The 56,840-nt window shown below is 64.4% G+C and carries 51 protein-coding genes, 2 tRNA genes, 2 other RNA genes and 2 pseudogenes (1 of these 57 running past the window's edge); 45 read left to right on the forward strand and 12 right to left on the reverse strand.

Annotated features, from left to right (window positions below):
* The 4 genes from XBLMG947_RS23725 to XBLMG947_RS15130 all read right to left on the reverse strand — a co-directional run.
* Positions 1–156, reverse strand: a 156-nt coding sequence (locus XBLMG947_RS23725; RefSeq protein ID WP_065469471.1) for a LiaI-LiaF-like domain-containing protein, incomplete at its 3' end; no start/stop codon positions are given.
* Positions 157–729: 573 nt separating this feature from the next.
* Positions 730–897: a LiaI-LiaF-like domain-containing protein gene (locus XBLMG947_RS15120; protein ID WP_008577498.1), complete on the reverse strand. Its 168-nt coding sequence runs from the start codon at positions 895–897 to the stop codon at positions 730–732.
* Positions 898–924: 27 nt separating this feature from the next.
* The gene (locus XBLMG947_RS15125) at positions 925–1,359 is read right to left on the reverse strand and encodes an HIT domain-containing protein (RefSeq protein ID WP_065469472.1); all 435 of its coding nucleotides are present in this window, start codon (positions 1,357–1,359) and stop codon (positions 925–927) included.
* A complete protein-coding gene (locus tag XBLMG947_RS15130; RefSeq protein WP_065469473.1) occupies positions 1,356–2,018 on the reverse strand; it encodes a dienelactone hydrolase family protein in 663 nt (220 codons plus the stop codon). Before XBLMG947_RS15130 ends, XBLMG947_RS15125 begins: the two co-directional genes overlap by 4 nt.
* Positions 2,019–2,197: 179 nt before the next feature.
* Here XBLMG947_RS15130 and rimO point away from each other — a divergent pair, with 179 nt between their 5' ends.
* Together rimO and XBLMG947_RS15140 are read left to right on the forward strand one after the other, a co-directional pair.
* Positions 2,198–3,571 (forward strand): 30S ribosomal protein S12 methylthiotransferase RimO, encoded by a 1,374-nt coding sequence (gene rimO, locus XBLMG947_RS15135; protein WP_065469474.1) that lies wholly within the window; start codon positions 2,198–2,200, stop codon positions 3,569–3,571.
* 97 nt (positions 3,572–3,668) lie between these two features.
* Positions 3,669–3,744: non-coding RNA, sX9 sRNA (locus XBLMG947_RS15140), on the forward strand.
* A gap of 119 nt (positions 3,745–3,863) precedes the next feature.
* Here the strand turns inward: XBLMG947_RS15140 and greB are convergent.
* A complete protein-coding gene (greB, locus tag XBLMG947_RS15145; protein WP_065469475.1) occupies positions 3,864–4,370 on the reverse strand; it encodes a transcription elongation factor GreB in 507 nt (168 codons plus the stop codon).
* 111 nt (positions 4,371–4,481) lie between these two features.
* Between greB and XBLMG947_RS15155 the strand changes: the two are divergent.
* Positions 4,482–5,960, forward strand: a pseudogene (locus tag XBLMG947_RS15155) (rhomboid family intramembrane serine protease).
* A gap of 149 nt (positions 5,961–6,109) precedes the next feature.
* Here XBLMG947_RS15155 and XBLMG947_RS15160 read toward each other — a convergent pair.
* Complete coding sequence (locus XBLMG947_RS15160) at positions 6,110–7,384, reverse strand: tetratricopeptide repeat protein (protein WP_065469478.1); 1,275 nt, start codon at positions 7,382–7,384, stop codon at positions 6,110–6,112.
* Positions 7,385–7,819: 435 nt separating this feature from the next.
* On the opposite strand from XBLMG947_RS15160, the pseudogene nudK reads away from it, so the two are divergent.
* Positions 7,820–8,418 (forward strand): annotated as a pseudogene (nudK, locus tag XBLMG947_RS15165) (GDP-mannose pyrophosphatase NudK).
* Between the two features lie 752 nt (positions 8,419–9,170).
* Here nudK and XBLMG947_RS15170 read toward each other — a convergent pair.
* On the reverse strand, positions 9,171–10,676 hold the full coding sequence (locus XBLMG947_RS15170; RefSeq protein ID WP_065469479.1) for a helicase HerA-like domain-containing protein: 1,506 nt from the start codon (positions 10,674–10,676) through the stop codon (positions 9,171–9,173).
* 297 nt (positions 10,677–10,973) lie between these two features.
* Between XBLMG947_RS15170 and XBLMG947_RS15175 the strand changes: the two genes are divergently transcribed.
* A complete protein-coding gene (locus XBLMG947_RS15175) occupies positions 10,974–12,557 on the forward strand; it encodes a transglycosylase SLT domain-containing protein (RefSeq protein ID WP_065469480.1) in 1,584 nt (527 codons plus the stop codon).
* 174 nt (positions 12,558–12,731) lie between these two features.
* On the opposite strand, the gene asd is transcribed toward XBLMG947_RS15175, so the two are convergent.
* Positions 12,732–13,580: an archaetidylserine decarboxylase gene (gene asd / locus XBLMG947_RS15180; protein WP_065469481.1), complete on the reverse strand. Its 849-nt coding sequence runs from the start codon at positions 13,578–13,580 to the stop codon at positions 12,732–12,734.
* Positions 13,577–14,227 carry an SCO family protein gene (locus tag XBLMG947_RS15185; RefSeq protein WP_065469482.1) on the reverse strand — a complete coding sequence of 217 codons (651 nt, stop codon included), beginning with the start codon at positions 14,225–14,227 and terminating at the stop codon, positions 13,577–13,579. The genes asd and XBLMG947_RS15185 overlap by 4 nt, the downstream gene beginning before the upstream one ends.
* Positions 14,228–14,307: 80 nt before the next feature.
* Here XBLMG947_RS15185 and prmB point away from each other — a divergent pair, with 80 nt between their 5' ends.
* From prmB to XBLMG947_RS15210, 5 genes are all read left to right on the forward strand, one after another.
* Positions 14,308–15,234 (forward strand): 50S ribosomal protein L3 N(5)-glutamine methyltransferase, encoded by a 927-nt coding sequence (gene prmB, locus XBLMG947_RS15190; protein ID WP_065469483.1) that lies wholly within the window; start codon positions 14,308–14,310, stop codon positions 15,232–15,234.
* A 10-nt stretch (positions 15,235–15,244) separates the two neighbouring features.
* Positions 15,245–16,348 (forward strand): chorismate synthase, encoded by a 1,104-nt coding sequence (aroC, locus tag XBLMG947_RS15195; RefSeq protein ID WP_065469484.1) that lies wholly within the window; start codon positions 15,245–15,247, stop codon positions 16,346–16,348.
* A complete protein-coding gene (locus tag XBLMG947_RS15200; RefSeq protein WP_065469485.1) occupies positions 16,341–17,399 on the forward strand; it encodes a 2-hydroxyacid dehydrogenase in 1,059 nt (352 codons plus the stop codon). Before aroC ends, XBLMG947_RS15200 begins: the two co-directional genes overlap by 8 nt.
* Before the next feature lie 86 nt (positions 17,400–17,485).
* Positions 17,486–18,511: an aspartate-semialdehyde dehydrogenase gene (locus XBLMG947_RS15205; protein WP_065469486.1), complete on the forward strand. Its 1,026-nt coding sequence runs from the start codon at positions 17,486–17,488 to the stop codon at positions 18,509–18,511.
* Positions 18,512–18,570: 59 nt separating this feature from the next.
* Positions 18,571–18,646: non-coding RNA, sX9 sRNA (locus tag XBLMG947_RS15210), on the forward strand.
* A gap of 241 nt (positions 18,647–18,887) precedes the next feature.
* Here the strand turns inward: XBLMG947_RS15210 and XBLMG947_RS24140 are convergent.
* Complete coding sequence (locus tag XBLMG947_RS24140) at positions 18,888–19,145, reverse strand: hypothetical protein (RefSeq protein ID WP_425479291.1); 258 nt, start codon at positions 19,143–19,145, stop codon at positions 18,888–18,890.
* A 45-nt stretch (positions 19,146–19,190) separates the two neighbouring features.
* On the opposite strand from XBLMG947_RS24140, the gene XBLMG947_RS15220 reads away from it, so the two are divergent.
* The 4 genes from XBLMG947_RS15220 (at position 19,191) to XBLMG947_RS15235 (ending at position 23,145) form a co-directional block, all read left to right on the forward strand.
* Positions 19,191–21,155, forward strand: coding sequence for a motility hub landmark protein FimV (locus tag XBLMG947_RS15220; RefSeq protein WP_484606923.1), 1,965 nt, complete (start codon positions 19,191–19,193; stop codon positions 21,153–21,155).
* The gene (locus tag XBLMG947_RS15225; RefSeq protein ID WP_065469487.1) at positions 21,152–21,553 is read left to right on the forward strand and encodes a VOC family protein; all 402 of its coding nucleotides are present in this window, start codon (positions 21,152–21,154) and stop codon (positions 21,551–21,553) included. The genes XBLMG947_RS15220 and XBLMG947_RS15225 overlap by 4 nt, the downstream gene beginning before the upstream one ends.
* Before the next feature lie 153 nt (positions 21,554–21,706).
* Complete coding sequence (gene truA, locus XBLMG947_RS15230) at positions 21,707–22,480, forward strand: tRNA pseudouridine(38-40) synthase TruA (RefSeq protein WP_065469488.1); 774 nt, start codon at positions 21,707–21,709, stop codon at positions 22,478–22,480.
* Positions 22,477–23,145 carry a phosphoribosylanthranilate isomerase gene (locus XBLMG947_RS15235; protein ID WP_065469489.1) on the forward strand — a complete coding sequence of 223 codons (669 nt, stop codon included), beginning with the start codon at positions 22,477–22,479 and terminating at the stop codon, positions 23,143–23,145. The genes truA and XBLMG947_RS15235 overlap by 4 nt, the downstream gene beginning before the upstream one ends.
* Positions 23,146–23,519: 374 nt before the next feature.
* Here the strand turns inward: XBLMG947_RS15235 and XBLMG947_RS15240 are convergent, their stop codons facing one another.
* On the reverse strand, positions 23,520–24,446 hold the full coding sequence (locus XBLMG947_RS15240) for a LysR family transcriptional regulator (RefSeq protein ID WP_065469490.1): 927 nt from the start codon (positions 24,444–24,446) through the stop codon (positions 23,520–23,522).
* Between the two features lie 105 nt (positions 24,447–24,551).
* Here XBLMG947_RS15240 and trpB point away from each other — a divergent pair, with 105 nt between their 5' ends.
* The 10 genes from trpB to XBLMG947_RS15295 all read left to right on the forward strand — a co-directional run bounded on the left by trpB (position 24,552) and on the right by XBLMG947_RS15295 (position 35,371).
* Positions 24,552–25,769 (forward strand): tryptophan synthase subunit beta, encoded by a 1,218-nt coding sequence (gene trpB, locus XBLMG947_RS15245; RefSeq protein ID WP_065469491.1) that lies wholly within the window; start codon positions 24,552–24,554, stop codon positions 25,767–25,769.
* 11 nt (positions 25,770–25,780) lie between these two features.
* Positions 25,781–26,299: a hypothetical protein gene (locus XBLMG947_RS15250; protein WP_065469527.1), complete on the forward strand. Its 519-nt coding sequence runs from the start codon at positions 25,781–25,783 to the stop codon at positions 26,297–26,299.
* Complete coding sequence (gene trpA, locus XBLMG947_RS15255; protein WP_065469492.1) at positions 26,296–27,135, forward strand: tryptophan synthase subunit alpha; 840 nt, start codon at positions 26,296–26,298, stop codon at positions 27,133–27,135. Before XBLMG947_RS15250 ends, trpA begins: the two co-directional genes overlap by 4 nt.
* A gap of 386 nt (positions 27,136–27,521) precedes the next feature.
* Positions 27,522–28,409, forward strand: coding sequence for an acetyl-CoA carboxylase, carboxyltransferase subunit beta (gene accD / locus XBLMG947_RS15260; RefSeq protein ID WP_065469493.1), 888 nt, complete (start codon positions 27,522–27,524; stop codon positions 28,407–28,409).
* A complete protein-coding gene (gene glmM, locus XBLMG947_RS15265; protein WP_065469494.1) occupies positions 28,406–29,755 on the forward strand; it encodes a phosphoglucosamine mutase in 1,350 nt (449 codons plus the stop codon). Before accD ends, glmM begins: the two co-directional genes overlap by 4 nt.
* Positions 29,756–29,878: 123 nt before the next feature.
* On the forward strand, positions 29,879–30,817 hold the full coding sequence (locus tag XBLMG947_RS15275) for an isopenicillin N synthase family dioxygenase (protein ID WP_065469495.1): 939 nt from the start codon (positions 29,879–29,881) through the stop codon (positions 30,815–30,817).
* Positions 30,818–31,027: 210 nt separating this feature from the next.
* Positions 31,028–31,711, forward strand: a complete 684-nt coding sequence (locus XBLMG947_RS15280; protein ID WP_065469496.1) for a methylamine utilization protein — start codon at positions 31,028–31,030, stop codon at positions 31,709–31,711.
* Positions 31,708–34,074, forward strand: coding sequence for a putative bifunctional diguanylate cyclase/phosphodiesterase (locus XBLMG947_RS15285; protein ID WP_065469497.1), 2,367 nt, complete (start codon positions 31,708–31,710; stop codon positions 34,072–34,074). The genes XBLMG947_RS15280 and XBLMG947_RS15285 overlap by 4 nt, the downstream gene beginning before the upstream one ends.
* Positions 34,071–34,943: a DUF3034 family protein gene (locus XBLMG947_RS15290; RefSeq protein WP_065469498.1), complete on the forward strand. Its 873-nt coding sequence runs from the start codon at positions 34,071–34,073 to the stop codon at positions 34,941–34,943. The genes XBLMG947_RS15285 and XBLMG947_RS15290 overlap by 4 nt, the downstream gene beginning before the upstream one ends.
* Positions 34,943–35,371, forward strand: a complete 429-nt coding sequence (locus XBLMG947_RS15295) for a group I truncated hemoglobin (RefSeq protein WP_065469499.1) — start codon at positions 34,943–34,945, stop codon at positions 35,369–35,371. Before XBLMG947_RS15290 ends, XBLMG947_RS15295 begins: the two co-directional genes overlap by 1 nt.
* Positions 35,372–35,574: 203 nt before the next feature.
* On the opposite strand, the gene XBLMG947_RS15300 is transcribed toward XBLMG947_RS15295, so the two are convergent.
* The gene (locus XBLMG947_RS15300) at positions 35,575–36,375 is read right to left on the reverse strand and encodes an SDR family NAD(P)-dependent oxidoreductase (protein WP_065469500.1); all 801 of its coding nucleotides are present in this window, start codon (positions 36,373–36,375) and stop codon (positions 35,575–35,577) included.
* A 112-nt stretch (positions 36,376–36,487) separates the two neighbouring features.
* Between XBLMG947_RS15300 and tpiA the strand changes: the two genes are divergently transcribed.
* From tpiA to infB, 21 genes are all read left to right on the forward strand, one after another.
* Positions 36,488–37,243 carry a triose-phosphate isomerase gene (gene tpiA / locus XBLMG947_RS15305; RefSeq protein WP_065469501.1) on the forward strand — a complete coding sequence of 252 codons (756 nt, stop codon included), beginning with the start codon at positions 36,488–36,490 and terminating at the stop codon, positions 37,241–37,243.
* Between the two features lie 33 nt (positions 37,244–37,276).
* A complete protein-coding gene (secG, locus tag XBLMG947_RS15310) occupies positions 37,277–37,738 on the forward strand; it encodes a preprotein translocase subunit SecG (protein ID WP_065469502.1) in 462 nt (153 codons plus the stop codon).
* Positions 37,739–37,787: 49 nt separating this feature from the next.
* Positions 37,788–37,872 (forward strand) — tRNA-Leu (locus XBLMG947_RS15315).
* A 105-nt stretch (positions 37,873–37,977) separates the two neighbouring features.
* The gene (locus tag XBLMG947_RS15320) at positions 37,978–38,334 is read left to right on the forward strand and encodes an NADH-quinone oxidoreductase subunit A (protein ID WP_011037659.1); all 357 of its coding nucleotides are present in this window, start codon (positions 37,978–37,980) and stop codon (positions 38,332–38,334) included.
* On the forward strand, positions 38,325–38,879 hold the full coding sequence (locus XBLMG947_RS15325) for a NuoB/complex I 20 kDa subunit family protein (RefSeq protein WP_010371165.1): 555 nt from the start codon (positions 38,325–38,327) through the stop codon (positions 38,877–38,879). The genes XBLMG947_RS15320 and XBLMG947_RS15325 overlap by 10 nt, the downstream gene beginning before the upstream one ends.
* A 36-nt stretch (positions 38,880–38,915) precedes the next feature.
* Positions 38,916–39,668, forward strand: coding sequence for an NADH-quinone oxidoreductase subunit C (locus XBLMG947_RS15330; protein WP_065469503.1), 753 nt, complete (start codon positions 38,916–38,918; stop codon positions 39,666–39,668).
* Entirely contained in the window at positions 39,665–40,972 is a 1,308-nt protein-coding gene (locus XBLMG947_RS15335; RefSeq protein ID WP_065469504.1) for an NADH-quinone oxidoreductase subunit D, read from the forward strand. The genes XBLMG947_RS15330 and XBLMG947_RS15335 overlap by 4 nt, the downstream gene beginning before the upstream one ends.
* A complete protein-coding gene (nuoE, locus tag XBLMG947_RS15340; protein WP_065469505.1) occupies positions 40,969–41,496 on the forward strand; it encodes an NADH-quinone oxidoreductase subunit NuoE in 528 nt (175 codons plus the stop codon). The genes XBLMG947_RS15335 and nuoE overlap by 4 nt, the downstream gene beginning before the upstream one ends.
* Positions 41,497–41,499: 3 nt before the next feature.
* Positions 41,500–42,834, forward strand: coding sequence for an NADH-quinone oxidoreductase subunit NuoF (nuoF, locus tag XBLMG947_RS15345; RefSeq protein ID WP_065469506.1), 1,335 nt, complete (start codon positions 41,500–41,502; stop codon positions 42,832–42,834).
* Positions 42,831–45,065 (forward strand): NADH-quinone oxidoreductase subunit NuoG, encoded by a 2,235-nt coding sequence (gene nuoG / locus XBLMG947_RS15350; RefSeq protein ID WP_065469507.1) that lies wholly within the window; start codon positions 42,831–42,833, stop codon positions 45,063–45,065. The genes nuoF and nuoG overlap by 4 nt, the downstream gene beginning before the upstream one ends.
* Positions 45,062–46,153 carry an NADH-quinone oxidoreductase subunit NuoH gene (gene nuoH, locus XBLMG947_RS15355; RefSeq protein WP_065469508.1) on the forward strand — a complete coding sequence of 364 codons (1,092 nt, stop codon included), beginning with the start codon at positions 45,062–45,064 and terminating at the stop codon, positions 46,151–46,153. Before nuoG ends, nuoH begins: the two co-directional genes overlap by 4 nt.
* A gap of 3 nt (positions 46,154–46,156) precedes the next feature.
* Positions 46,157–46,645 carry an NADH-quinone oxidoreductase subunit NuoI gene (gene nuoI, locus XBLMG947_RS15360; protein ID WP_011409057.1) on the forward strand — a complete coding sequence of 163 codons (489 nt, stop codon included), beginning with the start codon at positions 46,157–46,159 and terminating at the stop codon, positions 46,643–46,645.
* 4 nt (positions 46,646–46,649) lie between these two features.
* Positions 46,650–47,312 carry an NADH-quinone oxidoreductase subunit J gene (locus XBLMG947_RS15365; protein WP_181093283.1) on the forward strand — a complete coding sequence of 221 codons (663 nt, stop codon included), beginning with the start codon at positions 46,650–46,652 and terminating at the stop codon, positions 47,310–47,312.
* Complete coding sequence (gene nuoK, locus XBLMG947_RS15370; RefSeq protein WP_005914274.1) at positions 47,309–47,614, forward strand: NADH-quinone oxidoreductase subunit NuoK; 306 nt, start codon at positions 47,309–47,311, stop codon at positions 47,612–47,614. Before XBLMG947_RS15365 ends, nuoK begins: the two co-directional genes overlap by 4 nt.
* Before the next feature lie 7 nt (positions 47,615–47,621).
* Entirely contained in the window at positions 47,622–49,796 is a 2,175-nt protein-coding gene (nuoL, locus tag XBLMG947_RS15375) for an NADH-quinone oxidoreductase subunit L (RefSeq protein WP_065469509.1), read from the forward strand.
* A gap of 20 nt (positions 49,797–49,816) precedes the next feature.
* Positions 49,817–51,319 carry an NADH-quinone oxidoreductase subunit M gene (locus tag XBLMG947_RS15380; RefSeq protein WP_065469510.1) on the forward strand — a complete coding sequence of 501 codons (1,503 nt, stop codon included), beginning with the start codon at positions 49,817–49,819 and terminating at the stop codon, positions 51,317–51,319.
* Between the two features lie 36 nt (positions 51,320–51,355).
* A complete protein-coding gene (nuoN, locus tag XBLMG947_RS15385; RefSeq protein ID WP_065469529.1) occupies positions 51,356–52,816 on the forward strand; it encodes an NADH-quinone oxidoreductase subunit NuoN in 1,461 nt (486 codons plus the stop codon).
* A 200-nt stretch (positions 52,817–53,016) separates the two neighbouring features.
* A tRNA-Met gene (locus XBLMG947_RS15390) sits at positions 53,017–53,093 on the forward strand.
* A gap of 197 nt (positions 53,094–53,290) precedes the next feature.
* Entirely contained in the window at positions 53,291–53,881 is a 591-nt protein-coding gene (gene rimP, locus XBLMG947_RS15395) for a ribosome maturation factor RimP (RefSeq protein WP_065469511.1), read from the forward strand.
* A gap of 4 nt (positions 53,882–53,885) precedes the next feature.
* Entirely contained in the window at positions 53,886–55,397 is a 1,512-nt protein-coding gene (gene nusA / locus XBLMG947_RS15400) for a transcription termination factor NusA (RefSeq protein WP_065469512.1), read from the forward strand.
* A 95-nt stretch (positions 55,398–55,492) separates the two neighbouring features.
* Positions 55,493–56,840, forward strand: partial view of a translation initiation factor IF-2 gene (gene infB / locus XBLMG947_RS15405; protein WP_065469513.1) — the 5' end (the start) only. Its footprint extends 1,367 nt past the window's final position; 1,348 of the gene's 2,715 nt are visible here — the first part of the coding sequence; it begins with the start codon at positions 55,493–55,495; its stop codon lies beyond the right edge, outside the window.

A 56,840-nucleotide genomic window follows, 5' to 3' on the forward strand; every position in this document is an offset into this window, starting at 1 on the left:
GCGCAGCACTTGGCGCACACCGGCGGCGATCAGGAACATCGGCCACCAGGTTGCGATGAGGTTGCCTACATCCATATGCGCCAACCCCAGGTTGTCCAGCAGGAACAACGCGCCCAGGACGATCAGGAACAGGGCGGGGATCAAGCGGTGGTTCATGGCGACATCCTCGGTTGGTGTGAGGCCATGCTGCGCCGGATGCGCGCGCCGATCAGGTGCCGGAAGTCAACAATCGCGGATGACAAATGTCATGTCGTTAGCGCCATGCGGCAGGACGGCCGCTGGCGGAGGTGTGGACGGCGCCGCTGGCTAGCTGTGATCACGCAATAACCAGCGCTGTTGGGAATGCCGAGCATTCCGTGTTGAAGCGGCATCCACAGCGCACCAGGCTTCGCCCGTCGCTGCATCCGCCCCGCTCGGGTACCTTCTTCAGATGGAAGAAGGCAGATGCGGCGAAGCGCAAAGGCTGCGAGCCTTCTCGTTCACGATAGAACGCAATCCAGCCAACTCCGTGGCCACTGATGCTGACAGTGAGGGTCGATCAGAGACGCGCCGTCGAAACGGAATGCCGAGAGCTCTGTGAGCGATCGCACGATCAAGGCGCAGCGCATTACCGAGGCACGCAAGCGCCCAACTGCCCAACTGCCCAACTGCCCAACTGCCCAAAGATTACCGGCGCCAGCAGCCCGCTCTAACCAATCCCCACTCCCAATTCCCCAACCCCGGCCCCACCTACTTGCCGCGCCCGAACAGCATGCCGATCCCGCAAGCCACCAGCGCGGCGGGCCACCAGGTGGCGATCAGCCGACCAATACTGAGATTGGTCCAGCCCAGGTTGTTGGCCAGGAACAGCAAGCCGACGAGGATCAGGATCAGTGCGGCGACGACATTGGATTTCATGCGGAAGACTGGTTGAAAGACAGGCGCCTATCGTAGCCGCTGCGCCCACGCTGCGACATGCTGTTGCAACGTGTCCGGCGCAAAGCGCTGCGCGCTGCCACTGCCCCAGACCGGCCCTGGCCAGGCCGCATCGCCGGGATGGCGGCCGACCAGGTGCACGTGCAGCTGCCGCACGATATTGCCCAGCGCGCCGATATTGAGCTTGCTGACCGCAGGTTCGGCGCGCAGCAACCGCGAGAGCTGGTTGATTTCGGCCAGCAACAGACGCTGTTGGCCACCATCCAGATCGATCCACTCACTGACATCGGCCACCCGGGGCACCAGGACCAGCCACGGGAAGCGCGCATCGTCCATCAACCGCACCTGCGACAACGGTCCATCGGCGACGAACACGCTGTCCGCTGCCAGGCGCGGGTCGAGCTGGAAATCGACCGCAGGCATGCCCGGTGCGGTGTCGCTCATCCCAGGTGCGCCTGGAAGAAACCCAGGGTGCGCTCCAGTGCCCGCTCGGCGCTGTCGGCGTCGTAGTGGTTGGGGTCGATGCTACGGTTGAAGGCGTGCCCGGTCGGGTACACGAAGGTCTCCATCTGCGGCAGTTTTTCGCGATGGGCCTGGATCGCCTCGGGCGGAATGCTGGCATCGCGCTCGCCGAAGTGGAACATCACCGGTGCCTTGGGGGTTTCGTCCAGCAGTTGGATGTTGCGGCCACCGTAATAGCTCACCGAGGGCAAGCCCAGGCGGATGGCCGACAGCAGCGCCACCGAGCCACCCCAGCAATAGCCCACTGTGCCCACCTTGCCGGCGCGGGTCAGCAGGGTGGCGGCAGATTTCACCACCTCCACGGCGCGCTCCAGACCCACCGCATTGGCCAGCGCCAGGCCGCGCTGCAGGCTTTCCTGGTCGTACGGTAGCTGCACGTCTTTCTCTTCCAGATCGAAGAAGGCCGGTGCCAGCACCTCATAACCGCGTGCGGCGTAATCGTCGGCCACCGCGCGGATGTGTTCGTTGACGCCGAAGATCTCCTGAATCACCACCAGGCCACCGCGCGGGCTGGAAGCCGGTGTGGCGTGCCAGGCGGCGACCTGGCCTTCTGGGGTGTCGAGCGTGGTCCAGTGACCCATGGAAACTCCTGTTGCAGTAGGGGGAGGCGCGCATTATCGACCGGATCGGCGGCGCTGTAGGTGAGGGTTCCGCTAAGATGACCCCGCCTGCGCAGCACGCGGTTCAGAGCGCTGCCCACGCACCGCTATAATTGATCCGCTCAGGCCCCAGGCCGCTCCGTTCCCAGGCTCCTGCTTCCATGTCCCAGCTGAACCCCAAAGTCGGCTTCGTCAGCCTTGGCTGCCCGAAGGCGCTCGTCGATTCCGAACGCATCCTCACCCAGCTGCGCGTGGAGGGCTACGACATCGTGCCCAGCTACGACGCCGCCGATGTGGTGGTGGTCAACACCTGCGGCTTCATCGATTCGGCGGTGACCGAATCGTTGGATGCCATCGGCGAGGCGATGAACGCCAACGGCAAGGTGATCGTGACCGGCTGCCTGGGCAAGCGCCCGGAGCAGATTCGCGAGGCGTACCCGCAGGTGCTGGCGGTGTCCGGCCCGCAGGACTACCAGAGCGTGATGGAGGCGGTGCATGCCGCCTTGCCGCCGCGTCACGACCCGTTCGTGGACCTGGTGCCGGACTACGGCATCAAGCTGACCCCGCGCCATTACGCGTATCTCAAAATTTCCGAAGGCTGCAATCACCGCTGCAGCTTCTGCATCATTCCTTCGATGCGCGGCGATCTCGTCTCGCGCCCGGTGGACGAGGTGCTGCGCGAGGCCGAGCGGCTGGTGCGTGGCGGCGTCAAAGAATTGCTGGTGGTGTCGCAGGACACCTCCGCTTACGGCGTGGATCTGAAGTACGCCGAGCGCCCGTGGCGCGACCGCATGTACCAGACCCGCATGAAGGCGCTGTGCGAGGGCTTGTCGGAACTGGGCGTGTGGACGCGCCTGCATTACGTCTACCCGTACCCGCACGTGGACGATGTGATTCCGCTGATGGCCGAAGGCAAGCTGCTGCCGTATCTGGATATCCCGTTCCAGCATGCCAGCCCGCGCATCCTCAAGCTGATGAAGCGGCCCGGTGCAGTGGAAAAAACCCTGGAGCGCGTGCAACGCTGGAAGGCGATGTGCCCGGAGATCACGGTGCGTTCGACCTTCATCGTCGGCTTCCCCGGCGAGACCGATGCCGAATTCGAATCGCTGCTGGAGTTCCTGGATCAGGCGCAACTGGATCGCGTCGGCGCGTTCGCGTATTCGCCGGTCGATGGCGCCAGCGCCAACGCCTTGCCGGACCCGGTTCCGGAAGAAGTGAAGCAGGAGCGCCTGGCGCGTTTCATGGCCAGGCAGGCGGAGATTTCCACCGCGCGGCTGGAATCCAAGATCGGCAGCGTGCAGCAATGCCTGGTGGATCTGATCGAAGACGACATCGCAGTCGCCCGCTCACGCGCCGACGCGCCGGAAATCGATGGTCTGGTGCATATCCAGAATGGCGGCGAATTGGGTTTGAAGGTCGGCGACGTGGTCGACGTGGAAATCACCGACAGCGACGAGCACGATCTGTTCGGCGATGCACTGCCGGCGAACGTCGCATCGCGGCAAGGGCGCGCGTTGAATCTGCAGATGGTGTAACCGGCCTGCGCTGTCACAGCGATGCGGTCCGGCCAAGAGCAGCCAACACGACGACTGCGTAGCCGTCAGGCAGGCATGGCCGATGCTCGGAGTCGGCATGTGCCACGCGGACACTGCGGTTGCTGCGCGCCGTCCACGCGCACCTGACAACGGCTCGCTATGTGTTGGTCGCCGCGCTGGACAAAGAACATGCGCGTTGTAGGAGCGCGCTTGCGCGCGATGCAGACTTGCCGATAAAGCCACAGCGCGTCCGAGCGTTTCCGTAGCTCAGCCGCTTGTGGGCAGCTGTAGCTCACGGCTGTGCGTAGTCCACCGACACCACGACAAAGGTGTGCTTGCCGGCCGGCAATTGCGCGTCGAATTCGTCGTCCACGCGCTTTTTCAGTAGCGCGCGTGCCAACGGCGAATCGATGCTGATCCAGCCGCGTCCTGCATCGGTTTCGTCCGGGCCGACGATGCGGTAGCGCAGCAGCTCGCCACTGTCGGCATCTTCCAGTTCCACCTGCGCGCCGAAAAACACCGCATTCGGGTCGGTGGGGGCGGTATCCACCACGCGTAGCGCTTCCAGGCGCTTGCTCAGATAACGCACACGGCGGTCGATCTCGCCGAGCTGCTTCTTGCGATAGGTGTACTCCGCATTTTCCGAGCGATCGCCTTCGGCGGCGGCCGCAGCCAGTGCGCGTACCACCTCGGGCCGACGGACGCGCCACACTTCCTCCAGCTCGGCCTTAAGGCGGGCGTGACCTTCGGGCGTGATCAGCGCGGTGCTTTTTTCGGCAGGTGGGCGCCAGCGGCTCATGGGGCAGGGCAGGTTCGGACGACGGGGCCGCGATGCTAGCGCGCATGACGTGCTTGCGCATCTGCCGCCGCACAGCGAAGCTTTGCGCCATTCTCGGACACGGACGTCGTCATGCTGATCATGTCGCTGCACAAACCCTGGTCGCGCCAGAACATCCCCTGGGTGACGCTGCTGCTGGTGTTGATCAATGTCGTGGTCTATCTGGGCTACCAGCGCAAGGACGACGGGCTGGTCGAGAGCGCCGTGCGGTATTACGTGCACTCCGGATTGGGCGCGCTGGAACTCGACGCGCATACCCGTTACCTGCAGCAGACCGCTGACGCCAGGTTGCGCGCTGCACGCTAGGCGACGCTGAACAGCGTGCCCCGGCCGCAGCGCATTGCGTATCTGGCGCACCTGACGATGCACGATGTCGCCTTCGAGCATGCGCTGCGCAGCGGCGGCTTGTTCAAGGACGACGAGCATCTGCGCGAATGGCGAGCATTGCGTACGCCTTACGACACGCGGCTATCCAAGATATTTACGCTACGCCATTTGCAGCGCAGCTCCGAATGGTCGCCAGCGCGCATGCTGACCGCCACGTTCCTGCATGGCAGCGTCGATCATTTGCTGGGAAACATGCTGTTTCTGCTTGCGTTGGGCACCTTGCTGGAAGGTGCGATCGGCAGTGGCTGGTTCGTGTTGCTGTATCTGCTCGGCGGGTTCGGCGCCAGCCTGGCGAGCCTGTGGTGGCGCTGGGGCGAACCGGGTGGCGGCTTGGGCGCATCCGGTGCCATCGCCGCCTTGATGGGGGCGTTCTGCGTGGTCTGGGGACGGCGCAGGGAGCGCTTTTTCTATTGGTTTTTCGTGGTCTTCAACTACGCGCGCGGCCCGGCGATCCTGTTGCTGCCGCTGTGGCTGGGCTGGGAGTTGTACAGCCTGGCGTCCAGCGACAACAGCGCGGTCGCCTTCGAAGCGCATGCCGGCGGACTGGTCAGCGGTGCGTTGCTGGGCGCCTTGCTGGTGGTGTTGCGGCGGACCCGGCCGGCGTTCATGGAGGAGGGCATGGAGGAGGGCGATGCGGTAGCGGTGGACGATCGCTGGGAGCGTGCGCAACGGCATCTGGGCCGAATGGAAAACGCGGAGGCCGAATATTTGCTGGCGGAGCTGGCCAGCGAGCAGCCGCACAATCTGGACGTTGCGCTAGCGCGCTATCGCGCCGCGCGTCATGCAGGACGCAACCAGGACAGCCTGCGCCATGCCGAGACCTTGCTTACTCTGCAGACGCACAGCGCGGAGCAGACACGTATCCAGCTGGTAGTGGCTGCCGAACTCAAAAAGGCCAAGATCGCCTATGGTCCACCGGCGCGCGCGGCGCTGATCGCTGCGTGCATGCGCAACGGACTGCTGGCCGATGCCGAGTGTCTGTTGAAAGAAAGCGAGCTGGGTGCGCTGCACGACGAATTGGCGCAACAGTGGTTCGTGCTTGCCTTGCGTCACGGCGAGCTGCAGAACGCTGCGCAACGCACGCGCTTGCTGCGCCAGGTGCTGGATCAGTTTCCCGAGCAGGGACAGGCGAACAAGGCGCGCTTTTTGCTCGAGAACGGGTGAGTGGTCTCAGCGTGATGCGTGCTGTCCGATTCTCGCGACAGTGAGCAGGCAACAGCGAGTCGGTATGCACGGTTGTGCGTGGTGCACGCCGCGGAGGTTCTCCAAGAGGCAAGGTCTGATCGGATCCTTCAACGGAGTGTGTCTGCCGCTCAAGCCGGTTGAATTGTCACCGCTTGCAGCGCCGCATCCAGCTTCGCGCGCAGTGGACCGTTGTCGCAACGATCCAGCGCCTTCTGCAAAACGGCACGTGCCTCGTCATCGCGGCCGAAGCGCTCGGCCAGCAGCAAGCCGGCGTCCAGCGACCAGGCCGGCAGCATCGGATCGTGCGGCCATGCAGCGATGGCGGCTAGCAGTCCATCGTTTGCCAGTTGGAACTGCCCGGCCATTTTTGCGCGCTCGGCCAGTACGTTGGCCTGTTCGGGCGTCAGCGGCGTAAACGTCGAGTCGATGTCCAGTGCTTCGCGCTGCAGCGCAAGCGCGCGGCGTTCCTGCTTTTCCTGCAGTAGACGGTTGATGTACTGGCGGGTGTGTTCGCGTAGCTCGTCGTTGCGGTGATGCTGGCGAAGCAGGCGCTGATACAGCTCGTGCACGGCCAGGCTCACCGCGCGCGAACGCACCGCGCCGCGCAAGGCCTGGAACGCCTCGTCGGAATGACCGTCGCGCACGTACTGTTCGGCCTCGTCGAGCAGGCGCTGGTCCGGGTCGGCGCGTTCGTGCGCGGCCCCGCCGCTGGGCACGTATCCCAATTCTTCATGGTACTGGTACACCAGATACCCGAGCAGGTGGAAACTGGCGAACAGGCTCCAGATCGAAGCCACCACCACCGTGGCCTCGCGCACGATGGGCGGCAGATACTTTACTGCGACGAAGAGTGCTGCCGTGCCGCTGCCCTGGATGACGTAGAGCAGGCCGTAGGCGGCCAGATACGGCCAGCCGATCCGCAGCGCCATGTCGATTGAAACCGCCGGGTTGAGCGCGCGGCGCAGGCTGCCGTCGATGGCAAGGGAGATCAACATGCCAGGCAGCAGCAACATGGTTCCCAGATAGGCAAGGGTCAGCCCGAATTTACCTGCGAGCGCGGCGGCGGCGCCAATCACGATGCCCAGTGCAAGGGCCAGCAGGATCAGGCGCAACACCGCGCTGTCGAAGCTGTGATAGCCGAGCCGGGGCGCATCGGGCTCGCCATCGGCGGTATGCCGAAGGATGTCGAACGCGTAGGTGTAGGTCGCCATGCCGAGCACGCCCATGACCACCAGTTTGATGATGCCCGGCAACACCAGTAGCGCGCTGCACAGCGTCAGCGCGATCAGCGCATACAGCGCCGAGCCGCGCAGCGGATACGTGGCGATCGCCGGAATGCGGGTCCAGAACGGTGTAGGCGGAGCCTGCGCGGCCACCTGGCGTGCGCGAAAACGGTCTTCCATGACGTTCCCCAAATCTGTGATGTGAAAGGATTGTGAGGCTAGCGTGCGGTCGGGCGCAATCGGAATGTCGGGCCTGCTGCGAGCAGGCCGAGGGAGATGCGGTCAGTTGCCGGCAGCACGCACTCTTGCCGCGGTGCTGCCATGCTCTCAGCCGACCGACCGACCGACGGGTGGGGCGGGGGACGGGGCTGCATAGGTCTTCCGTACCAAGACGTGCCGATTGCGTCCACACGTTGCATGGCTCCCGCCGATTGCAATCCTTGCGACGGGTGATGGGCCATCATGCGCATTGGTCGCGCACATGGATTTCTGCGCAGCACGTCTGGTTCGCTACGTGTCGGTTGCCCGCGATGTGGCGACGTCGCTGCAGGCCGCAAGCGCTTGCGTGCAATCGAGAGGGCGTGGCCTTCTCCCCCACATCGCAAGGAGTGTTGCTTGAATCCATCTTTCGCCAACACCCCGCAGGTTCGCATCCGCAGCATCGATGTGCTGTCCGACAACTGGTATGTGCTGCGCAAGGTCACCTTCGATTTCCAGCGCAAGAATGGCCGCTGGCAGACCCTGTCGCGTGAGGCGTATGACCGTGGCAACGGCGCCACCATCCTGCTCTACAGCCGGGCCAGGCAGACGGTGATGCTGACCCGCAATTCCGCTTGCCGACGCTGCTCAATGGCAATTCGGACGGCATGCTGATCGAAGCTTGCGCCGGCTTGCTCGACCAGGACGATGCACTGACCTGCATCCGCAAGGAAACCGAAGAAGAAACCGGCTACCGGATCGAGAATGTGCGCAAGGTATTCGAGGCATACATGAGCCCCGGTTCGGTCACCGAGCGCCTGTACTTCTTCGTCGGCGAATATGCCGACGGCGACAAGGTGAGCGACGGTGGTGGCGTCGAAGAAGACGGCGAAGAGATCGAGGTGCTGGAACTGTCGCTCGACGCTGCGCTGGCAATGATCGCCACCGGCGAGATCGCCGATGCCAAGACCATCATGTTGCTGCAGTACGCCAAGTTGCATGGCGTGCTTGAGTAACGTGTCACATGGATCATCGCGTCTGCACCGGATTGCTTGCAGCGTGATTGCACGCGGGCTGCCGTTTAGCGGACGCGTTTCAAGACTGTGTCGCGATGTTCCGGCTAATCGCCGGTGTGGCAATTATTCCCATCCTGAGCGAGTTCATAGGCTAGTGCGTGGCTTCCCGACACACGTGTCTGGTTGATCCGGAATCCGTACAGATTTGGGGTGAGGGAGAGGTCGGAGACATCGTCGCGCGAAAGTATCAGGCACTCGTCTCCCATCTTGTCGAGCCACCATGGCCCGCGCTCAGTGAGGGGGCCGCGCGACCTTGGGTTTCGGGAGTGATACAGGTCGTCTTGACCGTGTAACGATGACTATCTTTCTTATTTTTTGTCGCTTCTAGCCACAGTTCAGCGCGAACGGACTGACACCGGCTGTTATTCGGGTGCAGCTTTCCCACGTAGTGACCGGCGAGCAGGTGTTGCCGGTTCAGTGGCCAGTCGGCGGGTGGGTTGTCTTGATTCGATTTCTTCTCAGCGTGTGCCGAGCAGGCGACGCTGAGCAAGAGGGCCAGCACTACGTAGCGACATCGACAGTTGCGTGTGCGCACTACGCAAGAACCGGGGTGCACGATGGCTAGATGTCGATTGCGTATGCCGGCTGCGCGCGTCTGATACGCGCGCAGCTGGTTGGTGACTGGCTTCAAACGTAATGACAGCTGCATCTCCTTGCATGTCCTAGCTCCTGGTCGATGTGTTGCGATGCACTCAGCGCTTCCCACCAAAAATACTGCCAAAAATCCCACGCACGATCTGCTGGCCGATCTTGTTGCCCACCGTACGTGAGGTCTGCTTGGCCATCGCTTCCAGCATGCCCTGGCGGCGGCTGGTGCCGAAGACGGCGTCCTTGACCGCTTGGCCGAAGCCGCTGTCGTGCGCATCGTCGTCTTCGCGGGTGCGGGCAGGCGGTGCTGCGCTGTGTTCGGCTACCTGTTCGACGCGGCGTGCGAGCAGTTCTGCGGCCGATTCGCGATTGATGGCGGTGTCGTAACGCGTGCCGACCGGGCTGGAAGCGCGCACTTGCGCGCGTTCGGTCTCGCTGATGGCGCCCATCCGGCAACGCGGGGGCGCGATGAGCGTCTGTTGTACCGGCGCCGGCACGCCCTTGCCCTGCAGCGGCGACACCAGCGCCTCGCCGGTGCCCAGGCTGGAAATGGCGGTGGCGACATCGAGCTTGGGATTGCCGACAAAGGTCTGCGCAGCGGTCTTGACCGCCTTCTGGTCGCGCGGGGTGTAGGCGCGCAGTGCGTGCTGCACGCGGTTACCGAGCTGTCCGAGGATGTTGTCCGGGATATCGTCGGGAAACTGCGAGCAGAAATACACGCCCACGCCTTTGGAGCGAATCAAGCGCACTACCTGCTCGATCCGCTGTACCAGCGCAGCTGGCGCATCGTCGAACAACAGGTGCGCCTCATCGAACACGAACACCAGCTTGGGTTGTTCCAGATCGCCCACTTCCGGCAGACGTTCGAACAATTCCGACAACAGCCACAGCAGGAACGTGGAGTACAGCGTCGGCTTGAGCACCAATTGGTTGGCAGCCAGGATGCCGATCACGCCGCGGCCATCCGGTGCGACGCGCATCAGCTCGGCCAGTTCCAGCGCGGGCTCGCCGAAGAACTGCTCGCCGCCGTCCTGCGACAGACGCAGCAAGGCGCGCTGGATGGCGGCCACCGACTGCGCCGACACCAGTCCGTAACTGGTGGAGAGCTCCTTGCGTTCTTCCACGACCAGCGCCAACAGCGCGCGCAGGTCGTCCAGATCCAGCAGCAGCAAGCCGCGGTCGTCGGCCAGCTTGAATACGATGTCGAGCACGCCGGACTGGGTGTCGTTGAGTTCCAGAATCCGGGCGAGCAGGGTAGGGCCCATCTCGCTGACGGTGGTACGCACCGGATGCCCGAGCTGGCCGTACAGGTCCCAAAACACCACCGGGCTGGCGGCTGGCGCGTAATCGGCGATGCCCACATCCGTGGCGCGCTGCAGCACGCCGGGCGCCCCGTCGCCGGCCACGGCCAGGCCGGCCACGTCGCCTTTCACGTCGGCCAGGAACACCGGCACGCCCAGCCGCGAGAAGCCCTCGGCCAGGGTCATCAGGGTCACGGTCTTGCCGGTGCCGGTGGCGCCGGCCACCAGCCCGTGGCGATTGCCGAAGCGTCCCTCCAGCACGACCGGGAGATCGTCGGTGATGCCTTTGCCGAGCAGGAACGAGGCCATAGCGCAGATCCGATGGGGAAAGTACGGATTCTAGCGGGCAATCCGGGCAGGCAATGCCGGGCGGCACATCAGCAGATTCTGGCCCTGTCGCCTTGATCGAACCGGCCGATCACGCGCATGCCACGCGGCAGCCGCAGGCAGCAGTCGACTCATCGCCGCGGTGAGCCGGTTCGCAGGTACTGCGCGCAGCGATCACTCCCCCCAAGCTAACGGCCCACTGACCCCGACAACCCCGCCGCCTTGCCCCGGTGTCGCCCCGGCGGCTACCCTGCCTGCCTTTCCGCTGTACTGCCTACGATGCCGCTCGCTCATTTTGGTTTGCGCCCATGGCCGGTTCTGGTCGTGGTTGCGTTGATGTCTGTCGTCCCCGCCGCCCACGCCATCTCCAAACGCGACACGGAGAAGGCCGCCGCGCTCGATGCGCGCATGGCCGCCGCTGAAAAGCGCTACCGCGATGCGCTGGTGCTGGTGAACAACTCCGACCCCAAGGGCACCGCCGAAGGCGATGCCGCGCTGGAGGACATGGAGGACGTGATCGACGCCTGCATCAAGCAGCGTGGTTGCCTGGTCGCCAATCAGCTGGCTACCTACAAGCGCCTGCTCAAGGCGCGCGCCGATGCCGAAGCGCCGGCTGCCGAAGATCCGGACGACGACGACACCCTGCTGCAGGCCGACCCTGACCACCTCGGCCCGGCGTCGAACGGCGTGCCCGAGGCTGCGCGTGCCGCCACGCTGCTCAACGACCAGCGCCACGAGTTCGACAAGATGGTGCAGTACAACCCGGCGGTGCAGGCCGGCATCCGGCGCTGGCTGACCGACATGCGCCCGGCGCTGCTGACCAGCTACGAGAACTACAGCAACCTGCGCGGCGTGATGTGGCCGGAGTGGCAGAAGCGCGGCCTTCCCGAGGCGCTGCTGTTCGGCATCATGGCCAAGGAATCCAATGGCAAGGTGCACGCCAGCTCGCGCGCGGGCGCGGCCGGGCTGATGCAGTTCATGCCGGCCACCGGGCGTCGCTTCGGGCTGGGGCCGGACGGCACCGGCTTCGACACCCGCTTCGATGCGCGCAGCGCCGCCGAAGCCAGTGCGGCCTATCTCAACGAGCGCATGGCCGAGCTCAACCGCAACATCGAACTGGCGCTGGCCGCTTACAACGGTGGCGAAGGCCGCGCGGCGCGCGTGTTCTCGCAGAGCGGTGGGCGCGGGTTCTGGGACCAGGGCGTCTACAACCAATTCCCGGCCGAGACCAAGGATTACGTGCCGATGGTGATCGCCGCGGCGTGGATCTTCCTGCACCCGCGTCAGTACGGCGTGGACTTTCCCAAGCTCGACGCGCAGCCGGCCACGCTCAAGCTGGCCAAGTCGACCACCATCTACGAACTCACCATCTGCCTGGGCAGCATGGGCACGCGCGACGGCTACATGCGTGCCCTGCGGAATCTCAACCCGCGGTACGAATCCGACGGCTGGATTCCGGCCGGCACCGTGATCAACGCCACCAACCGCATCGCCAGCCTGTACACGCGTTACTGCGTCAATGGTCCGCGCGCGGATCTGGCGCGCACCCTGATCACTGCCGACCTCAACAGCGCGATCGTGCGCAGCAACAGCGCGCCTGAGTACACACCCAGCGTGGCCGTGGGCGATGTCAGCCAAATGGCCGGCGTACCGACCACCGTGGCCACCGGCCAGCCGGCGGTCGCCAAGCCCAAGGCCAAGCAGGCCCGCAGCTACACCATCGCCAAGGGCGACACGCTCGGTCGCGTCGCGAACAAATACCAGTGCGAGATCAAGGAACTGGCCAAGGCCAACGGCTTGAAAGCGCCGTCGTACGCGCTCAAGCCGGGGCAGAGCATCAAGCTGGCCGGTTGCGACCGCTGATGCGCCGCAGCGAGTGCCGACGTAGCGAGCTATGCGTCGGGCCACGCGTGCTGGCTCTGCTCTGTTGGGAGCAGGCCAGTACGCGATGGAGCTGTTTCGGTAGCTCGATAAAGCCCCGTGTTGTCAACAGCGTTGCTGCAATTCAGAGACCCAAGCCAGGGGCGCAGCCGCGCATCAGCCCATCTGGCGGCGTGCGAGTGCCTGGCCTAACCGCACGGCGGTTTCGGCAGCAAGCCCGCTATCGAACTTCGCCACGCCCGGGGGCAGCAGCACGATCACGGTGGAGCCGTAGTTGAAGCGCGCCATCTCCGCAAACTTCTCCAGCACGATCCCCTTGCCGCGGTAATCCTTGCGCGTAATACGGTCGCCATAGCGCGGAATCTCCACGCCGCTCCACACCGTTTCCACGCCCGAGACCAGCAGCGCGCCCACCATCACCGAGGCCATCGGGCCGAAGTCGGTGTCGAAGTGACACACCAGGCGCTCGTTGCGCGCGAACAGGCGCGGCACGTTGCGCACCGCATCCGGGCCCACGCTGAACAGCCGGCCGGGCACGTGCACGGTTTCGCGCAAGGTGCCGGTCCATGGCATGTGCACGCGGTGGTAGTCCTTGGGCGATAGGTACACGGTGGCGAACAGGCCGTTGTCGAATGGCGCCGCAGCGGCCTCGTCGCCGAGCAATTCGGCGGCGGTGAACGACTGCCCCTTGGCCTGAAAAATGCGGCCGTTCTCGATCGGGCCGAGCTGGCTGATGCGGCCGTCGGCCGGCATCAGCAGCGCGGCTGGGTCGGCATCCGGCATGCGTGCGCCTGGCTTCAAAGCGCGAGTGAAAAACGCATTGAAGGTGGGATAGGCGCGCGGATCCGGCTCTTGCGCCTCGCTCAGATCCACGCCGAACTTGCGTGTCACCGTGTCGATCAACCACTGCTTGGTAGACGGCGTATCGGAGTACGCCAGCGCGCGCGCCAGCGAGGACAGCAACCGGTGCGGCAGCACGTAGGTCAGGGAAGTGACAAGACTCACGGTGCGGTTACCTTGGTCAGCCGTTGGAGGTCGGCGGCGATCGCCTTCGGATCGAGTGGGGGGCGAATCAAGCCGGCCAGGCGGCCTTGTGGATCGAGCACGGCGATGCTGGCCGAATGGTCCATGCTGTAGTCGTTAGGGTTCTGATCGAAGTTCTTGCCCGGCACCTTCTGGAACACGAAGCCCAGCGCGGTGGCAAAGCGCTCCAGCGCCGGCACATCGGCAGTGGCGGCCAGGGTGTCCTTGTGGAAGGCGTGCGCGTACTCGCCCAGGCGCACTGGCGGATCGCGCTGCGGGTCCACTGAGACGAACAGCACGCGCGGGCGCAAACCATCGGGAATGCTTTCCCATTGCTGCTGCGCCACGGCCAGATCGGTCAAGGTGGTCGGGCAGACATCCGGGCAGAAGGTGAAGCCCAGAAACACCAGCGTCCAATGCCCCTTGAGCTCGCCGGGCACCAGTTGCGTGCCGTCGGACTGGCGCAGGCTGAATTGCGGCAGCGGGCGCGGCTGTGGATAAAAGGTGATGGTCTTGGTGGGCGGCCACGGCGAACTGGGCGCGCTGCCAAGGAACTTCTGGCCCAGCAGCAACCCCAGGCCGGCGGCCAGCGCCACCAGTAGTACGATGCCGGTATTGCGATTGAACATGGCGGTTTCCAGTGCAACGGACGCTCATGATACCGATCCGACCTCTATAATCGGGGGCCGATTCCTTCTTAGTTGTTGCCATGACTGCCGCCGCGGCCGACGAACTGCACACCATCATCGACCTGATCCGCTACGGCACCAGCCGTTTCAATGCAGCCGGTCTGACCTTCGGCCACAGCTACGACAACGCGTTGGACGAGGCCACTCAACTGGTGCTGCATAGCCTGCATCTGCCGCACGATCTGGGCCCTGCCTACGGCCAGGCGCGTTTGCTGCATTCGGAAAAAGAGCAGGTGCTGGGCTTGTTAGAACGCCGCATCAGCGAGCGCGTGCCGGCGGCGTATCTCACTGGCGAGGCCTGGTTTGCCGGCCTGAGTTTCAAAAGCGATGCGCGCGCGCTGGTGCCGCGTTCGCCGATCGCCGAATTGATCGAAGCCGGCTTCGAGCCCTGGCTGGGCGGCCGTGAAGTCACCCGCGCGCTGGACCTGTGCACCGGTTCGGGCTGCATTGCCATCGCCATGGGTCACTACAACCCGCAGTGGGAGGTGGATGGCGTGGATATCAGCGATGACGCGCTGGCGCTGGCCGCCGAAAACAAGGCTCGCCTGCATGCCGACAACGTGACCTTGCTCAAGTCGGACCTGTTCGCCGGGCTGGGCGGTCGCCAGTACGACCTGATCGTCACCAATCCGCCGTACGTCACCAACGACGAAACCGATGCGCTGCCGCAGGAGTATTCCTACGAGCCCGAACTCGGCCTGCGTGCCGGCGACGACGGTCTGGATTTGGTGCTGAGAATCCTGCGCGATGCGCCGCAGCACCTGAGCGATGACGGCTTGCTGATCTGCGAGGTGGGCGAGTCCGAGCAGCACCTGATCAAGCTCCTGCCGGAAGTGGACTTAGCCTGGGTCGAGTTCAAGGTCGGGCAGATGGGCATCTTCGCGGTGGAATGCCGCGAATTGATCGCACACGGCGCACGCATCGCCGAGCTGGCCGCGCAGCGATGAGCCTGCGCGCATGAGTGCCAATTCGTTCGGCAAGCTGTTCACCGTCACCACCTTCGGCGAATCGCATGGCCCGGCGATCGGCTGCGTTGTCGATGGCTGCCCTCCGGGCCTGGAATTGGCGCCGGAAGAATTCACCCACGATCTGCAGCGGCGTGCGTCCGGCAAGAGCCGGCACACCTCCGCGCGCCGCGAGGCCGACGCCATCGAGATCCTGTCCGGCGTGTACGAAGGCCGCACTACCGGCACGCCGATCGGCCTGCTGATCCGCAACACCGATCAGCGCAGCAAGGACTACAGCAACATCGCCCAGCAGTTCCGTCCCGGTCATGCGGATTACAGCTACTGGCAGAAGTACGGCATCCGCGATCCGCGCGGCGGAGGGCGCTCGTCGGCGCGCGAAACCACGATGCGTGTGGCCGCCGGCGTGATCGCCAAGAAGTGGCTCAAGCAGCGGTATGGCGTGCTGGTGCGCGGTTTCCTGTCGCAGCTGGGCCAGATCCGTCCGTCCGGTTTCGATTGGGATGCGGTGGAAGACAACCCGTTCTTCTGGCCGCACGCCGCGCAGGTGCCGGAGCTGGAAACCTATATGGACGCGTTGCGCAAGTCCGGCGATTCGGTCGGCGCGCGCGTGGACGTAGTGGCCGGCGGTGTGCCTGCAGGCTGGGGCGAGCCGATCTACGGCAAGCTCGACGCCGAACTCGCTGCGGCCTTGATGAGCATCAATGCGGTCAAGGGCGTGGAGATCGGCGATGGCTTCGCCAGTGCCGCGCAGAAGGGTACCGAGCACCGCGATCTGATCACGCCGGAAGGCTTTCTCAGCAACCACGCTGGCGGCATTCTCGGTGGTATCTCCACCGGCCAGGCGGTCACCGCCTCGATGGTGCTCAAGCCGACCTCCAGCCTGCGCCTGCCCGGCGCGACGGTGGATGCCGATGGCAGCGTAGTCGATGTCATCACCACCGGTCGGCACGACCCGTGCGTGGGTATCCGCGCCACCCCGATCGCCGAGGCGATGATGGCGCTGGTGCTGATGGACCAGGCGCTGCGTCACCGTGCGCAATGCGGCGATGTCGGTGAAGTGGCGCCGCGTATTCCCGGTCAGCTCGATGTCTGACGCGCGTCGCGCCAAGGTATGGGTCAGCCAGCCGCTGTTCGACGATGTGGTCGCGCAACTGGGCGAGCATTTCGAGCTGACCACCACCGAACGCGTCACCGCCTGGTCGCCGGCCGAGCTGGCCGCGCAACTGGCAGCGCTGGACGGCGCACTGATCACGCTCAACGAGCGCATCGGCGCGGCAGAAATCGCCTCGGCGCCGCAGCTGCGCGCCATCGCCAATGTCGGCGTGGGCTACAACAATCTCGATATCGATGCCCTGAGTGCGGCCGGCATTCTGGCCAGCAACACCCCGGACGTGCTCACCGAAACCACTGCCGATCTCGGCTTTGCGCTCCTGATGGCCACTGCGCGCCGCATCACCGAATCCGAGCGCTGGTTGCGCGATGGGCAGTGGGGCCAGTGGTCGTTCAAGACCATGCTTGGCGCCGATATCCACGGCAGCACGCTCGGCATCCTGGGCATGGGCCGGATCGGGCAGGGCATCGCGCGGCGCGGCGCGCACGGCTTCGGCATGCGCGTGCTCTATCACAACCGCAGCCAGTTGCCGGCCGCCACCGAGCAGGCGCTGGGCGCGCAGTACGTCGATTTCGAGACCTTGCTGGCGCAGTCCGATCACCTGGTGCTGGTGTTGCCGTACACCAAGGACTCTCACCACATCATCGATGCGGCGGCGCTGGGCAAGATGCGCGCCACCGCCACGCTGGTGAACATCGCGCGTGGCGGCATCGTCGATGAACTGGCGCTGGCCGATGCATTAGCCAACGGCCGCCTGGCCGGTGCCGGCCTGGATGTCTATGAAGGCGAGCCGCGTGTGCGCCCGGAACTGCTGGCGTTGCGCAACGTGGTACTCACCCCGCACATCGGCAGCGCCAGCCTGGCCACCCGCCGCGCCATGGTGCAGCTGGCAGTGGACAACCTGATCGCCGCCCTGGGCAAGGGCTCACAGGCCGGGCATCCGCCAAGCGCGCTCAATGCCGATGCGATTGCCGCTGCCAAACACGGCGGCGCGATCGCGGGCGCGAGCAACACCATTTCGACCAAACGATAGGGAACCTCCGCGGCCAGCGTTGGAGGTTCCCCGAACCCAGCGCGCAGTGCTCCCTCTCTTTCCCCCATTTCGATAAAGACATCCTCATGAGCAACGAAAACCGTCGTTTCAACGTCGCGGTCGTGGGCGCCACCGGCGCTGTCGGCGAGACCATGCTGAGCATCCTGGCCGAGCGCCAGTTCCCGGTCGCTACCCTGTATGCGCTGGCGTCGTCGCGCTCGGCGGGCGGGCAGGTCGCGTTCAATGGCGGCAAGGTCGATGTGCTGGACCTGGCCGACTTCGACCCCACCGGCGTGGACATCGCGCTGTTCTCAGCCGGCGGCAGCGTGTCCAAGGAATACGGCCCGAAGTTTGCGGCGGCCGGTGCGGTGGTGATCGATAACTCGTCGGCCTTCCGCTACGACGACGACGTGCCGCTGGTGGTGTCCGAAGTCAACCCGGAAGCGCTCAAGCAGCGCCCGCGCGGCATCGTCGCCAACCCCAATTGCTCGACCATGCAGATGCTGGTGGCGCTGGGTCCGATTCACCGCAAATATGGGATCGAGCGCATCAACGTGGCGACCTACCAGTCGGTGTCCGGCGGCGGGCGTTCGGCGATGGAAGAACTGGGCAAGCAGACCAGCGAGTTGCTGAGCTTCCAGGACATCGACCCGCAGCGCTTCCCGGTGCAGATTGCCTTCAACCTGATCCCGCACATCGACGACTTCCAGGACAACGGCTACACCAAGGAAGAGATGAAGCTGGTCTGGGAAACCCGCAAGATCCTCGGCGACGACAGTATCCAGGTGAATCCCACCGCGGTGCGCGTGCCGGTGTTCTACGGCCATTCCGAAGCGGTGGCGATCGAGACCCGCGAAAAGATCACTGTCGAAGCGGCGCGCGCGCTGCTGGCTGCATCGCCGGGCGTGGAAGTGGTGGACGAGCGCAAGCCCGGCGGCTACCCGACCCCGGTCACGCATGCCTCCGGCAAGGACGCGGTGTTCGTCGGCCGCATCCGCGAAGACTTCTCGCATCCGCGTGGCCTGAATCTGTGGATCGTGTCCGACAATATCCGCAAGGGTGCTGCGCTCAACGCCGTGCAGCTGGCCGAACTGGTCGCGCACGAGCGCTAAGCGCTGCTACAAAGCGGCTGCGCCCCTGCCATGCGGGCGCGGCCGGTGCTCGGTGCGGCATGTGCCACGCGTACACGGTGGTTCCTGGGCGCCGTCCGCATCCGCCCGACGACTGCTCGCTACGTCTTGTAAGCCGTTTTAATCCGCCGTGCACTTGCTTGGGCGTGCCAGCGCGTGAGAACGCCTCACCGGGAGGCTCCTCGCGCGCAAGCGCTCCCGCAGCGTGCAGGCCAGCACGGTGAAGCGAGTACCTACCTTCAACGAAAGCTTGAATCTGCGCGACCGCTACCCAAGGCGTGCCTGCCTGCGCCATCTGCGCGCGTCGCCTCATGGCGAACCCGAGCGTGGACAGAGCAGTCAGGTTGCGCTGCCGCAGTCATACTGCGGCATCTTGCAGACCCTGTTGCTGGCTCCCGCGGCAATCCATGACGCCGACATCGGCGCCCTGCGATGCGTCACGCACGTAGTTCTTCGGACCGTGCGAACTGCTGATAAGCCGCTGCGCGCTTGATACGCAGCGCAGCGTTGTCGCCCGTCTATGCGCGCTGGTCTGCATTGGCTGCGCATGCATATCGCACTGCGGTAGTGCGGCTGTCGCACCGCTCTGCATCACGGCGCCGACTTTTTCGCTCATCCAGCGGCTATATTGATGCCCATGAAACATAGGGGCGGGAGCGCGATGCGTCCGATGCAAGCGATAGGTGCGTTGCTGCTGATGGCCTGCAGCGGCGCTGCCATGGCGTTGGGGTTGGGCGATATCCGGGTGCTGTCCAAGCCCGGGCAACCGCTGGTGGCCGAGATTCCGGTCATCTCCAACGAGCCGGGCGAACTCGACAGCGCGCGTGTGGCGCTGGCATCGGCCACCACGTTTGCGCGGGTCGGTCTGGAACGTCCGCAAGGGCTGGTCAGCAATCTGCAATTCCAGTTCGCGCAGGACGCGCGCGGGCGTGCGGTGATCCGCGTGACCAGCAGCCAGGTGGTGGACCAGCCGGCGATCAACTTCCTGATCGAAGTCGAATGGGGCCAGGGCCGACTGGTGCGCGAATATTCCGCCTTGGTCGACGCGCCCAACACCGCGGCCGCGATCGCCGAACCGGCCATCAACGCGCCGCGCGCCGGTTACCGCAACCTCATTGCGCGCGAGCCGGCGGCTGCGCCGCTTGCCAACCGCAGTGCACAGGACAGCGCCAGGGCCGAACCCACCGCACGTGCAACCGCCAGTGCGTCTGCTGCGGCCGCCACGCAAGCCGGCGATGTCTTGCCGGCAGTGCGCTCGGGCCAGACCTTGTCGGAGATTGCCGCAGTGGTGGCGCGTTCCAGCGGGCATTCGCTGGACCAGACCATGCTGGCGCTGCTGCGCACCAATCCGGATGCCTTCATCAACGGCAACATCAACCGTTTGAAGCAGGGCGCGGTGCTGCGCACGCCGCAGGAAGATGCGCTGGCGCAGGTCGGCGCAGCCGAAGCGGCGGTGATGGTGCGCGAGCAGGCCGCCCAGTGGCGGCAAGCGCGCTCGGCAGTGCCGCAACCGGCCGACGCCGGGTCCACTTCCTCCGCAACGCCAGCGCCCGCTACGCCTGCCGCATCGGCCGGTGCCGGTGCGCGGCTCGAAATCGCCCCTGCAGTGGCGAGTCAGACCAACACCGCCGGCGCGACGTCCGGCACCAGTGCCGAAGGCGAGGGCGAGATGGCGGCCAATCAACAGTTGCAACAGGCCAAGGAAGACATCGCCACCCGCGATGCGGAATTACAGGATCTGCGCACGCGCGTGGCCGATCTGGAAAAGCTCAAACAGCAACAGCAAACGCTGATCGCAATGAAGGACACCGATCTGGCGGCCGCACAGAAGCGCCTGTCGGAAGCCCCGGCGGCCGCGCAACAGGGCAATGGTTTTCCGTTGTGGTCGATCGGCGGACTGGTATTGATCGTCGCTGCCGTGGTGGCGTGGCTGGCCGCACGTCGTCGCAAGCCCTCGCCGCTGCCGCCGTTGCCACGCCGGCAGTACGACTTCGTCCTGCCTGGCGCGCCCGGGCAGGCCACCGAACCGCAGGACGACGCGCAAACCACCGAGCCCAGCGAACGCGATGTGGTGCACGAGACCGAATTCGAGGACGCCAATCTGCGCGAAGACGAGCGCGCCCATGACGTGCATCAACCGTTATCGGACGTATTGCGTCGCGAGCCGCTGCTGTCCGAGCCGGTTGCTGCACCCATGGCGGTCAATAGCGACGATTGGCGCTCGCTGCGTGCCACGCCTCCCGTGGCGGTAACCGAGCCGCAGCACACCGCGCCCGTCGACGAGGCGCCGCACCAGTTGGAACGCGCATCTGGGGAGACGAGCCGCGCAGAAGTCGCGCCCACGATCAGCGCTGTCCCATCGATTGCTTCCCCTGCTTCCCCTGCATCGGTGGCCACCCAGGACAGCCTGGATTTCGACCCTCCGCCTGCGGCACCGATTGCGGCGCCCAGTACGACGAGCAGCAGGGACTTCGCTTCGGCCGGGCGTGATCGCCTGGAACTGGCGGTGGCCTACATGGACCTGGGCGACAAGGACACCGCGCGCGGCCTGTTGTTGGAAGTGGCCGCCACTGGCGATGACGCCACCCGCGCCGAGGCCACCGAGTTGCTGGGCCGCCTGACATGAGCCCGGCGATCGACCATCTCGCCCCGCAGCAAAGCGCCATACGCGAGCGCCGCATCGACTACGTGGAATTCGCCTCGGTCGACCCGGACGCCAGCCGCGCGTTTTTCGAAGCGGTGTTTGGCTGGCAATTTCAGGCGTATGGGCCGGATTACCTTGTCTTCAACGATGGCCGCCTGGACGGTGGCTTCTACCGCGCAGCGGCGCCGGCCGAAGGTGGTCCGTTGGTGGTGCTGTATGCCGATGATCTGGCGCCAGTGCTCGACCGCGTGCGTGCTGCGGGCGGGGAGATCGTCAAACCGGTGTTCGGTTTCCCGGGTGGGAGCCGGTTTCACTTCCGCGAGCCCGGCGGGACCACGTTGGCCGTGTGGTCCGAGCGCAGCGTCGCCTCCAGCGACTGACAACGCGCGCGTTGTCGCTGCTCGGCATCGAGCGATGCTGCTCGTACACTGCACGTCCTCCGCAGCAGCGGGGCCGTGCCGACAATCGCCTGCGATGGCGTGATCGGCATGACCAGCGCGCGGATTTCATCGATTCACTACAGGCAGGTAGCAATGCGTTACGCGCTGGGCGTGGAGTACGACGGCAGCGAGTTCCAGGGCTGGCAGCAGTTGGGCGAGCATGGCGGGCCGAGCGTGCAGGCCAGCCTGCAGGCGGCCTTGTCGTCGGTCGCCGATGCGCCCGTGCAGGTGATCTGCGCCGGGCGCACCGACGCGGGCGTGCATGGCGAATGCCAGGTCGTGCATTTCGACAGCGATGCACGCCGCGAGCCACGGGGCTGGATGCTGGGCACCACCGCACGTCTGCCGCCGTCGATCGCGGTGCGCTGGTGCGTGCCGGCAGCCGATGACTTCCATGCGCGTTTTTCCGCGCGCGCGCGTCGGTATCGCTATCGCCTGCTGAACCGGCAGATTCGCCCGGCGCTGTATCGCCAGACCTTGAGTTGGGAGCGGCGTCCGCTCGATGCCGATGCCATGCATGCGGCAGCGCAGGCCTTGCTGGGCGAGAACGATTTCAGCGCGTTCCGTAGCGTGCAGTGCCAGGCGTTGCACGCGCGCCGCAACTTGCAGGCCATCCACGTGCAGCGCATTGGCGAGGTGGTGGAGATGCAGGTCCAGGCCAATGCATTCCTTCATCACATGGTGCGGAATATTGTGGGCTCGCTGATTTTGGTCGGTGCCGGCGAGCAGCCGGCCGACTGGATCGCGACGTTGCTCGCCGGCCGCGACCGCATTGTGGCCGGCCCGACAGCGCCGCCACAGGGTCTGGTATTTATCGGACCTCTGTATCCTGCAGAGTGGCATCTGCCTGCTGAGGTAACCCAATGAATCGATCGCTGTACCGCACCCGTATCAAGTTCTGTGGCATGACCCGCGCCGGCGATATCCGGCTGGCCGGCGAGCTGGGTGTGGACGCGGTAGGTTTCATTTTTGCGCACGGCAGCCCGCGGCGCGTGGCACCGGCCGAGGCGCGCGCGATGCGCCAGGCCACCGCGCCGATGGTCGATGTGGTGGCGCTGTTTCGCAACAACTCCAAGGAAGAAGTGCGCGAAGTGGTGCGTACCGTGCGCCCGACCTTGCTGCAATTCCACGGCGAGGAAGACGACGCGTTCTGCCGCAGCTTCAACCTGCCGTATCTCAAGGCGGTGCCGATGGGCAGCACCGGCGTGAATGGCGAAGACGCCAACGCGCGCACGCTGCAGTTGTCGTATCCCAATACCGCTGGCTTCCTGTTCGACAGCCACGCACCCGGCGCGGGTGGCGGCACCGGCAAGACCTTCGATTGGTCACGCTTGCCCACCGGGCTGCATCGTCCGTTTTTGCTTGCAGGTGGCATCAACGCCGACAACGTGTTCGATGCCATCGTGGCCACGCTGCCCTGGGGCGTGGATGTCTCCAGCGGCGTGGAACTGGCGCCCGGCATCAAGGACGGCCACAAGATGCGCAGGTTCGTTGAAGAAGTGCGAAGGGCGGATTGTCACGAGATGTCGTGAGGGTGGAAGGGAGAGGCGGGATTCGTGACAGCGCTGGCTTGATGCAACCGATGTGATGGGTGTTGGCCTGGTTGGGCGCGTGCTTGCAAGTCTCCGCCTGAGTTCCGGTAGCCGATGTAGGGAGTCGCCGCACGTTCGTGCGTTGTTTGTTCAGGTTGTGCCGAGGCGCTGTCTCCCCTTGAAGTGATCTAGCGGGTGATCGTGCGCTGGCACGCACCTCGCAGCCATCCAGTGACTGGCTTTGCGCTCCTTCTTGCCAGCCGTGCCGATGCGTGGCGTGTCCGTCCGGTATTGCCTGGTTCCTAGCGGTGCACGCATGCGTTATGGCCACTGGCAGTCGCTGCAGTTGTGCAGCGACTGCCAGCCATGGCCGCTCAGGTTTTCGCAGCCTCCCTGGCCGGAAACCGTTGCTGGTCTTTCTCCAACGCTGCTCCGAGCCAGCCTGCCAGCCGTGCGATGCGTGGGTCCGGGTTGCGCTTTGCGGCGCACAGCACCCAGCGGCCGTGGGTGGCGGTAAATCCCCACGGCGCCAGCAGGCGCCCGGCGGCCAGATCCGCCGCTACCAAGGGCTGCGGCGCGATGGCGATCCCCAGACCGGCGGCAGCGGCTTCCAGCAGATACACCAGGTGTTCGAATTCGGTGCCATAGCGCAGGGTCTCAGGTGCCAGGCCATGCGCCTGCGCCCATTCCGGCCAGGCCTGCGGCCGCGAGCGGGTTTGCAGCAGGGCGTGGTCGCCCAGTGTGGCCGGGTCGGTCCCGTCGATCTGCACTGTTGACGCGAGCTGGGGGCTCAGCACCGGGCCGATCCATTCCACGCCCAGCGCGTGCACCTGCCACTCGCTGGGCCAGGGCGGAGTGTCCAGCAGCAGGGCGGCATCCAGGCCGTCCAGGGCCGGGCCGGGCGGCTGTTCGCTGGCCGACAAGTGCAAACGCACGTCAGGCAGGTCGTGCTGCAGCAGGCCCAGGCGTGGAATCACCCAGCGTGCCAGCAGGCTGCCGGAACACCCCAGCACCAGCGGCGCCTCGACGTCTGGGCGCTGCAACGCTGCCCAGGTCTGGCCGATCACGCCAAAGCCTTCGCTGGTGGCATCGCGCAGCCGGACGCCCGCCGCGGTCAGCACCAAACCGCGGCCCTGGCGTGCAAACAGCGCAGTGCCCAATGCGTGTTCCAACGCACGTACATGCCGGCTGATGGCGCCATGGGTCACGTGCAATTCCTGGGCAGCGCGGCTGAAGCTTTGCAGGCGCGCGGCAGATTCGAACGCACGCAGCGCCGCCAGCGGAGGAAGTGTACCAGTCATATGTGATTCCAGGTCACAGGTTGCAGCAATCTTATCGATTTATCGCCCGTCGCGGCTGCGCTAAAGTAGCGCTTCTCGTATGACGCATCGCTGCAGAGGATTCCCATGTCGGCCCAGCCCATCAGTGACTTTCACGCCTATCCGGATGCTGCCGGCCACTTCGGCAAGTTTGGCGGCCGCTTCGTCGCCGAAACCTTGATCGGCCCGCTGCAGCAGCTGGCTGCCGCCTACGATCAGGCGCGTCAGGATCCGAGCTTCATTGCCGAATACGACAAGGACCTCAAGCATTACGTCGGCCGGCCCAGCCCGATCTATCACGCCGAACGGCTCAGCCGCGAAGTGGGCGGGGCGCAGATCCTGCTCAAGCGCGAGGACCTGAACCACACCGGCGCGCACAAGATCAACAACACCATCGGCCAGGCGCTGCTGGCCAGCCGCATGGGCAAGACCCGCATCATCGCCGAGACCGGCGCCGGCCAGCACGGCGTGGCCAGCGCCACCGTCGCGGCACGTCTGGGCCTGGAGTGCGTGGTCTACATGGGCGCCACCGATATCGAGCGGCAGAAGATCAACGTCTACCGCATGAAGCTGCTGGGCGCGACGGTGATCCCGGTGACCTCTGGCTCGGCCACGCTCAAGGACGCGCTCAACGAAGCCATGCGCGACTGGGTGACCAACGTGCGCGACACCTTCTACATCATCGGTACCGTGGCTGGCCCCGACCCGTATCCGCGCATGGTGCGCGACTTCAACGCGATTGTCGGCCGTGAGGCGCGCGAGCAGATGCTGCAGGATTACGGCCGGCTGCCGGATGCGATCAGCGCTTGCATCGGCGGCGGCAGCAATGCGATTGGCCTGTTCCACGCCTTCCTCAACGACCCGGGCGTCAAGATCTATGGCGCCGAAGCGGCCGGCGACGGTATCGCCACCGGCCGCCATGCGGCGTCGATTGGCGCTGGACGCCCCGGCGTGCTGCACGGCAACCGCACTTACGTGATCTGCGACGACGACGGCCAGATCACCGAGACGCATTCGATCTCAGCCGGCCTGGATTACCCCGGCGTCGGCCCGGAGCATTCGTTCCTGTCCGACAGCGGTCGCGCGGTCTATCAGGGTATTACCGACGACGAAGCGATGGCCGCGTTCCATCTGCTGGCACATACCGAGGGCATCCTGGCTGCGCTGGAGTCCAGCCATGCGGTGGCACAGTCGATCAAGCTCGCACGCGAGCTGCCCAAGGACGCGTTGGTGTTGTGCAATCTGTCCGGGCGTGGCGACAAGGACGTGCATACGATTGCGGCGCGAGAAGGCCTGGCACTGTGAACCAACAAACTGTGAACCAACAACACGTGTACAGCCGTGCCAGCGCGATGGCGCTGCTGTCTTCCTCTGCGATTGCAGTCGGCTCAGCAGCGCCCGTGCTGGGGCGCAGTGCCGGCGCGGTGCGTGTCGGCCAACGCTTTGTCAGACTTGCGCCGCAAGCGGACGGGCAGCGCGTCGATGCCAGCCCGATCGAGAGCGGCGATGACGTCGAGGCGGGGCTGCTGCGCGCTGGCGTACCGATGATGCTGCAGGACGGGCGTGTCGCACGCTTGGACGTCTGCGACGCCACGACGGTTGGACCATTCGGCATCGCCAGCGGCGATAACGAAGCCACGGCGCGTGCGCGTCTGGCGGCAGGCTATCGTGCCGAACTGCATCATGACGGCGCCGGCGACGGCAACGATCGTTATTTGACTTGTCGCGACCCGCAGAGCGGGTTCGCGGTTCGCTATGAAACCGGAGAAGGCAGCGTGAGATCGATGTATGCGGGAACCTGGGACGCCGTGCAATTGGTGGAGGCATGCGCATGAGTCGTCCGCCCGACCGCATCGGTGCGCGCTTTGACGCGCTGCGCCACTCCGGCCGCAAGGCACTGATTCCCTTCATCACTGCCGGCGACCCATCGCTGGAAGCCACCGTGCCGGTGATGCACGCGCTGGTGCGCGCCGGTGCCGATGTCATCGAGCTCGGTGTGCCGTTCTCCGACCCGATGGCCGACGGTCCCACCATCCAGCGCAGCTCCGAGCGCGCGCTGGGACGGGGCGCCGGGCTGGCCTATGTGCTGGAAGCGGTGCACGAGTTCCGCCGCGAAGACGCCACCACCCCGGTGGTGCTGATGGGTTACCTCAACCCGATCGAGATCCACGGCACGCGCCGCTTTGCCGACGCTGCCGTCGCCGCCGGCGTGGACGGCCTGCTGCTGGTCGATCTGCCGCCGGAAGAAGCCGACGAAACCCGTGAAATCTTCACCGAGGTCGGGCTGGCGCTGATTGCACTGGCATCGCCCACCACCAGCGAGCAGCGCCTGGACATGCTGTGCAGCACCGCGCAGGGCTATCTGTACTACGTCAGCTTTGCCGGCGTGACTGGCGCGTCGAATCTGCTCGATACCCATGCCGCCAGCGACCGTCTGCGCCAGCTACGCCAGCGCGCCGGCGCACCGGTGGTGGCGGGCTTCGGCATCAAGGACGCCGCTAGCGCCGCTGCCATGGCCGTGGATGCCGACGGCGTCGTGGTGGGCAGTGCCCTGGTCGCCGCCCTGGCCGAAGCCGATGACGTCCGCAGCGCCCGCGAACGCGCCGAGGCGTTCCTGGCCCCGTTGCGCCAAGCCCTCGACCAGCATAAGAACTCTAGGGCCAGCTACTAAACCGACGATGCCGCCGCCAATGCGGGCGCGGCCGGTGCTCGGAGACGGCATGGAGCACGCCTGCCTGCACTGCAGTTCCTGCGCGCCGCTCACCTGCCCGCCACGCTTTTAGCCGCTCCAAGCCGATCTCCCACCTCAAGGGGGGAGGGATGCGGGCGCAGCCATGGGCACCCAAGCCACTGCGTTGCATCGACAAAACAACGCAGGAGCAGGCCGCGATCCGCCCGTAGCCCGCTTTTCGCAAAGACCTCCAGCCGCCCAGGCCCGGCCGTATCCGCACCAGATCCAGCATTCATGACACCGGCTACCTTGGCATTCCCGCCGCGCGTTAGACTGTCGCCCCTCTGCGGCCCGCCAGGCCGCCCTGCATGGATTGTCATACACGCATGAGTTGGCTCAGCAAATTGATGCCCTCCGGCATCCGCACCGAGAACACCCCGGCCAAGAAGCGCAGCGTTCCCGAGGGTCTATGGGAAAAGTGCAGTAATTGCGGCAGCGCGCTGTACGGCCCGGAACTCGAAGAAAACCTCGAGGTGTGCCCGAAGTGCGACCACCATATGGCGATCCGCGCCCGTGCCCGCCTGAACTCGCTGTTCGACCCGGAAACCACGACCACCGAAATCGCCGCCCAGCTGGGTCCGGTCGACGTGCTCAAGTTCAAGGACCAGAAGCGCTATGGCGAGCGCATCAAGGCCAGCCAGAAGGCCAGCGGCGAATACGACGCGCTGATCGCCATGCGCGGCACGCTCAAGGGAAATCCGCTGGTGGCCGCCGCCTTCGACTTCGCGTTCATGGGTGGCTCGATGGGCTCGGTGGTCGGCGAGCGCTTTGCGCGTGCGGCCGAAGTGGCGCTGGAAGTCGGCTGCCCGTTCGTGTGCTTTTCCGCCAGCGGCGGCGCACGGATGCAGGAAGGCCTGTTCTCGCTGATGCAGATGGCCAAGACCTCGGCAGCGCTCGGCCGCCTGCGCGAAGCCGGCCTGCCGTACATCTCGGTGTTGACCCATCCCACCACCGGTGGCGTGTCGGCCTCGTTCGCCATGCTGGGCGACATCAACATCGCCGAGCCGCATGCGCTGATCGGCTTCGCCGGTCCGCGCGTGATCGAGCAGACCGTGCGCGAAACGCTGCCGGAGGGCTTCCAGCGTTCGGAATTCCTGCTCGATCACGGCGCCATCGACCAGATCTGCGACCGCCGCGAGATGCGCGACCGCATCGCCGACCTCACCGCGATGATGATGCGCCAGCCGCATCCGCAGGACGCCGACGCCGCATGAGCGCACGCAAGTATTTCGGCACCGACGGCATCCGCGGTCGGGTCGGGCAGGGCGTCATTTCTGCCGATTTCGTGCTGCGCCTGGGCAATGCGCTCGGGCGTGTGCTCACCCAGGGCCGCAGCAAGCGGCCGTTGGTGCTGATCGGTAAAGACACCCGCATTTCCGGCTACATGTTCGAAGCGGCGCTGGAAGCCGGTCTGGTTGCCGCAGGCGCCGACGTGCAGCTGATCGGCCCGATGCCGACCCCGGCCATCGCCTTCCTGACCAGCACGCTGCGCGCCGATGCGGGCGTGGTGATCAGCGCCTCGCATAATCCGCACTACGATAACGGCATCAAGTTCTTCTCCGCCGAAGGCGAGAAGCTCGACGACGCCACCGAAGCGGCGATCGAAGCGGCGTTGGAAGAGCCGTTCCACACAGTGGAATCCGAGCGCCTGGGCAAGGCCATCCGCACGCGTGACGCGATCGGTCGCTACATCGAATTCTGCAAGGCCAGCGTGGCGCGCGGCTTCACCCTGCACGGGCTGAAGATGGTGCTGGATTGCGCGCATGGCGCCACCTATCACATCGCACCGATGCTGTTCCGTGAGCTGGGCGCCGAGGTGGTGGTCATCGGCGCTGCGCCGGACGGGCTCAATATCAACGACGGCGTCGGCTCCACGCATATCGACAATCTCGCCGCCAAGGTGCGCGAGTGCGGCGCGCATCTGGGCATCGCCTTCGACGGCGACGGCGACCGCGTGCTGATGGCCGACGACCGGGGCAACCCGGTCGATGGCGACGATCTGCTGTACGTCCTTGCGCGCTCGTGGCAGGCCAGTGGCCGGTTGACCGGCACCGTGGTCGGCACCTTGATGACCAATTACGGCCTGGAACAGGCATTGGCTGCACTGAACATCCCGTTCCAGCGCGCCAAGGTCGGCGACCGTTACGTGCATCAGGCGCTGGTCGAAGGCGGCGGCACGTTGGGCGGCGAAACGTCCGGCCATCTGCTGTGTCTGGATCGCGCCACCACCGGTGATGGCATCGTCAGCGCGCTGCAGGTGCTCGAAGCGCTGAGCCGCGATGGGCAGAGCCTGCGCGAAGCGCTCGGCAGCCTGAACAAGGTGCCGCAGAAGACCGTCAACGTGCGCCTGGATGGCGGTGCGGCCAAAGCCATTGTGGAAGCGGCCAACGTGCAACAGGCATTGCAGCAGGCGCAGGCCGCCGTTCAAGGCCGCGGCCGCGCGTTCCTGCGCCCGTCCGGCACCGAGCCGGTGGTGCGGGTGACCGTGGAAGCCGACGACGCCGGCCTGATGCAGGACACGCTGGACCGACTCTCAGGGGCAGTGCGTGACGCGGCGTGAGTCAATCGTGATTGGCGTGTGCGTGGTCATCGCCAAGGCCGCGACGTTTTACCTGTTGTATCGCCTGCTCATCTGACCAGCAGGCGTCACTCGACCCTTTCGACCTTGACTGCAGACATCCGTATGAGCGCGCGCATTCCCACGCTGGACATCACCCGTTTCGACACCGACCGCGACGCCTTCGTCGCCGAGCTCGGCGCGGCCTATCGGCAGTGGGGCTTTGCCGGCATTCGCAATCACGGCATCGCCCAGGTCGACATCGATGCCGCCTATGAGGTGTTCAAGGCATTCTTTGCGTTGCCGGAAGCGACCAAGCGCCGCTATCACGTGGAAGGCAGCGGCGGCGCGCGCGGCTATACCGCGTTCGGCGTGGAAACCGCCAAGGATTCCAAGCACTTCGACCTGAAGGAATTCTGGCACATCGGCCGCGAGATTCCGGACGATTCGCCCTATCGCGCGGTGATGCCGCCGAACCTGTGGCCCAGCGAAGTACCGGGCTTCCGCGAGCGCGGCTACCAGCTGTACCAGCAGCTGGATCAGCTCGGCTCACGCGTGCTCTCGGCGCTGGTCCTGCATATCGGCCTGCCGCAGGACTACTTCGTCGACAAGACCAACAACGGCAACTCGATCCTGCGGCCGATCCATTACCCGCCGATCACCAGCGACGACATTCCGAATGTGCGTGCCGGTGCGCATGGCGACATCAACTTCATCACCTTGCTGGTCGGAGCCAGCGCCGCCGGCCTGGAAGTGCGCTCCAACGATGGCGAGTGGGTGCCGTTCACTGCCGACGCCGACACCATCGTGGTCAACATCGGCGACATGCTGCAGCGCCTGACCAATCATGTGTATCCGTCCACCATCCACCGGGTGGTCAATCCGCCGGGAGAGCAGGCGCGCCAGCCGCGCTATTCGGTGCCGTTCTTCCTGCACCCCAATCCGGATTTGCTCATTGACGTGCTGCCCTCGTGCATCAGCGCCGATAACCCCAGCCGTTACCCCGAGCCGATCACTGCGCATGGCTTCCTGGAAGAGCGCCTGCGCGAGATCAAGCTGAAGTAATCCAGCGCGCGTCGGAGTGCGTTGCGCGCAGCCAATAGCTGTGCTCGCAATAGGGTTGGTGACGATTGCCACATATTCATTCACGAAGTTCCGCTCGCGTCCGGTTAAAGCTTGCGTTCACTCCCGCCGATAACCCAGTCTGATCGCTAGCGCGACGTCGGACTCGCCTGGCGCCCGCTACCGATTGCATAAGGTTGGGGACGCTTGCGCATGCGATGGTTCAAACGGGTGGGTGTGGTGTGTGTGCTGGCCGCGTATGCCGTCTCAGGGGCGGTAGCGGCCACGTCTGTTGGCGTGACCGTGGCCGACGCCAATGGCGTGTTGGTCGATGCGGTCGTGAGTCTGGAGCCTGCGCGGCCGGTGGCGCCTGGCGCGGTCAAGACCGTGGAAATGGACCAGATCAACTCGCAATTTGTGCCTGCCGTGCTGGCAGTGCGCACCGGCACCCTGGTGCGCTTTCCGAACAACGACCAGATTCGCCATCAGGTCTATTCGTTCTCGCCGGCCAAGCGCTTCGAACTGCCCCTGTTCCAGGGCACCACGGCTACACCGGTGCGTTTCGATCAGGCTGGCCTGGTCATCATCGGCTGCAATATCCACGATTGGATGCTGGGGTACATCGTGGTGCTGGAGACACCGTACTTCGGCAAGAGCGGCAGCGATGGCCGCGTCCAGCTTGACGCGCCTGCGGGCAATTACACGCTGCGTGTCTGGCATCCGCGCATCAAGGGCGCTGCCAGCAGCCAGCCGCTGGTGATCGCACGCGATGCGGTGCAGCGCCGCGTTACCCTGCAGACCACCGGCACCGCTCCGGTCGTGGCGCCAGCGGATGCGCGCGTGCGCGCGCTGCAAGACAAGTTCCGTAACGCCGACCCGAAGAAGCCGCGTCCATGAGGTCGATGCGCCTGCATACCCGCATCGCGGCCTTGTTGGTGCTGGTCGTGCTTGGCACGCAGGCGCTGACATTTGTTGCCGTGCAGGTGGCGACCGAGCGCAGCGTCAAGGCGCAGCTTGGCGAAGAGCTGGAAATCGGGCAGCGGGTCTGGCAACGCATCAACGTGCGCCGCGACGAGCAGTTGGTGCAGTCGGCGTCGGTGCTGGCCGACGATTTCGGGTTCCGGGCGGCCGTCGCCAGCGGCGATATACCGACCATGCAATCGGCCTTGCGCAACCACGCCGCGCGCATGTCGGCGCAAACCGCGTTGTTGCTGTCGCCGGATGGCGAATTCCTGACCGGCCTGGCCGATGTGCCGCAGGCCGAACAACTGCGTGCGGTGCAGGCATTGCTGCAACAGGCCCAGCGCGATGGACGCGCGGTAGGCGTGGTGGCGCTGGATCAGCACATCGTGCGGCTGGCGGTGGTGCAGGTGCTGGCGCCGAACCGGGTCGGCTGGATCGCGATCGGCAACGAATCCGGCGATGGCCTGGCACAGGATTTCCGCAGCACCACCGGGCTGGATGCCACCTTCTTTACCGATGGCCCTCCGGTGCGCGTGCTTGCCTCCACGATGGAGCCATCGGCGCGTGCCGAATTTGCGCAACAACTGCCCGCGGCTGAGAAGGTGCAGAGTGCATCGATCCCGTTGACGCTGGGTGAGTCGCGCTATCTGGTCAGGCTGCAAACGATCCAGGGCGACAGCCATGTGCGGGTGGCATTGCAGGCATCGTTGGACCGCGCCGTGGCGCCATACCGCATCCTCAAGCTGCGCATCCTGCTGCTGGCCGGATTGGCGACCGTTGCTGCACTGGGTGTGGCGATTTTTCTTGCGCGCAGCGTGAGCAAGCCGGTTGCGCAACTGGTACAGGCCGCGCGGCGCATCCAGCGCGGCGATTACCACACCGCCTTGCAGGTGCCGCCCGGTCGCGAGCTCGCCGAACTGGCCGACAGTTTCGGGCGCATGCAGCACCAGATCGCCAGCCGCGAGCAGCACATCCTGCATCAAGCCCGGCACGACGCCTTGACCGGGCTGCCCAACCGGATCTGGTTGCTGGAGCGGTTGAAGGAGGTGGTGGAGCAGACCGTGGCATCCGGGGGTACCGCCGCGGTGCTGATCCTGGATCTGGAGCGCTTCAAGGAACTCAACGACAGCCTGGGCCACGACTTCGCCGACCAGGTGTTGGTGGAGGCCGGGCGCCGGCTGGTGGAGGTCGTGCAGGAGCCCAATCTGGTGGGCCGGCTGGGCAGCGATGAATTCATGGTGGTGGTGGCGCACGCCGACGCGGCCAGCGTGCAGCAGGATGCGCAGCGCCTGCTGCTGCAGCTGCGTCGTCCGCTGGTGCTGCCGCAGGCGCGCATCCAGCTGGAAGCCAGCATCGGTATCGCCTTGATTCCAGACCATGGCGCCGACCCGGATACCTTGTTGCGCCGCGCCGATATCGCGCGGCGGCAAGTTGGCACCACAAGCGCCATTGGCGCCAGCGTCTATCGCCTGGGTCAGGACGAACAGCATCTGCGGCGTTTGCGCCTCACTGGCGATCTGCGTCAGGCCATCGGCGCCAACGAGCTCACCTTGCGCTTCCAGCCCAAGATCTGTCTGCGCAGCGATCAGGTCGAGCAGGTCGAAGTGCTGGTGCGCTGGCATCATCCGGTGCTTGGCCCGATCGGCCCGGACGAATTCATCCCGCTCGCAGAGCACTCCGGCGTGATCCATCCGCTCACCCGCTACGTGCTGGACGAAGCGCTGCGCTGCCAGGCGCAATGGCGCGCGCAAGGGCTGGTGCTGGGCATGGCGATCAACCTGTCCGCGCTCGATCTGTCCGACCCTGGCTTGCCCGACTTCGTACGCGGCCGTCTGGAGCATCACGCCGTACCGGCGCATTCGGTCACGCTGGAATTGACCGAAAGCGCCTTGATGCGCGATGTCGAATTCGCGCTGCACATGCTGCATCAGCTACGCAGTGTGGGCGTGCGCCTGTCCATCGACGACTTCGGTACCGGCTATTCCTCCTTGGCCCAACTCAAGCGCATGCCGGTGAACGAATTGAAGATCGACAAGAGTTTCGTCATGCAGTTGGCCGAAGGGACCGACGATGCCTTCATCGTCCGCAGCACGATCGATCTGGGCCATAACCTTGGCCTGAGCGTCATCGCCGAAGGCGTCGAAAACACCACCGCGCTGGCGTTGTTGCGTGGTTATGGCTGCGACATGGTGCAGGGCTATCTGTATTCACCGCCTCTTGAAGAGGCGCCGCTGGTGGCCTGGTGCATGCGCCAACTCGGCATGACCTCGGCGACGCACGCAGGCGTGCAGCGATGAGCGCGTGTCTGCGCGTCGCACTGATCGCGTCGGCAATGGTTGGCGTGTTCGCGCCACTGCCTGCACTGGCCGGCGACGGGCGCCTGCTCGCCACTGGCGGCGTGTCGACGATCGAAGGCAGTAGCGGCGGCGGCATCGTGCCGTGGGCCACGTTATCCGGTTACGGGACGCGCGACGAACTCGGCACGATTGTGTTTGCCACGCATGTGGACAGCGGCGATTACCGCCTCGACGTGCAGGGCGCTGCGCTCACGGTCGGCAATCGTCTGGAGTTGTCGCTTGCCCGCCAGCGTCTGGACCTGGGCGCCTTGCAGGACCGGCTTGGCTTGCCATGGAATGCGCTTGGCCAGGACGTGTTTGGCGCCAAGCTGCGCCTGGCCGGCGATCTCGTCTACGGCAATGCGCCGCAAGTCAGCCTGGGCGTGCAGTACAAGCGCGTGCGCAACGGCACCTTGCCGCTGGCGATCGGTGCGCGCGACGACCACGGCACCGACGTCTACGTCAGCGCAAGCCGCTTGTTGCTGCAGGGCGCCGGCGGGTATCAGTTGCTGCTCAACGGGACCTTACGCGCCACGCGCGCCAACCAGACCGGCTTGCTCGGCTTCGGCGGCGATCGTCGCAACAGCTATCGTCTGATGCCCGAAGTCGCTGCCGCTGTGGTGCTGTCGCCGTCCTGGGCGGTGGGTGTGGAATATCGCGACAAACCCAATAACCTCGGCTTCGCGCGCGAGCAAGCGTGGGCAGATGCATTCGTCGCCTGGTTTCCCAGCAAGCATGTCTCGTTGAGCGCGGCGTGGGCCGATCTTGGCGACATCGCCACGCTTGCCGATCAGCGCGGTCCTTATCTCTCTTTGCAGGTGGCGTTCTGATGAATCGATGGTTGCGCTGGCCCTTGCTGTGCATGCTGGGCCTGACAAGCGCCTGCGCCAGCACGCAACCGCGACAGACGCTGTACGACGAGCTTGGCGGGCAAGCCGGCATCGAAGCGCTGGTGGAAACCATGCTCTCGCGCATCGCCGACGACCAACGCATCGTCGATAAGTTTGCACGCGTCAATATCGCCATGCTCAACGAGCGCCTGGTGCAGAAGTTCTGTCATGTCGCCGACGGCCCATGTCCCGACACTGCCAAGTCGATGCAGCAGGCGCACGCGCACCTGGCCATCCGCGAAGGCGACTTCAACGCCTTGGTCGAAGATCTGAACTGGGCGATGGATCAGCGCAAGATTCCGCGCCGCACGCAAAATCGCCTGCTCGCACGTCTGGCAGCCATGCATGGCGAGATCGTCAATCACTGAGGGCGGTGATTGGTTCTAGCGCTGGCGGTCAGGCGCGCGAGCCGATGCTGCCATGCAGTGGGCAGGCGCGCTTTCGAACCTCTGGACGAGCGATGCATGCGCTTGCGTGGTCGTCGCACGTCCTCCGAACGACCAGCCTGCGTACAGCCACGAAGCGCCGCTGAGCAGATGCGGAATCTCTCACTCAGCCAGTCCGCGGCCGCTCAATCCAGCGGCCGCACCCGATGTGAGCCGCGCGCCATCAGGCGTAAGGCGACCGCATGCGGCAGCAGCCGTAGTGCGGCATTGACCAGCCGATAGCGCCAGCCGGGCACTGCCAGCACCTGGCCGCGTTCCAGCGCGGCGATTCCGTACTCCGCCACCGCGTCGGCCTGTAGCCAGGCCCAGGCGGGCAGGGTGGACATCGCGTTGCGGGTGCCGGTGACATCGTGGAATTCAGACCACGCAAAGCCTGGACACAGCGCGCACACCTTCACCGCGCAATCGGCGTTTTCCAGCGCCAGCGATTCGCTGAAGCGCAGCATGAAGCTTTTGCTGGCCGCATACAGGGTCTGCCCGTCAGCGCTTGGCGTCAGCGCCGCGAACGAGGCCACGTTGAGAATGCGGCCCTGGCCGCTGGCGCGGATCATCGGCAACAGTCGCCAGGTCAGCTCGCACACCGCGCTGACCATCACCTGCAGAAAGCGCGCATGCGTGGCCCAGTCGTTGTGCAAATACCGGCCCGGCACACCGTAACCGGCATTGTTGACCAGCGTTCCCACGGTCCAGCCATTGTGTTGAATCTGCCTCGCCAACGCCTCGGCCGCCGCAGGGTCGGCCAGATCGGCTGGCAGCACTTCCACCCGGACAGTGCTGCGCAATTCGTCGGCCAATGCCTGCAGCCGGTCCACCCGGCGCGCAGTCAGGATCAAAGGCACGCCGCGCCTGGCGTACGCGCGCGCAATTTCGCGGCCGATGCCGCTGGAAGCGCCGGTGATCAACGCAAAGACAGGCGAATCGGACATGGCAGGTTCCTGGAAGGAGAGGGATGGGACATGCGGCGGACAGAAGTGTGCCGATTGCTGGCAGACCTTGAGCTATTCTGTCGCCTGTCTTCAACTCAGGGACCTGCGCCTGATGCGTCGTAAAATCGTTGCCGGAAATTGGAAGCTGCATGGCAGCCGCGCCTTCGCCACAGAACTGGTGGCCAAGCTCGCCGCGCACATGCCCCTGGAGGGTGTCGACGTCGTCATCCTGCCGCCACTGCCTTACCTCGGCGACCTGATCGAGGATTTCGAGGCGCATCACCTGGCGTTCGGAGCCCAGGACGTCAGCAGCAATGAGCAGGGCGCCTATACCGGTGAGGTGTCGGCTTCGATGCTGGTCGATGTCGGTGCCGGCTACGGGCTGGTGGGTCACTCCGAGCGCCGCCAATACCATCAGGAAAGCAGCGAGCTGGTGGCGCGCAAGTTCGCCGCCGCCATCCATGCCGGGCTGATTCCGGTGCTATGCGTGGGTGAATCGCTGGAGCAGCGTGAAGCCAGTCAGACTGAGGCAATCCTGCGTGCCCAGCTCGAACCGGTCCTGGCGCTGGTCGGCAGTGCCGGTTTCGCGGGCGCGGTGCTGGCCTACGAACCGATCTGGGCCATTGGCACCGGCCGTACCGCCACCCCGGAGCAGGCCCAGGCCGTACACGCCTTCCTGCGTGGCGAAGTCGCGAAAGCGGATGCTAGAATCGCCGACTCTCTGCCCATCCTGTACGGGGGCAGTGTCAAGCCCGACAACGCCAGCGAGCTGTTCGCACAGCCCGATGTCGATGGCGGGCTTGTCGGAGGCGCCTCCTTGGTGGCCGAAGATTTCCTGGCCATTGCGCGTGCGGCGGCCGCTTGTTAACCCATTAAGTTTTGTCCGGGGACGGATTTCGAAATGCTGATGTTGATCCTCAATGTGGTCTACGTGCTGGTCGCGCTGGCGATGATTGCGCTGATACTGATGCAGCGTGGCGCAGGTGCGGCGGCCGGTTCCGGCTTCGGTGCCGGCGCCTCTGGCACCGTGTTCGGTTCGCAGGGTGCGTCTAACTTCCTGTCCAAGTCGACAAAGTGGCTGGCGGTGGTGTTTTTCAGCATCAGTCTGTTCATGGCGTGGTACGCCACCCACGGCGCGCGTCCGACCGATCAGAACCTGGGTGTGATGTCGCAGTCCGCCACCCCGGCGCCGGCTGCGGCCGGCGAGCTGCCCAAGGCGCCGGCTGCCGGTGCCGTGCCGACCGCGCCGTCGCAGCCTGCTCCTGCCGCCGCGTCGGCTGCGGCACCAGCGCAGTCCGCACCATCGCAACCGGCGCCTGCAGCACGCGAAGAAAACGCTTCAGAGCCAGCACAAAAACGCTGAAGCCGGTTACAATACGCTGCGCACTGGGATGCCCAGCGGCGCAACGTATGCCCAGGTGGCGGAATTGGTAGACGCACTACCTTGAGGTGGTAGCGACTTAGGTCGTAGGGGTTCGAGTCCCCTCTTGGGCACCATTGTTTGGCTGCAGTTCCTGTGCATTGCGGTTCGCTGCGCGCGGGTCCTGCCTATACCCCATGCCGGCACGCGGCGCGTGCGGGCAGAGGCAAGAGAGAATCGCTGTGCTGGCCGAATATTTGCCGAGTCTGCTGTTTCTGGTTGTTGCCACTGGCATCGGCATCGTGTTGATGCTGATTGGTCGGTTCCTCGCTCCGCGCAGCCCGGACGCGCGCAAGCTTTCGCCGTACGAGTGTGGCTTCGAAGCATTCGAAGACGCGCGCATGAAGTTCGATGTGCGCTACTACCTCATCGCGATCCAGTTCATCGTGTTCGACCTGGAAATCATCTTCATCGTGCCGTGGACGCAGGTGTTCATGGAGATCGGCGCACGTTCGCTGGTCACCATGGGTCTGTTCGTCGGCATGTTGTTCCTCGGCTTTATCTACGTGTGGAAGAAGGGAGCGCTGGAATGGGAGTGATTCAGACCCTGGATCGTCTGATGACCAACCCGATGCCGGAAGGCCGGGTGGAGGACATCCTGCGCCCGGAAGGCGAAAACCCGCTGCTCGAAAAGGGCTACGTGACCACCAGCGTCGATGCGCTGCTGAATTGGGCGCGCACCGGTTCGATGTGGCCGATGACGTTCGGCTTGGCCTGTTGCGCCGTCGAGATGATGCACGCGGGCGCTTCGCGTCTGGATCTGGACCGCTACGGCGTCGTGTTCCGCCCGTCGCCGCGCCAGTCGGACGTGATGATCGTTGCCGGGACCCTGGTCAACAAGATGGCTCCGGCGCTGCGCAAGGTCTACGACCAGATGCCGGATCCGAAGTGGGTCATCTCGATGGGTAGCTGCGCCAACGGCGGCGGCTACTACCATTATTCGTATTCGGTGGTGCGCGGTTGCGACCGCATCGTGCCGGTGGACATCTATGTCCCGGGCTGCCCCCCGACCGCCGAGGCGCTGGTCTATGGCATCTTGCAGCTGCAAAAGAAGATCTGGCGTACCCAGACCATCGCGCGCTGACACCCGTCTTCTTCTACCGAGAGCAGCCAAGCCCCCATGGCAGAGCAAGCATCCTCCTTCACTGACCGACTTGCGGCACGTTTCGCCGGTGCGCAGATTGCCGTGGCTTTGCCGCGCGGCGAAGTGACGCTGGAAGTCGCTGCGGCCGATTGGCACGCCACCTGTCTTGCGCTGCGCGACGAGCTCGGGTTCGAGCAGCTCAGCGACCTGTGCGGCGTCGATTACCTGGGCTATGGCAGCGCCGAATGGGACACCGCCGATGTGTCCTCGCAGGGCTTCAGCCGCGGCGTCGAAGGCAAGGCACTGGGTCGATTCGCCTGGGGCGAATTTCCCAGCCAGGAAAGCTCCACCGGCGCGCATCCGCAGCACATGCCTAAGCAGCGCTTTGCGGTGGTCGCGCAACTCATTTCCTACCAGCACAACCAGCGTCTGCGCGTGCGTTGCTACGCACCGGACGAGCAGGTGCCGGTGGTGGCGTCGGTGACCGATATCTGGCCGGGCGTGAACTGGTTCGAGCGCGAAGCGTTCGACCTGTTCGGCATCGTGTTCGATGGTCACCCGGACCTGCGCCGCATCCTGACCGACTATGGATTCGTCGGCCATCCGTTCCGCAAGGATTTCCCGCTGATCGGCAACGTCGAAGTGCGCTACGACGAAGAGCGCAAGCGCGTGGTGTACGAACCGGTGACATCGGTCGAGCCGCGCGTCGGCGTGCCGCGCGTGATCCGCGACGACGCCCGTTATGAGACTGCCGCCGGTGAAGTGGGCAAGTCGGAGACTGCCAAGTGAGTGAGTTCCGCCAGGCAACCGATGCCTTCGCGAGCAATCCTGTGGAAAGCAAGCAGGAAATCCGCAATTACACGATGAACTTCGGCCCGCAGCATCCTGCGGCGCACGGCGTGTTGCGCCTGATCCTGGAAATGGATGGCGAGACCGTGGTGCGTGCCGATCCGCATATCGGCCTGCTGCACCGTGGCACCGAGAAGCTGGCCGAGTCCAAGCCGTTCAACCAGTCGGTGCCGTACATGGACCGCCTGGACTATGTGTCGATGATGTGCAACGAGCACGCCTATGTGCGCGCTATCGAGTCCCTGATGGGAATCGAGGCGCCCGAGCGCGCGCAGTACATCCGCACCATGTTCGACGAGATCACCCGCATCAAGAACCACCTGATGTGGGTCGGTTCCAACGCACTCGATCTGGGCGCAATGGCGGTGATGCTGTACGCATTCCGCGAGCGCGAAGAATTGATGGACGTCTACGAGGCGGTCAGTGGTGCGCGCATGCACGCGGCCTACTATCGCCCCGGTGGCGTGTACCGCGATCTGCCCGATCGCATGCCCAGGTACAAGGAATCGCGCTGGCACAAGGGCGGGGCGCTGAAGAAGCTCAATGCAGCGCGCGAAGGCTCGATGCTGGACTTCCTCGAGGACTTCACCAATACGTTCCCGTCGCGCGTGGACGAATACGAAACGCTGCTGACCGATAACCGCATCTGGAAGCAGCGTACCGTCGACGTGGGCATCATCAGCCCGGATCTGGCGCGTGCCTGGGGCATGACCGGTCCGATGCTGCGTGGTTCGGGCATCGAGTGGGATCTGCGCAAGAAGCAGCCATACGCTAAGTACGACGCGGTGGAGTTCGACATCCCGGTCGGCACCAACGGCGACTGCTACGACCGCTATCTGGTGCGCGTGGCAGAGATGCGCGAATCCAATCGCATCATCAAGCAGTGCGTGAAGTGGCTGAAGGCCAATCCTGGCCCGGTCATGGTCACCAATTTCAAGGTCGCTCCGCCAAGTCGCGAAGGCATGAAGGACGACATGGAAGCGCTGATCCATCACTTCAAGCTGTTCAGTGAAGGCTATTGCGTGCCGGCCGGCGAAACCTACAGTGCGGTCGAAGCGCCCAAGGGCGAGTTCGGTTGCTACCTGATGTCCGATGGCGCCAACAAGCCGTTCCGCGTGCATTTGCGCGCGCCAGGCTTTGCGCATCTGTCGTCGATGGATGCGGTGGTACGTGGCTATTTGCTGGCCGACGTCGTGGCGATGATCGGTACTTACGATTTGGTTTTCGGTGAGGTTGACCGATGAAGGCGACGGGTAATTTCGAAGCGGCGCGCGACGTCGATCCGCAGGTAGTGCTGAGCGACAAGACGCGTGCGCATATCGATCATTGGCTGGCCAAGTTTCCTCCCGATCGCAAGCGGTCGGCGGTGCTGCAGGGCCTGCACGCTGCGCAGGAACAGAACCAGGGCTGGCTGACCGACGAGCTGATCGTTGGCGTGGCCAAATATCTGGAACTGCCGCCGGTTTGGGCCTATGAGGTCGCCAGCTTCTACTCGATGTTCGAGACCGAAAAGGTTGGCCGCCACAACGTGGCGTTCTGCACTAACATCAGCTGCTGGCTCAACGGCGCCGAAGATCTGCTGGCGCACGCGGAAAAGAAGCTGGGTTGCAAGCTGGGTCAGTCGACGGCCGATGGCCGCGTCTACCTCAAGCGCGAAGAAGAGTGCCTGGCGGCCTGCTCCGCAGCGCCGATGATGGTCATCAACGGCCACTACCATGAGCAACTGACGAAAGAGAAGGTCGACGCGCTGCTGGACGGGCTGGAATAAGACATGGCACATAATCACGCACCTACAGGTCCGGTCGGTCCGGCGCCGTTGCCGCATCAGGTCGTCTACACGACCCTGCACTACGACACCCCGTGGTCGTACGAGAGCTACCTCAAGACCGGTGGCTACGCCGCGCTGCGCAAGATCCTGGAAGAAAAGATTCCGCCGGCCGACGTCATCGAGATGGTCAAGGCGTCGAATCTGCGCGGCCGTGGCGGCGCGGGCTTCCCGACCGGGTTGAAGTGGTCGTTCATGCCCAAGGGCACGATGCAGAAGTACATCCTGTGCAACTCGGACGAATCCGAACCGGGTACCTGCAAGGACCGCGACATCCTGCGTTACAACCCGCACTCGGTGGTGGAGGGCATGGCGATCGCCTGCTACGCCACCGGCTCGACCGTGGGCTACAACTACCTGCGTGGCGAGTTCCACCATGAGCCGTTCGAGAACTTCGAGCTGGCGCTGGCCGATGCGTATGCCAATGGCTGGTTGGGCAAGAACATTCTCGGCAGCGGCGTGGATATCGATATCTACGGTGCGCTGGGTGCCGGTGCCTACATCTGCGGCGAAGAAACCGCACTGATGGAGTCGCTGGAAGGCAAGAAGGGGCAGCCGCGCTACAAGCCGCCGTTCCCGGCCAATTTCGGCCTGTACGGCAAGCCGACCACCATCAACAACACCGAGACCTACGCATCGGTGCCGGCGATCATCCGCAACGGCCCGGAGTGGTTCCTCGGCCTGAGCAAGACCAAGAATGGCGGCCCGAAGATCTTCTCGGTGTCCGGCTGCGTGCAGAAGGGCGGCAACTTCGAAGTGCCGCTCGGCACCACCTTCGACGAACTGCTGGAAATGGCCGGCGGTCTGCGCCCGGGTCGCAAGCTCAAGGGCGTGGTGCCCGGCGGTGTGTCGATGCCGGTGCTGAAGGCTGACCAGGTCGCTGGCCTGCAGATGGATTACGACACCTTGCGTGCGCTGGGCACCGGTCTGGGTTCGGGCGCCATCGTGGTGCTTGATGACAGCGTCTGCTGCGTGCGTTTCGCGTGCCGCATCTCGCAGTTCTTCCACAAGGAATCCTGCGGCCAGTGCACCCCGTGCCGCGAAGGTACCGGCTGGATGCACCGCGTGCTGGAGCGCATCGTTGCCGGCAAGGCCACGATGGAAGACCTGCACCAGCTGCGCACCGTCGCCGGCCAGATCGAGGGCCACACCATCTGCGCGTTCGGTGAAGCGGCAGCGTGGCCGATTCAGGGCTTCCTGCGCCAGTTCTGGGACGAGTTCGAGTACTACATCGTCAACGGTCGTTCGATCGTCGACACACACGTCGGAGTGGCCGCATGAGCGCCCAACCAGTGAACCCGAACGTGCCGCCGGATCACGTAACCGTCGAGATCGACGGCCAGAGCCTGGTCGTACCGAAGGGCTCGATGATCATCCAGGCGGCCGACAAGGCCGGCATTCCGATCCCGCGCTTCTGCTACCACGAGAAGCTACCGATCGCCGCCAACTGCCGCATGTGCCTAGTGGATGTCGAAAAGTCGCCGAAGCCGTCGCCTGCCTGCGCCACGCCGGTGATGGATGGCATGAAGGTCACCACCCGCAGCGAAAAGGCGCTGAAGTACCAGCGCAGCGTGATGGAATTCCTGCTGATCAATCACCCGCTGGATTGCCCGATCTGCGATCAGGGCGGCGAGTGCGAACTGCAGGACGTCTCGCTTGGCTACGGCCGCTCGGTGAGCCGCTTCAACGAGCGCAAGCGCGTGGTGCCGGACGAAGACATCGGTCCGTTGGTCGCCACCGAAATGACCCGCTGCATCCAGTGCACGCGCTGCGTGCGCTTCACCGCAGACATCGCCGGTACCTACGAGCTGGGCGGCATGTATCGCGGCGAAAATCTGCAGATCGGCACCTACGACGGCAAGCCGCTGACCACCGAAATTTCTGGCAACGTCATCGACGTGTGCCCGGTGGGCGCGCTGACCAACAAGGTGTTCCAGTTCCGCGCGCGGCCGTGGGAACTGATGGCGCGCGAATCGCTGGGTTACCACGATGCGATGGGCTCGAACCTGTTCCTGCACGTGCGCCGCGGCGAAGTGCTGCGCACCGTGCCGCGCGAGAACGAGGCGGTCAACGAATGCTGGCTGTCCGATCGTGATCGTTATTCGCATCAAGGTCTGTATTCGGAAGACCGTGCGGTCAAGCCGCTGAAAAAGGTCAACGGCGAGTGGACGGAAGTGAGCTGGACCGAAGGTCTGGCCGCTGCAACCCAGATCCTGCGTGACAACGCCGGCGATCAACTCGGCGTGCTGGTGCATCCGTCCACCTCCAACGAGGAGGGCGCGTTGCTTGCGCGTCTGGCCGAAGGGCTGGGTAGTGGCAATCTGGATCACCGTCTGCTCAACCGCGACTTCTCCGATGCTGCGGTGGCCGAAGCCTTCGCCACGCCGCTGGCCGAGATCGAGCAGGCCGATGTGGTGGTGTTGTTCGGCACCAATGTGCGTCACGAATTACCGTTGCTGCATGCACGTCTGCGCAAGGCGCACATTCAGAACCGCACCCAGATTCACTCGGTCAACCCGGTCGATTTCGATTTCGCCTTTACCCAGGCCAGCCGCACCGTGGTTGCGCCGTCGCAGTTGGCGGGTGCGCTCGACGATGCCGCGCTGCGCGATGCGGTCAAGAGTGCGACACGCGCCGTGATCGTCGTCGGCGCCTTGGTCGAAAATCATCCGCAGGCTGCAGCGCTGCGTGCTGCTGCACGTGACTTCGCTACTGCAACCGGCGCCTCGCTGTGCCGCATCCCGCAGGGTGCCAACGCGGTGGGCCTGGTGTCGCAGGGTGTGCTGCCGACCGCACGCGATGTGGCCGGCATGCTGGCGCAACCGCGTCAGGCCTACCTGTTGTACGGCATCGAGCCGGGTCTGGATTTTGCCGACGCCGCCGCTGCCCGCAGCGCGCTTGCCGGTGCCAAGGTTGTTGCATTCAGCCAGTTCGCCTGCGCTTCAACGCGCGATGTGGCGGACGTGATTCTGCCGATCGGCGCATTGCCGGAAATCGATGCCTCGTTGACCAATCTCGATGGCCGCGTGCAGACCGCACGTGCTGCAGGCCGCCTTCCGGTCGAAGCGCGCGAGGGTTGGCGTGTACTGCGCGCGCTCGGCGGTGAGCTGGGTTTGGCCGGTTTCGAGTTCATCGATCTGGTCGGCCTGCGTGCCGGTATGCAGAACCGCAGCGTGACGCCGACCGCGTCGGCACAGCCGGCGATCGGCGGCAACGGGCTGGAAGTCGCTGCGACCGCAGCGATCTACCGCACCGACGCGGTGGTGCGTCGCGCCGCTGCGCTGCAATCGCATCCGCTCAATATCGCCCCGTGCGTGGCGATGCATCCGGAGCAGGCTGCGCAATTGCAGTTCCAGGCGGGTCAGATGGTCAAGGTCGGTACCGATGCCGGTAAGGCAACGTTGCCGGTGGTGCTGGACAAGCGCGTCGCACCGGGCTCGGTGTGGATCGAATCCGGTCATGGTGCAACCGCGCCGCTCGGTGCCGGTCGTGTAACGGTGGTGGCTGCATGAACGAATTGCTGTTGAACGTGGTCGACCCGCTGCACCAGTGGTTCCTCGGACTGGGCGACGGCGGCATCTTGCTGTGGACCGTGTTGAAGATCCTGTTGATTGCCGTGCCGGTGATCGTGACGGTGGCTTTTTACGTGGTCTGGGAGCGCAAGCTGATCGGCTGGATGCACGTGCGTCACGGGCCCATGTACGTGGGCATGGGCATCTTCCAGGCCTTCGCCGACGTGTTCAAGCTCCTGTTCAAGGAGATCCTGCAGCCGAGCAGCTCGCACAAGGCGATGTTCATCATCGCGCCGCTGCTGACCTTGGCGCCGGCTTTCGCAGCATGGTCGGTAGTACCGTTCGATGCCAAGCTGGTGTTGTCCAACGCCAACGTGGGTCTGTTGTATCTGTTGGCAATGACCTCGTTGGGCGTGTACGGCATCATCCTGGCCGGTTGGGCGTCCAACTCCAAATATGCATTCCTGGGTGCGATGCGTTCGGCCGCACAGGTGGTCAGCTACGAAATCGCGATGGGTTTTGCGCTGGTCGGCGTGATGATTGCTTCCGGCAGCGTCAATCTGAGTCAGATCGTGTTCGCGCAGGCGGGTAACTCCGGCTTCTTCGACTGGTTCCTGATTCCGCTGTTCCCGTTGTTCATCGTGTACTGGGTCTCCGGCGTCGCCGAAACCAACCGCGCGCCGTTCGACGTGGTGGAAGGCGAATCGGAAATCGTCGCCGGGCACATGGTGGAATACTCGGGCGGCGCGTTCGCGCTGTTCTTCCTGGCCGAATACGCCAACATGATCCTGGTCAGCTTCCTGATCTCGATCTTCTTCCTCGGCGGCTGGCTGAGCCCGATCCAGGGTTGGGTCACAGCAGACATCTCGCCGTGGATCAATTGGGTGTGGACCGGAGGTTGGCCGTGGCTGCTGATGAAGGTGTTCTTCTTCGCCAGCGCTTACATCTGGTTCCGTGCCAGCTTCCCGCGCTACCGCTACGACCAGATCATGCGTCTGGGCTGGAAGGTGTTCATTCCGCTCACGATCGTGTGGATCGCAGTGACGGCATTGATGGTGTTTTACGGCGTGATCCAGAAGGGCGTGTAATTGATGAACAAGATCACCCATTACTTCAAGAGCCTGCTGCTGCTCGAACTGCTCGGCGGTTTGTGGCTGACGTTGAAATACACGTTCAAGCCCAAGTACACCGTGCTGTACCCGATGGAGAAGTTTCCGCAGTCGCCGCGTTTCCGTGGCCTGCACGCGCTGCGTCGCTACCCAAATGGTGAAGAGCGTTGCATCGCCTGCAAGCTGTGCGAAGCGGTGTGCCCGGCGCTGGCCATCACCATCGACTCGGCCAAGCGTGAGGACGGTACCCGCCGCACCACGCGCTACGACATCGACCTGTTCAAGTGCATCTTCTGCGGTTTCTGCGAAGAAAGCTGCCCAGTGGACTCGATCGTCGAGACGCACATCCTCGAATATCACTTCGAGAAGCGTGGCGAAAACATTATCAACAAGCCGCAGCTGCTGGCGATCGGAGACCGGTTGGAAACCGAGATCGCCGAGCGTCGCGCTGCCGATGCCGCCTTCCGTTGAGGTCATGATGGACTGGGTCACTATTGCTTTCTACGCCTTCTCCGCCATCGCGGTGGTGTCCGCCGGTGCGGTGATCAGCGTGCGCAACCCGGTGTATGCCGTGTTGTGCCTGATCCTCACCTTCTTCTCGATGGCCTGCGTCTGGTTGCTGGTCGGCGCCGAGTTCCTCGGCGTGACGCTGGTGCTGGTCTATGTCGGGGCGGTGATGGTGCTGTTCCTGTTCGTGGTGATGATGCTGGACATCGATACCAGCCGCCTGCGCGAGGGTTGGGTCAAGTACATGCCACTCGGCGTGATCGTGGCGGTCGCCATGCTGGCGCAGATGGTCACCTTGATCGGCGTCAAGGCGCGCAGCGCCACGCCGTTCCCGGCCGACAACGCGGCGGCGCAGGCTGCCGACAGTTCCAACCTGACCTGGTTGGCCAAGAGCCTGTACACCGAATTCCTGCTGCCGTTCGAATTTGCGGCGGTGATTCTGACCGTGGCGGTGGTGGCTGCGGTGATGCTGACCTTGCGCAAGCGCACTGGCATCAAGTTGCAGAATGCCGGCGAGCAATCGCGAGTGAAGGCGGGCGACCGTCTGCGCATGGTCAAAATGGCGGTTGAAAAGCCGGTACAGGTTGCGCCGCAGATCGACGCGGCCGACGGACAGGAGGCGAAGTCTTGATTACCTTGGGCCACCTGCTTGGACTTGGCGCGGTGCTGTTCTGCATCTCCCTGGCCGGCATCTTCCTCAACCGCAAGAACGTCATCGTGTTGCTGATGTCGATCGAGTTGATGCTGCTGTCGGTCAACGTCAACTTCATCGCGTTCTCGCGCGAGCTCGGCGACACCGCCGGTCAGTTGTTCGTGTTCTTCATTCTGACGGTTGCCGCTGCGGAGGCTGCGATCGGCCTTGCGATCCTGGTGACTCTGTTCCGCACGCGCCGCACGATCAATGTGGCCGAAGTCGATACGTTGAAGGGCTGACCTGTAGATGGAAATCACTCTCTCCAAGAGTCTGCTGATCGCAGTGGTGCTCGCACCGCTGATCGGCAGCATCATCGCCGGCCTGTTCGGTCGTCAGGTGGGGCGCAAGGGCGCACAGTACTTAACCATCCTCGGTGTGGCGGTCAGCTGCGTGCTGTCTTGCCTGACGCTGTACCAATTGGTGGAGCAGGGCGCCAGCCCGTTCAACCAGAACCTCTACACGTTCTTCGACGTCGGCAATTACTCCGCGCATGTCGGCTTCATGGTCGATCGCCTGACCGCGATGATGATGGTGGTGGTGACCTTCGTGTCGCTGTTGGTGCACATCTACACCATCGGCTACATGGAAGAAGATCCGGGCTACCAGCGCTTCTTCAGCTACATCTCGTTGTTTACGTTCTCCATGCTCACGCTGGTGATGAGCAACAACTTCCTGCAGCTGTTCTTCGGCTGGGAAGCGGTGGGCCTGGTGTCGTACCTGCTGATCGGTTTCTGGTTCAAGCGCCCGACCGCCGTGTTCGCCAACATGAAGGCGTTCCTGGTCAACCGAGTCGGCGACTTCGGCTTCATTCTCGGCATCGCCGGTGTGCTGTTGTGGTTCGGCTCGCTGGATTACTCCACCGTGTTCGCCAACGCGACAACCCTGGCTGGTGCCAAGGTGCAGTTGTTCGCTGGTCACGAATGGAGCGTGATGACGCTGATCTGCATCTGCCTGTTCATCGGTGCGATGGGCAAGTCGGCGCAGGTGCCGTTGCACGTGTGGCTGCCAGACTCGATGGAAGGCCCAACCCCGATCTCGGCACTGATCCACGCCGCAACCATGGTCACCGCCGGCATCTTCATGGTGGCGCGCATGTCGCCGCTGTTCGAGTTGTCGGAGACTGCGCTGAACTTCATTCTGTTCATCGGTGCGACCACGGCCTTCTTCACCGGCCTGATCGGCATCGTGCAGAACGACATCAAGCGCGTGGTGGCGTATTCCACGTTGTCCCAGCTGGGCTACATGACCGTGGCGCTGGGCGTGTCGGCGTATTCGGCCGCCGTGTTCCACCTGATGACGCATGCCTTCTTCAAGGCGCTGCTGTTCCTGGCGGCCGGCTCGGTCATCATCGGCATGCATCACGAGCAGGACATGCGCAAGATGGGCGGCCTGCGCAGGTACATGAAGGTGACCTACTGGACCAGCGTAATCGGTACGCTGGCGCTGGTCGGTACGCCATTCTTCTCGGGTTTCTACTCGAAGGACACCATCATCGAGGCAGCCGCACACCATGCCCACGAGTCGCATAGCTGGATCGCGACCTACGGTTACTGGTCCGTGCTTGGGGGGGTGCTGGTCACCAGCTTCTACAGCTTCCGTCTGCTGTTCTTGACCTTCCACGGCAAGGAGCGTTTCCGCGATGCCCATGCGTACGATGCGCATGCCCATCACGACAGCGCGCACACCGATGCCGAAGCGCAGGTGCATGCGCACGACAGCCACGCGCACGATGCCCATGCGCACGATGCACACGGCCACGACGATCACGGCCATGGGCACCACGGTGCGCACGAGCCGCATGAGTCCAAGTGGGTGGTCACGTTGCCGTTGATCCTGCTGGCGATTCCGTCGGTGGCGATCGGTTTCTTCACCATCGGCCCGATGTTGTTCGGTACCGATTGGCAGGGGCACCACGCGGCGCACGCGCTCAAGGGGCAGGCCGTGTCGTTCTTCACCGGCATCGTCGACTTCTACGATCCGGCGCGCGACACCGTCGGCGCCCTGGCCGAGGAATTCCACGGCCCGGTCGCGTTTGCGTTGCACGGCATGATGGCGGCACCGTTCTTCCTGACGGTTGCCGGTCTGCTGCTGGCGGCGCTGTTCTACCTGTGGAAGCCGGAGCTGGCCACCAAGTCGCGCAAGACATTCGCGCCGATCGTGTGGTTGCTGGAAAACAAGTACGGCTTCGACAAGCTGTGGATCAATGGCTTCGCCGGTGGCGGTGTTGTCCTTGGCAAGGCGTCACGTGCAGTCGATACCCATGTGGTCGACGGCGTGGTCGTCAATGGTTCTGCCCGACTGATCGACCTGGCTGCAAATCTGCTGCGTCGCACGCAATCCGGTTTCCTCTATCACTACGCCTTCGCAATGATCATCGGTTTGATCGCCTTGTTGGCGGTACTGATGCATTTCTGGCGTTGACCTGTACGGAATAAGAAAACGTGTCGAACTGGCCTTTACTGTCTATCTTGATCTGGCTGCCGATTATCGGTGGCGCCCTGATCCTTGCGTTGCGCAACGCCGAGACTGCCCGCTGGGCATCGCTGGCGGTGGCGGTAGCGACCTTTTTGCTGAGTCTGCCGCTGCTGGGCTACGACACGGCCAATGACGCGATGCAGTTCATCGAACTGCATGCCTGGATTCCTGCCTACAACATTGGCTACAACCTGGGCGTGGATGGCATCGCGGTCGCGTTGATCGTGCTGACCACGTTGGTGACGGTGCTGGCGCTGATCGGCGCCTGGCGTTCGATCGACAAGCGCGTCAATCAGTACGTCGCCGCATTCCTAATCCTGGAAGGCGTCACCGTCGGTATCTTCGCTGCCACCGACGCAATGCTGTTCTATGTCTTCTTCGAAGCCATGCTGATCCCGATGTTCCTGATCATCGGTGTCTGGGGCGGCCCGCGGCGTATCTACGCGGCGATGAAGTTCTTCCTCTACACCTTCCTCGGCTCGGTGCTGATGTTGGTGGGCCTGGTCTACCTGTATTTGAAGGGCGGCAGCTTCCAGCTGGCCGATCTGTATGCGTTGCAGCTGACCGCCAAGGAGCAGACCTGGATCTTCTTCGCGTTCCTGATCGCCTTTGCGGTCAAGGTGCCGATGTTCCCGGTGCATACCTGGCTGCCGGACGCGCACGTCGAAGCGCCGACCGCCGGTTCGGTAATCCTGGCGGCGATCGCACTGAAGATCGGCGGTTACGGCTTCCTGCGCTTCAACTTGCCGATCGTGCCGGATGCCAGCCATGAGTTTGCGTGGTTGGTGATTACGCTGTCGTTGATCGCGGTGATCTACGTCGGCCTGGTCGCGCTGGTGCAGGACGACATGAAGAAGCTGGTGGCCTATTCGTCCATCGCGCACATGGGCTTCGTGACCCTTGGCACCTTCATTGCCTTCACCCTGGTGCGCGAGTACGGCAGCACCGACGCTGCACGCCTCGGCCTGCAGGGCGCGATGGTGCAGATGATTTCGCACGGCTTCGTCTCTGGCGCGATGTTCTCCTGCATCGGCGTGTTGTACGACCGCATGCACACCCGTCGCATCGCCGATTACGGTGGCGTGGTCAACGTGATGCCGTGGTTCGCCACCTTTGCCATGCTGTTCTTCATGGCCAATGCCGGCTTGCCGGGCACCAGCGGCTTCGTAGGCGAGTTCATGGTGATCCTGGCCAGCTTCCAGAAGCATCCGCTGATCGCCTTCGGCGCGGCCACCACGTTGGTGATCACCGCTGCGTACACGCTGTGGTTGTACAAGCGCGTGTTCTTCGGCGAAGTGGCCAACGCCCATGTGGCCGAACTCAAGGACATCGATGGCCGTGAAGCATTCGTGCTGGGGGTGTTCGCCGCCGGCGTGCTGGCCCTGGGCCTATACCCGAAGCCGCTGACCGATCTGATGGAACCATCGATCGCCAAGCTGGCGACCCAGATCGCTGCGACCAAGCTCTAACGGCTGGCCGTCCGTTTTGATTTTCAGGATTTGATGATGACCACGCCAACGCTCGCGCCGTTGACCACCGCTGACTTGGCTCCGCTCGTACCGGAACTGGTGCTGATCGGCGGCGCCTTCGCACTGCTGATGCTCGACCTGTTCGTGAGCCAGCGGAACAAGGTCTGGACCCACCTGTTCTCCGTCGCCGTTCTTGCCGTGGTGCTCGTGTTGTTGGCGACCGGCACGGGCGGGCAGGGCGACATCTTCAACGGCATGTTCGTTCGCGACACTGCGGCCGATGTCATGAAGACCGTGATCGTGCTGGTCAGCGGGCTGAGCCTGGTCTACGGCTGGACCTACCTGCGCGAGCGCAATCTCTATCAGGGCGAAATCCCGGTGCTGGTGTTGTTCGCTACCGCCGGCATGATGCTGCTGGCGTCGGCCGGCAGCCTGCTGATGGTGTATCTGGGTCTGGAATTGCTGGCGCTGTGCTCGTATGCCCTGGTTGCGTCCAACCGCGACAACGGGCTGGCGACCGAAGCGGCGATGAAGTATTTCGTGCTGGGTTCGCTGGCGTCGGGCCTGCTGCTGTATGGCATGTCGCTGGTCTATGGCGCCACCGGCACCTTGAGCCTGGCCGGCATCCACGATGCCATCGAAGGTTCGGGCGAGCGCACACTGCTGCTGACCGGCACCATCTTCATGATTGCCGGCGTGGCCTTCAAGCTGGGCGCCGCGCCGTTCCATATGTGGCTCCCCGACGTGTATCAGGGTGCGCCTGCGCCGATCGCATTGTTCATCAGCTCGGCGCCCAAGCTTGCCGCGTTCGGGATGGCGTATCGCCTGCTGGAAGTCGGCATGGGTCCGTTGTCGCCGCAGTGGCATCTGCTGATCGGTGGCCTGTCGGCATTGTCGCTGGTGATCGGCAACCTGATGGCCATCGCGCAGAGCAACCTCAAGCGCATGCTGGCGTATTCGACCGTTTCGCACATCGGCTTCCTGCTGATGGGCGTGGCTGGTGGCGGCGAAGAGGGCTATTCGGCGGCGATGTTCTATGCAGTCAGCTACACCATCATGTCGACCGCCTCGTTCGGCGCCATCATTGCGCTATCGCGCAATGGCTTCGAAGCCGAGAACATCGACGACTTCAAGGGACTCAACGCGCGCAACCCGTGGATGGCCGGCCTGGTGTTGTGCATCATGGCCTCGCTGGCAGGCATCCCGCCGTTCCTCGGTTTCTGGACCAAGCTGGCCGTGTTGGGCGCGGCAGTGAAGGGCGACATGCTGTGGTTGGCGTTGGTCGGTGTGATCTGTGCGGTGATCGGTGCTTACTACTATCTGCGTGTCATCAAGGTCATGTATTTCGACGAACCGGTAGGCGAGCCGTTGCCGGCCAATCACGACCGTGTGCTGGGCACTGTGCTCGGCGTCAACGCGCTGGCCTTGCTTGCGCTTGGTCTGGCCTGGAGCCCGATCATGGTGTGGTGCCAGCGCGCGTTCGCTGGCCTTGCCTGAGACGGGCACGCCAGCGCCAAGTCGTGCGATGCCACACCATGCGTTTTGCATCGCACTGAAATAAAACTGCGTTTACTGTTTCGTTTTTGTTGCATCGCGGGTATCATTCCCGGCGACGTTGAGCAGCCGCCATGCTGTTCAACAGAAGAAAAACTAGGGCTTGCAATTTTCGCTCCAGTTCTTCATAATTCCGCTTCTGCTGCGGGGTGGAGCAGTCTGGCAGCTCGTCGGGCTCATAACCCGAAGGTCGCAGGTTCAAATCCTGCCCCCGCTACCAAGTTTTGAATTGTTGCTTCATCGCAGTAATTCAGCTTCTTGGATCGTAGAGACGCATGTTCCCGTCTTTACGCCGATCCTGAGAGGTCGGGCTTTTTTCACGCAAGGGGCCCATCGGGCCCCTTGTTTTTTCCGGAACCGGAAAGTTTGCTGCCGGTTGCCGGGGGTCTACTGGCAATCATCTGATCAGGGCAGTCTGTGAGCGAAAAAGCGACCGAAATCGCGAATCTGCTGAGTCCAACGGTTGAATCCCTGGGCTTGGAACTGCTGGGCGTGGAATATCTTCCCGCTCCAGGCGGCGCCACATTACGCCTGTATATCGATGTGCCGCTGGCCGAACAGCCCGAGCGTGTCATCACTGTCGACGATTGCGAGCGCGTGAGCCGTGAAGTGTCGGCCCAACTCGACGTCGAAGATCCGGTCAGCGGCAACTACACCCTGGAAGTGTCTTCGCCGGGTGTTGATCGTCCACTGTTCACGCTGGAACAATTCGCGCGCCATACCGGCGAATCCGCAAAGATTGTCCTGAAGCTTGCGCAGGATGGTCGGCGCCGCTTCCAGGGCGAGATCCTGCGCATCGATGCCGAGGCAGACGCCGTAGTGTTTGCCGTCGACGGCAAGGACGTGCAGATCGGCTTCGATAACATCGACAAGGCGCGCATCCTGCCGGATTGGGTCGCTTTAGGCCTGGCGCCGCAGAAACCGAATAAGCCCGGCCCGAAAAAAACCGGGCACGAGAAGAAGAAACCATCCAACGAGTCGGCGGCTGGCAAGCCGCGCGCGGAGTGACGAAATGAGCAAGGAACTTTTGCTGGTAGTGGATGCGGTCGCCAACGAAAAAGGCGTGCCGCGCGAAGTGATCTTCGATGCGATCGAGGCCGCGCTGGCTTCCGCAGCGAAAAAGCGCTATCCAGACCAGGACGTGCTGGCACGCGTCACCATCGATCACAAGGACGGTACTTACGAGACCTACCGTCGTTGGGAAGTGGTGGCCGACGACGTGGTGATGGAATCGCCGGACCGTCAGGTGCGTCTGATGGATGCCATCGACGAAGCCGACGGCGTGGAAGTTGGCGATTACATCGAAGAGCAGATCGAGAATCCCGATTTTGGTCGTATCGCCGCGCAGGCCGCCAAGCAGGTGATCGTGCAGCGTGTGCGCGAAGCCGAGCGTCAGCAGGTGGTGGACGCGTGGAAGGATCGCGTTGGCGAGTTGATCACCGGCGTGGTCAAGCGCGCCGAGCGCGGCAACATCTTTGTCGATCTGGGCGGCAATGCCGAAGCCTTCATTGCGAAGGACAAGGGCATTCCGCGCGACGTGCTGCGTCCCGGCGACCGCGTGCGCGGTTATCTGGCCGAAGTGCGTTCCGAACCGCGTGGGCCGCAGCTTTTCATCAGCCGCGCCGCACCGGAGTTCATGATCGAGTTGTTCAAGCTCGAAGTGCCGGAAGTGGGCCAGGGCCTGGTCGAGATCAAGGCCTGCGCACGTGACCCGGGCGACCGCGCCAAGATTGCCGTGATCGCGCACGACACCCGTACCGATCCGATCGGCGCCTGCATCGGTATGCGAGGTTCGCGCGTGCAGGCGGTGTCCAACGAGCTCAATGGCGAGCGCGTGGACATCGTGTTGTGGAACGAGAACCCGGCCAACTTCGTGATCAACGCGATGGCGCCGGCCGAAGTGCAGTCGATCATCGTCGATGAAGACAAGCACTCGATGGATCTGGCCGTGGCAGAAGACCGCCTGGCGCAGGCGATCGGCAAGGGCGGCCAGAACGTGCGCCTGGCCAGCCGCCTGACCGGCTGGCAGCTCAACGTGATGACCGCCGACCAGGTGGCCGCCAAGTCCGAGGCCGAGCAGGCAGCGGCACGCCAGCTGTTCATGGATCGCCTGGAAGTGGACGAGGAAATTTCCGCGATCCTGGTGTCCGAAGGCTTCAACACGGTCGAAGAAATCGCCTACGTCCCGGTCGGCGAACTGCTGGCGGTGGAAGGCTTCGACGAAGACATCGTCGAAGAGTTGCGTGCCCGTGCCCGCGATGCGCTGCTCAACGCGGCGCTGGCCGAGGAAGAAGGCCTGGAAGGAACTCAGCCCACCGAGGACCTGCTGGCGCTGGAGGGGATGAACGAGGAAACGGCTTTTGCTCTGGCCGAGCACGGCGTGCGCACCAGCGAGGACTTGTCCGACCTGGCCGCGGACGAGATCGTCGACTTCGGCATCGAGGGTTTGACCCAGGAGCGCGCCGCGGCGCTGATCCTGGCGGCCCGCGCCGAGGAGATCGCCCGTTTGGAGCGCGGCGAATGAGCCGGCAATGAACCGCGCCCTGACCCCATCAGGGCTTAGAATCAGCGTTTCCCTTGCTCTGGGCGAGGGGGCGCCAACCAGATCATAGGATCCGAATGTCGCAGCAAACCACCATCCGCAAGCTTGCCGAACTGGTCAATACGCCGGTCGATAAACTGCTGGTTCAACTGGCCGAGGCCGGAATGAAGTTCAGCGGTCCCGACCAGGTCGTGACCAGCACCGAGAAGATGAAACTGCTTGGCTTCCTGCGTCGCACGCATGGCAAGGCCGACACGCCCGCCGAAGCGGCGAGCGAAGCAGCCAAGAAGATCACGCTCAATCGGCGCAAGCTGCAGGAAGTCACGGTCAACGCCGGCCGCACCAAGACCACGGTCAACGTGGAAGTGCGGCAGAAGCGTACCTACGTGAAGTCCGAGAACGAAGGCAGCGGCCGTGCCGCGCCGATGACGCCGGACGAAGAGCGCGCCGATATCCTGGCCAAGCTTGCCGCCTCGCGTCAGCGCAATCTCGACGAGCAGCAGGCGCTGGCCGAAAGTGATCGTGTGCGCGATGAAGCGATTCAGCGCAAACGCGACGAAGAGCAGGCCGCCAAGGACCGTGCGGAAGCCGAGCGCAAGGCCGCCGAGGAAGCCGCTGCGGCTGCCAGTGCGCCGGCCCCGGTTGCTGCTGCGCCGACGCCGTCTGCCGCGGCGCCTGCTGCACGCGCACCGTCGTCGCCGTCTTCCGCACCGCGTCCGTCCCGTCCGGGTGGCGCCTCGCCGGCCTCGCGTCCGGCAACGCCAGCGCGTCCGGATGACCGCAACAATGCCGCCAAGCACAAGACGCGCGGTTCGCACGTCATGGTGGCTGGCGTCGAAGACGATGATGCGACCAAGCGCTTTGCCGGTCAGCTGCATCTGTCTGCGGCCGATCGTGCGCGTCGTTCCAACGTGCGTGGCAAGCCGACCGGTCGTCCGGGGTCGTCGTCGTCGCGTCGTGGCAACGATGGTGGTCGCGGTAGCAACCAGAGCAACAGCGGCCCGCACGGGTTCGAGCGTCCGACCGCACCGGTGGTGCGCGAAGTGGCGATCGGCGAGACCATCACCGTTGCAGACCTGGCGCAGAAGCTGGCGTTCAAGGGCGGCGACGTGGTCAAAGCGCTGTTCAAGATGGGCGTCATGGCGACCATCACCCAGAGCATCGATCACGACACCGCTGCACTGGTGACCGAAGAACTCGGCCACAAGGCCGTGCGTGCGGACAATGCCGACTTCGAAGATGCGCTGTTGGCGCATGCCGAAGACGCGCAGGGCGAGACCACCTTGCGTCCGCCGGTGGTCACCATCATGGGTCACGTCGATCACGGCAAGACCTCGCTGCTGGATTACATCCGTCGCACCAAGATCGCATCTGGCGAAGCGGGCGGCATCACCCAGCACATCGGTGCGTACCACGTCGAAACCG

Source organism: Xanthomonas bromi, assembly GCF_900092025.1.
Taxonomy (GTDB): Bacteria; Pseudomonadota; Gammaproteobacteria; order Xanthomonadales; family Xanthomonadaceae; genus Xanthomonas; species Xanthomonas bromi.

Coding starts and splice junctions, on each gene's coding strand:
- XBLMG947_RS15120 (WP_008577498.1), bottom strand. CDS start 897: ATGAAATCCAATGTCGTCGCCGCACTGATCCTGATCCTCGTCGGCTTG.
- XBLMG947_RS15125 (WP_065469472.1), bottom strand. CDS start 1,359: ATGAGCGACACCGCACCGGGCATGCCTGCGGTCGATTTCCAGCTCGAC.
- XBLMG947_RS15130 (WP_065469473.1), bottom strand. CDS start 2,018: ATGGGTCACTGGACCACGCTCGACACCCCAGAAGGCCAGGTCGCCGCC.
- rimO (WP_065469474.1), top strand. CDS start 2,198: ATGTCCCAGCTGAACCCCAAAGTCGGCTTCGTCAGCCTTGGCTGCCCG.
- greB (WP_065469475.1), bottom strand. CDS start 4,370: ATGAGCCGCTGGCGCCCACCTGCCGAAAAAAGCACCGCGCTGATCACG.
- XBLMG947_RS15160 (WP_065469478.1), bottom strand. CDS start 7,384: ATGGAAGACCGTTTTCGCGCACGCCAGGTGGCCGCGCAGGCTCCGCCT.
- XBLMG947_RS15170 (WP_065469479.1), bottom strand. CDS start 10,676: ATGGCCTCGTTCCTGCTCGGCAAAGGCATCACCGACGATCTCCCGGTC.
- XBLMG947_RS15175 (WP_065469480.1), top strand. CDS start 10,974: ATGCCGCTCGCTCATTTTGGTTTGCGCCCATGGCCGGTTCTGGTCGTG.
- XBLMG947_RS15185 (WP_065469482.1), bottom strand. CDS start 14,227: ATGTTCAATCGCAATACCGGCATCGTACTACTGGTGGCGCTGGCCGCC.
- prmB (WP_065469483.1), top strand. CDS start 14,308: ATGACTGCCGCCGCGGCCGACGAACTGCACACCATCATCGACCTGATC.
- aroC (WP_065469484.1), top strand. CDS start 15,245: ATGAGTGCCAATTCGTTCGGCAAGCTGTTCACCGTCACCACCTTCGGC.
- XBLMG947_RS15200 (WP_065469485.1), top strand. CDS start 16,341: ATGTCTGACGCGCGTCGCGCCAAGGTATGGGTCAGCCAGCCGCTGTTC.
- XBLMG947_RS15205 (WP_065469486.1), top strand. CDS start 17,486: ATGAGCAACGAAAACCGTCGTTTCAACGTCGCGGTCGTGGGCGCCACC.
- XBLMG947_RS24140 (WP_425479291.1), bottom strand. CDS start 19,145: ATGAGCGAAAAAGTCGGCGCCGTGATGCAGAGCGGTGCGACAGCCGCA.
- XBLMG947_RS15220 (WP_484606923.1), top strand. CDS start 19,191: ATGCGTCCGATGCAAGCGATAGGTGCGTTGCTGCTGATGGCCTGCAGC.
- XBLMG947_RS15225 (WP_065469487.1), top strand. CDS start 21,152: ATGAGCCCGGCGATCGACCATCTCGCCCCGCAGCAAAGCGCCATACGC.
- truA (WP_065469488.1), top strand. CDS start 21,707: ATGCGTTACGCGCTGGGCGTGGAGTACGACGGCAGCGAGTTCCAGGGC.
- XBLMG947_RS15235 (WP_065469489.1), top strand. CDS start 22,477: ATGAATCGATCGCTGTACCGCACCCGTATCAAGTTCTGTGGCATGACC.
- XBLMG947_RS15240 (WP_065469490.1), bottom strand. CDS start 24,446: ATGACTGGTACACTTCCTCCGCTGGCGGCGCTGCGTGCGTTCGAATCT.
- trpB (WP_065469491.1), top strand. CDS start 24,552: ATGTCGGCCCAGCCCATCAGTGACTTTCACGCCTATCCGGATGCTGCC.
- trpA (WP_065469492.1), top strand. CDS start 26,296: ATGAGTCGTCCGCCCGACCGCATCGGTGCGCGCTTTGACGCGCTGCGC.
- accD (WP_065469493.1), top strand. CDS start 27,522: ATGAGTTGGCTCAGCAAATTGATGCCCTCCGGCATCCGCACCGAGAAC.
- glmM (WP_065469494.1), top strand. CDS start 28,406: ATGAGCGCACGCAAGTATTTCGGCACCGACGGCATCCGCGGTCGGGTC.
- XBLMG947_RS15275 (WP_065469495.1), top strand. CDS start 29,879: ATGAGCGCGCGCATTCCCACGCTGGACATCACCCGTTTCGACACCGAC.
- XBLMG947_RS15280 (WP_065469496.1), top strand. CDS start 31,028: ATGCGATGGTTCAAACGGGTGGGTGTGGTGTGTGTGCTGGCCGCGTAT.
- XBLMG947_RS15285 (WP_065469497.1), top strand. CDS start 31,708: ATGAGGTCGATGCGCCTGCATACCCGCATCGCGGCCTTGTTGGTGCTG.
- XBLMG947_RS15290 (WP_065469498.1), top strand. CDS start 34,071: ATGAGCGCGTGTCTGCGCGTCGCACTGATCGCGTCGGCAATGGTTGGC.
- XBLMG947_RS15295 (WP_065469499.1), top strand. CDS start 34,943: ATGAATCGATGGTTGCGCTGGCCCTTGCTGTGCATGCTGGGCCTGACA.
- XBLMG947_RS15300 (WP_065469500.1), bottom strand. CDS start 36,375: ATGTCCGATTCGCCTGTCTTTGCGTTGATCACCGGCGCTTCCAGCGGC.
- tpiA (WP_065469501.1), top strand. CDS start 36,488: ATGCGTCGTAAAATCGTTGCCGGAAATTGGAAGCTGCATGGCAGCCGC.
- secG (WP_065469502.1), top strand. CDS start 37,277: ATGCTGATGTTGATCCTCAATGTGGTCTACGTGCTGGTCGCGCTGGCG.
- XBLMG947_RS15325 (WP_010371165.1), top strand. CDS start 38,325: ATGGGAGTGATTCAGACCCTGGATCGTCTGATGACCAACCCGATGCCG.
- XBLMG947_RS15330 (WP_065469503.1), top strand. CDS start 38,916: ATGGCAGAGCAAGCATCCTCCTTCACTGACCGACTTGCGGCACGTTTC.
- nuoE (WP_065469505.1), top strand. CDS start 40,969: ATGAAGGCGACGGGTAATTTCGAAGCGGCGCGCGACGTCGATCCGCAG.
- nuoF (WP_065469506.1), top strand. CDS start 41,500: ATGGCACATAATCACGCACCTACAGGTCCGGTCGGTCCGGCGCCGTTG.
- nuoG (WP_065469507.1), top strand. CDS start 42,831: ATGAGCGCCCAACCAGTGAACCCGAACGTGCCGCCGGATCACGTAACC.
- nuoH (WP_065469508.1), top strand. CDS start 45,062: ATGAACGAATTGCTGTTGAACGTGGTCGACCCGCTGCACCAGTGGTTC.
- nuoI (WP_011409057.1), top strand. CDS start 46,157: ATGAACAAGATCACCCATTACTTCAAGAGCCTGCTGCTGCTCGAACTG.
- XBLMG947_RS15365 (WP_181093283.1), top strand. CDS start 46,650: ATGATGGACTGGGTCACTATTGCTTTCTACGCCTTCTCCGCCATCGCG.
- nuoL (WP_065469509.1), top strand. CDS start 47,622: ATGGAAATCACTCTCTCCAAGAGTCTGCTGATCGCAGTGGTGCTCGCA.
- nuoN (WP_065469529.1), top strand. CDS start 51,356: ATGACCACGCCAACGCTCGCGCCGTTGACCACCGCTGACTTGGCTCCG.
- nusA (WP_065469512.1), top strand. CDS start 53,886: ATGAGCAAGGAACTTTTGCTGGTAGTGGATGCGGTCGCCAACGAAAAA.